Origin of the sequence: Thalassospira sp. CH_XMU1420-2, from assembly GCF_037029325.1 — a bacterium.
In the GTDB taxonomy this organism is placed as follows: domain Bacteria; phylum Pseudomonadota; class Alphaproteobacteria; order Rhodospirillales; family Thalassospiraceae; genus Thalassospira; species Thalassospira povalilytica.
This window is the reverse complement of sequence record NZ_JAYMEG010000001.1, coordinates 1-54,696: the sequence shown is the minus strand read 5'-3', so window position 1 is coordinate 54,696 and position 54,696 is coordinate 1. Positions and strand designations below refer to the sequence as shown.

The 54,696-nt window shown below is 54.1% G+C and carries 68 protein-coding genes (1 of these 68 only partly in view); 28 read left to right on the top strand and 40 right to left on the bottom strand.

Features of this window, described 5'->3' with window-relative positions:
- The 3 genes from WA429_RS00340 to WA429_RS00330 all read left to right on the top strand — a co-directional run.
- Positions 1-455, top strand: the 3' end of a protein-coding gene (locus WA429_RS00340) for a thioredoxin domain-containing protein (protein ID WP_287464566.1). It extends 1,585 nt beyond the left edge of the window; the window shows 455 of its 2,040 coding nt (coding positions 1,586-2,040); the start codon falls outside the window, past its left edge; its stop codon occupies positions 453-455.
- Positions 456-549: 94 nt separating this feature from the next.
- Positions 550-1,038, top strand: coding sequence for a methylated-DNA--[protein]-cysteine S-methyltransferase (locus WA429_RS00335; RefSeq protein WP_114112113.1), 489 nt, complete (start codon positions 550-552; stop codon positions 1,036-1,038).
- Between the two features lie 151 nt (positions 1,039-1,189).
- A complete protein-coding gene (locus WA429_RS00330) occupies positions 1,190-2,164 on the top strand; it encodes a quinone oxidoreductase family protein (protein ID WP_206926471.1) in 975 nt (324 codons plus the stop codon).
- A 107-nt stretch (positions 2,165-2,271) separates the two neighbouring features.
- Here WA429_RS00330 and WA429_RS00325 read toward each other — a convergent pair whose 3' ends face one another.
- Entirely contained in the window at positions 2,272-2,826 is a 555-nt protein-coding gene (locus tag WA429_RS00325; protein ID WP_114112115.1) for an HD domain-containing protein, read from the bottom strand.
- A 140-nt stretch (positions 2,827-2,966) separates the two neighbouring features.
- Here WA429_RS00325 and WA429_RS00320 point away from each other — a divergent pair, with 140 nt between their 5' ends.
- Positions 2,967-3,272 (top strand): hypothetical protein, encoded by a 306-nt coding sequence (locus tag WA429_RS00320; RefSeq protein WP_287464567.1) that lies wholly within the window; start codon positions 2,967-2,969, stop codon positions 3,270-3,272.
- Here WA429_RS00320 and WA429_RS00315 read toward each other — a convergent pair.
- Positions 3,253-4,137: a LysR family transcriptional regulator gene (locus WA429_RS00315; protein WP_287464568.1), complete on the bottom strand. Its 885-nt coding sequence runs from the start codon at positions 4,135-4,137 to the stop codon at positions 3,253-3,255. The genes WA429_RS00320 and WA429_RS00315 overlap by 20 nt on opposite strands.
- Before the next feature lie 97 nt (positions 4,138-4,234).
- Between WA429_RS00315 and WA429_RS00310 the strand changes: the two genes are divergently transcribed.
- Complete coding sequence (locus WA429_RS00310; RefSeq protein ID WP_101246678.1) at positions 4,235-4,732, top strand: lactoylglutathione lyase family protein; 498 nt, start codon at positions 4,235-4,237, stop codon at positions 4,730-4,732.
- A gap of 103 nt (positions 4,733-4,835) precedes the next feature.
- Here WA429_RS00310 and rho read toward each other — a convergent pair whose 3' ends face one another.
- The 9 genes from rho to WA429_RS00265 all read right to left on the bottom strand — a co-directional run bounded on the left by rho (position 4,836) and on the right by WA429_RS00265 (position 12,507).
- Positions 4,836-6,098 (bottom strand): transcription termination factor Rho, encoded by a 1,263-nt coding sequence (gene rho, locus WA429_RS00305; protein ID WP_101246679.1) that lies wholly within the window; start codon positions 6,096-6,098, stop codon positions 4,836-4,838.
- Between the two features lie 400 nt (positions 6,099-6,498).
- Entirely contained in the window at positions 6,499-6,858 is a 360-nt protein-coding gene (locus tag WA429_RS00300) for a helix-turn-helix domain-containing protein (RefSeq protein ID WP_101246680.1), read from the bottom strand.
- Positions 6,855-7,502 (bottom strand): Smr/MutS family protein, encoded by a 648-nt coding sequence (locus tag WA429_RS00295; RefSeq protein WP_287464569.1) that lies wholly within the window; start codon positions 7,500-7,502, stop codon positions 6,855-6,857. Before WA429_RS00295 ends, WA429_RS00300 begins: the two co-directional genes overlap by 4 nt.
- Positions 7,503-7,794: 292 nt before the next feature.
- Complete coding sequence (locus WA429_RS00290) at positions 7,795-8,733, bottom strand: substrate-binding periplasmic protein (RefSeq protein ID WP_287464570.1); 939 nt, start codon at positions 8,731-8,733, stop codon at positions 7,795-7,797.
- A gap of 1 nt (position 8,734) precedes the next feature.
- Entirely contained in the window at positions 8,735-9,460 is a 726-nt protein-coding gene (gene dnaQ, locus WA429_RS00285; RefSeq protein ID WP_258548129.1) for a DNA polymerase III subunit epsilon, read from the bottom strand.
- 7 nt (positions 9,461-9,467) lie between these two features.
- Positions 9,468-10,052, bottom strand: a complete 585-nt coding sequence (gene coaE / locus WA429_RS00280; protein ID WP_287464571.1) for a dephospho-CoA kinase — start codon at positions 10,050-10,052, stop codon at positions 9,468-9,470.
- A 21-nt stretch (positions 10,053-10,073) separates the two neighbouring features.
- Positions 10,074-10,940, bottom strand: coding sequence for a shikimate dehydrogenase (locus tag WA429_RS00275; protein ID WP_287464572.1), 867 nt, complete (start codon positions 10,938-10,940; stop codon positions 10,074-10,076).
- Between the two features lie 114 nt (positions 10,941-11,054).
- Positions 11,055-11,654 (bottom strand): Maf family protein, encoded by a 600-nt coding sequence (locus WA429_RS00270; protein WP_114112121.1) that lies wholly within the window; start codon positions 11,652-11,654, stop codon positions 11,055-11,057.
- A 28-nt stretch (positions 11,655-11,682) separates the two neighbouring features.
- Positions 11,683-12,507, bottom strand: coding sequence for a pyruvate, water dikinase regulatory protein (locus WA429_RS00265; protein ID WP_101246687.1), 825 nt, complete (start codon positions 12,505-12,507; stop codon positions 11,683-11,685).
- A gap of 682 nt (positions 12,508-13,189) precedes the next feature.
- Here WA429_RS00265 and hemE point away from each other — a divergent pair.
- The 3 genes from hemE to hemJ all read left to right on the top strand — a co-directional run bounded on the left by hemE (position 13,190) and on the right by hemJ (position 16,132).
- Positions 13,190-14,230: a uroporphyrinogen decarboxylase gene (hemE, locus tag WA429_RS00260; protein WP_287464573.1), complete on the top strand. Its 1,041-nt coding sequence runs from the start codon at positions 13,190-13,192 to the stop codon at positions 14,228-14,230.
- 199 nt (positions 14,231-14,429) lie between these two features.
- Positions 14,430-15,545 carry a ferrochelatase gene (gene hemH / locus WA429_RS00255; RefSeq protein ID WP_101247020.1) on the top strand — a complete coding sequence of 372 codons (1,116 nt, stop codon included), beginning with the start codon at positions 14,430-14,432 and terminating at the stop codon, positions 15,543-15,545.
- Between the two features lie 158 nt (positions 15,546-15,703).
- On the top strand, positions 15,704-16,132 hold the full coding sequence (gene hemJ, locus WA429_RS00250) for a protoporphyrinogen oxidase HemJ (RefSeq protein ID WP_101246689.1): 429 nt from the start codon (positions 15,704-15,706) through the stop codon (positions 16,130-16,132).
- Between the two features lie 113 nt (positions 16,133-16,245).
- Here the strand turns inward: hemJ and secB are convergent, their stop codons facing one another.
- Complete coding sequence (gene secB, locus WA429_RS00245) at positions 16,246-16,740, bottom strand: protein-export chaperone SecB (protein ID WP_101246690.1); 495 nt, start codon at positions 16,738-16,740, stop codon at positions 16,246-16,248.
- Positions 16,741-16,917: 177 nt separating this feature from the next.
- Here secB and WA429_RS00240 point away from each other — a divergent pair, with 177 nt between their 5' ends.
- Positions 16,918-17,079, top strand: coding sequence for a hypothetical protein (locus WA429_RS00240; RefSeq protein ID WP_287464574.1), 162 nt, complete (start codon positions 16,918-16,920; stop codon positions 17,077-17,079).
- Positions 17,080-17,109: 30 nt separating this feature from the next.
- On the opposite strand, the gene WA429_RS00235 is transcribed toward WA429_RS00240, so the two are convergent.
- Entirely contained in the window at positions 17,110-17,694 is a 585-nt protein-coding gene (locus tag WA429_RS00235) for an FxsA family protein (RefSeq protein ID WP_101246691.1), read from the bottom strand.
- A gap of 341 nt (positions 17,695-18,035) precedes the next feature.
- On the opposite strand from WA429_RS00235, the gene WA429_RS00230 reads away from it, so the two are divergent.
- From WA429_RS00230 to WA429_RS00205, 6 genes are all read left to right on the top strand, one after another.
- A complete protein-coding gene (locus WA429_RS00230) occupies positions 18,036-18,740 on the top strand; it encodes a Tim44/TimA family putative adaptor protein (RefSeq protein ID WP_287464575.1) in 705 nt (234 codons plus the stop codon).
- A gap of 206 nt (positions 18,741-18,946) precedes the next feature.
- Positions 18,947-19,315: a hypothetical protein gene (locus tag WA429_RS00225; RefSeq protein WP_286885599.1), complete on the top strand. Its 369-nt coding sequence runs from the start codon at positions 18,947-18,949 to the stop codon at positions 19,313-19,315.
- Positions 19,312-19,509, top strand: coding sequence for a helix-turn-helix transcriptional regulator (locus WA429_RS00220; protein WP_287464576.1), 198 nt, complete (start codon positions 19,312-19,314; stop codon positions 19,507-19,509). The genes WA429_RS00225 and WA429_RS00220 overlap by 4 nt, the downstream gene beginning before the upstream one ends.
- A gap of 144 nt (positions 19,510-19,653) precedes the next feature.
- Positions 19,654-20,919: a murein transglycosylase A gene (gene mltA / locus WA429_RS00215; RefSeq protein ID WP_287464577.1), complete on the top strand. Its 1,266-nt coding sequence runs from the start codon at positions 19,654-19,656 to the stop codon at positions 20,917-20,919.
- Positions 20,916-21,239 (top strand): Dabb family protein, encoded by a 324-nt coding sequence (locus WA429_RS00210; RefSeq protein WP_101246696.1) that lies wholly within the window; start codon positions 20,916-20,918, stop codon positions 21,237-21,239. Before mltA ends, WA429_RS00210 begins: the two co-directional genes overlap by 4 nt.
- Before the next feature lie 86 nt (positions 21,240-21,325).
- Positions 21,326-21,691, top strand: coding sequence for a Dabb family protein (locus tag WA429_RS00205; RefSeq protein ID WP_287464578.1), 366 nt, complete (start codon positions 21,326-21,328; stop codon positions 21,689-21,691).
- Positions 21,692-21,720: 29 nt separating this feature from the next.
- On the opposite strand, the gene WA429_RS00200 is transcribed toward WA429_RS00205, so the two are convergent.
- From WA429_RS00200 to WA429_RS00170, 7 genes are all read right to left on the bottom strand, one after another.
- A complete protein-coding gene (locus tag WA429_RS00200) occupies positions 21,721-22,614 on the bottom strand; it encodes an EamA family transporter (RefSeq protein WP_228194885.1) in 894 nt (297 codons plus the stop codon).
- A gap of 230 nt (positions 22,615-22,844) precedes the next feature.
- Complete coding sequence (gene rlmN, locus WA429_RS00195; protein ID WP_287464579.1) at positions 22,845-24,089, bottom strand: 23S rRNA (adenine(2503)-C(2))-methyltransferase RlmN; 1,245 nt, start codon at positions 24,087-24,089, stop codon at positions 22,845-22,847.
- Between the two features lie 253 nt (positions 24,090-24,342).
- Entirely contained in the window at positions 24,343-24,906 is a 564-nt protein-coding gene (locus WA429_RS00190; protein ID WP_101246700.1) for an invasion associated locus B family protein, read from the bottom strand.
- A 414-nt stretch (positions 24,907-25,320) separates the two neighbouring features.
- Positions 25,321-25,833, bottom strand: coding sequence for a hypothetical protein (locus WA429_RS00185; protein ID WP_287464580.1), 513 nt, complete (start codon positions 25,831-25,833; stop codon positions 25,321-25,323).
- A gap of 20 nt (positions 25,834-25,853) precedes the next feature.
- Positions 25,854-26,351: a bactofilin family protein gene (locus WA429_RS00180; protein ID WP_233433062.1), complete on the bottom strand. Its 498-nt coding sequence runs from the start codon at positions 26,349-26,351 to the stop codon at positions 25,854-25,856.
- 278 nt (positions 26,352-26,629) lie between these two features.
- A complete protein-coding gene (locus WA429_RS00175) occupies positions 26,630-27,307 on the bottom strand; it encodes an EI24 domain-containing protein (RefSeq protein WP_114112132.1) in 678 nt (225 codons plus the stop codon).
- A gap of 552 nt (positions 27,308-27,859) precedes the next feature.
- Positions 27,860-28,561, bottom strand: a complete 702-nt coding sequence (locus tag WA429_RS00170; RefSeq protein WP_114112133.1) for a LolA family protein — start codon at positions 28,559-28,561, stop codon at positions 27,860-27,862.
- 51 nt (positions 28,562-28,612) lie between these two features.
- On the opposite strand from WA429_RS00170, the gene WA429_RS00165 reads away from it, so the two are divergent.
- The 6 genes from WA429_RS00165 (at position 28,613) to WA429_RS00140 (ending at position 33,085) form a co-directional block, all read left to right on the top strand.
- Positions 28,613-28,831: a hypothetical protein gene (locus tag WA429_RS00165; protein WP_287464581.1), complete on the top strand. Its 219-nt coding sequence runs from the start codon at positions 28,613-28,615 to the stop codon at positions 28,829-28,831.
- Complete coding sequence (gene gshB / locus WA429_RS00160; RefSeq protein ID WP_101246705.1) at positions 28,794-29,738, top strand: glutathione synthase; 945 nt, start codon at positions 28,794-28,796, stop codon at positions 29,736-29,738. The genes WA429_RS00165 and gshB overlap by 38 nt, the downstream gene beginning before the upstream one ends.
- Positions 29,739-29,899: 161 nt before the next feature.
- Positions 29,900-31,369: an alkaline phosphatase D family protein gene (locus WA429_RS00155; RefSeq protein ID WP_287464582.1), complete on the top strand. Its 1,470-nt coding sequence runs from the start codon at positions 29,900-29,902 to the stop codon at positions 31,367-31,369.
- A 48-nt stretch (positions 31,370-31,417) separates the two neighbouring features.
- Positions 31,418-32,062: a glutathione S-transferase gene (locus tag WA429_RS00150; RefSeq protein ID WP_287464583.1), complete on the top strand. Its 645-nt coding sequence runs from the start codon at positions 31,418-31,420 to the stop codon at positions 32,060-32,062.
- Between the two features lie 97 nt (positions 32,063-32,159).
- On the top strand, positions 32,160-32,396 hold the full coding sequence (locus tag WA429_RS00145; RefSeq protein ID WP_287464584.1) for a hypothetical protein: 237 nt from the start codon (positions 32,160-32,162) through the stop codon (positions 32,394-32,396).
- A gap of 149 nt (positions 32,397-32,545) precedes the next feature.
- Complete coding sequence (locus tag WA429_RS00140; RefSeq protein WP_287464585.1) at positions 32,546-33,085, top strand: GNAT family N-acetyltransferase; 540 nt, start codon at positions 32,546-32,548, stop codon at positions 33,083-33,085.
- On the opposite strand, the gene WA429_RS00135 is transcribed toward WA429_RS00140, so the two are convergent.
- Positions 33,057-33,536: a MarR family winged helix-turn-helix transcriptional regulator gene (locus WA429_RS00135; protein ID WP_250281109.1), complete on the bottom strand. Its 480-nt coding sequence runs from the start codon at positions 33,534-33,536 to the stop codon at positions 33,057-33,059. The two genes, WA429_RS00140 and WA429_RS00135, sit on opposite strands and share 29 nt — an antisense overlap.
- Before the next feature lie 205 nt (positions 33,537-33,741).
- Here WA429_RS00135 and WA429_RS00130 point away from each other — a divergent pair, with 205 nt between their 5' ends.
- The 3 genes from WA429_RS00130 (at position 33,742) to WA429_RS00120 (ending at position 36,259) form a co-directional block, all read left to right on the top strand.
- Entirely contained in the window at positions 33,742-34,179 is a 438-nt protein-coding gene (locus WA429_RS00130) for a YybH family protein (RefSeq protein WP_287464586.1), read from the top strand.
- Positions 34,180-34,226: 47 nt separating this feature from the next.
- Entirely contained in the window at positions 34,227-34,652 is a 426-nt protein-coding gene (locus WA429_RS00125; RefSeq protein WP_287464587.1) for a VOC family protein, read from the top strand.
- 95 nt (positions 34,653-34,747) lie between these two features.
- The gene (locus WA429_RS00120) at positions 34,748-36,259 is read left to right on the top strand and encodes a YifB family Mg chelatase-like AAA ATPase (protein WP_287464588.1); all 1,512 of its coding nucleotides are present in this window, start codon (positions 34,748-34,750) and stop codon (positions 36,257-36,259) included.
- 59 nt (positions 36,260-36,318) lie between these two features.
- On the opposite strand, the gene WA429_RS00115 is transcribed toward WA429_RS00120, so the two are convergent.
- The 5 genes from WA429_RS00115 to WA429_RS00095 all read right to left on the bottom strand — a co-directional run bounded on the left by WA429_RS00115 (position 36,319) and on the right by WA429_RS00095 (position 39,479).
- Positions 36,319-36,618 carry a phosphoribosylpyrophosphate synthetase gene (locus tag WA429_RS00115; protein WP_101246713.1) on the bottom strand — a complete coding sequence of 100 codons (300 nt, stop codon included), beginning with the start codon at positions 36,616-36,618 and terminating at the stop codon, positions 36,319-36,321.
- Positions 36,619-36,719: 101 nt separating this feature from the next.
- Entirely contained in the window at positions 36,720-37,013 is a 294-nt protein-coding gene (locus tag WA429_RS00110) for a phosphoribosylpyrophosphate synthetase (protein ID WP_101246714.1), read from the bottom strand.
- A gap of 107 nt (positions 37,014-37,120) precedes the next feature.
- Entirely contained in the window at positions 37,121-37,603 is a 483-nt protein-coding gene (locus WA429_RS00105; RefSeq protein WP_287464589.1) for a GNAT family N-acetyltransferase, read from the bottom strand.
- A gap of 42 nt (positions 37,604-37,645) precedes the next feature.
- Positions 37,646-38,578 carry a bifunctional helix-turn-helix transcriptional regulator/GNAT family N-acetyltransferase gene (locus WA429_RS00100; protein ID WP_287464590.1) on the bottom strand — a complete coding sequence of 311 codons (933 nt, stop codon included), beginning with the start codon at positions 38,576-38,578 and terminating at the stop codon, positions 37,646-37,648.
- Positions 38,579-38,738: 160 nt separating this feature from the next.
- Entirely contained in the window at positions 38,739-39,479 is a 741-nt protein-coding gene (locus WA429_RS00095) for an SDR family oxidoreductase (RefSeq protein WP_287464591.1), read from the bottom strand.
- 113 nt (positions 39,480-39,592) lie between these two features.
- Between WA429_RS00095 and WA429_RS00090 the strand changes: the two genes are divergently transcribed.
- Entirely contained in the window at positions 39,593-40,492 is a 900-nt protein-coding gene (locus WA429_RS00090; RefSeq protein ID WP_206926449.1) for a LysR family transcriptional regulator, read from the top strand.
- 9 nt (positions 40,493-40,501) lie between these two features.
- Here WA429_RS00090 and WA429_RS00085 read toward each other — a convergent pair whose 3' ends face one another.
- From WA429_RS00085 to WA429_RS00075, 3 genes are all read right to left on the bottom strand, one after another.
- Complete coding sequence (locus WA429_RS00085) at positions 40,502-41,011, bottom strand: SRPBCC domain-containing protein (RefSeq protein ID WP_101246718.1); 510 nt, start codon at positions 41,009-41,011, stop codon at positions 40,502-40,504.
- 202 nt (positions 41,012-41,213) lie between these two features.
- Positions 41,214-42,161, bottom strand: a complete 948-nt coding sequence (locus WA429_RS00080) for a 2-hydroxyacid dehydrogenase (RefSeq protein ID WP_287464592.1) — start codon at positions 42,159-42,161, stop codon at positions 41,214-41,216.
- Between the two features lie 318 nt (positions 42,162-42,479).
- The gene (locus tag WA429_RS00075) at positions 42,480-42,899 is read right to left on the bottom strand and encodes a VOC family protein (protein WP_101246720.1); all 420 of its coding nucleotides are present in this window, start codon (positions 42,897-42,899) and stop codon (positions 42,480-42,482) included.
- 109 nt (positions 42,900-43,008) lie between these two features.
- On the opposite strand from WA429_RS00075, the gene WA429_RS00070 reads away from it, so the two are divergent.
- Positions 43,009-43,935 (top strand): LysR substrate-binding domain-containing protein, encoded by a 927-nt coding sequence (locus WA429_RS00070; protein WP_287464593.1) that lies wholly within the window; start codon positions 43,009-43,011, stop codon positions 43,933-43,935.
- Between the two features lie 39 nt (positions 43,936-43,974).
- Here WA429_RS00070 and WA429_RS00065 read toward each other — a convergent pair whose 3' ends face one another.
- The 11 genes from WA429_RS00065 to ade all read right to left on the bottom strand — a co-directional run bounded on the left by WA429_RS00065 (position 43,975) and on the right by ade (position 52,393).
- Complete coding sequence (locus WA429_RS00065; protein ID WP_287464594.1) at positions 43,975-44,457, bottom strand: DUF6314 family protein; 483 nt, start codon at positions 44,455-44,457, stop codon at positions 43,975-43,977.
- 94 nt (positions 44,458-44,551) lie between these two features.
- The gene (locus WA429_RS00060) at positions 44,552-44,923 is read right to left on the bottom strand and encodes a histidine triad nucleotide-binding protein (RefSeq protein WP_101246722.1); all 372 of its coding nucleotides are present in this window, start codon (positions 44,921-44,923) and stop codon (positions 44,552-44,554) included.
- Between the two features lie 255 nt (positions 44,924-45,178).
- Complete coding sequence (locus WA429_RS00055) at positions 45,179-45,505, bottom strand: phosphoribosyl-ATP diphosphatase (protein ID WP_287464595.1); 327 nt, start codon at positions 45,503-45,505, stop codon at positions 45,179-45,181.
- A 3-nt stretch (positions 45,506-45,508) separates the two neighbouring features.
- Complete coding sequence (gene hisF / locus WA429_RS00050) at positions 45,509-46,270, bottom strand: imidazole glycerol phosphate synthase subunit HisF (RefSeq protein WP_250281091.1); 762 nt, start codon at positions 46,268-46,270, stop codon at positions 45,509-45,511.
- A gap of 23 nt (positions 46,271-46,293) precedes the next feature.
- The gene (gene hisA, locus WA429_RS00045; protein ID WP_114112145.1) at positions 46,294-47,022 is read right to left on the bottom strand and encodes a 1-(5-phosphoribosyl)-5-[(5-phosphoribosylamino)methylideneamino]imidazole-4-carboxamide isomerase; all 729 of its coding nucleotides are present in this window, start codon (positions 47,020-47,022) and stop codon (positions 46,294-46,296) included.
- Entirely contained in the window at positions 47,019-47,573 is a 555-nt protein-coding gene (locus WA429_RS00040) for a GNAT family N-acetyltransferase (RefSeq protein ID WP_228194908.1), read from the bottom strand. The genes hisA and WA429_RS00040 overlap by 4 nt, the downstream gene beginning before the upstream one ends.
- Positions 47,570-48,220, bottom strand: coding sequence for an imidazole glycerol phosphate synthase subunit HisH (hisH, locus tag WA429_RS00035; protein WP_287464596.1), 651 nt, complete (start codon positions 48,218-48,220; stop codon positions 47,570-47,572). The genes WA429_RS00040 and hisH overlap by 4 nt, the downstream gene beginning before the upstream one ends.
- Positions 48,217-48,660, bottom strand: coding sequence for a DUF2628 domain-containing protein (locus WA429_RS00030; RefSeq protein WP_101246728.1), 444 nt, complete (start codon positions 48,658-48,660; stop codon positions 48,217-48,219). Before WA429_RS00030 ends, hisH begins: the two co-directional genes overlap by 4 nt.
- A 74-nt stretch (positions 48,661-48,734) precedes the next feature.
- Positions 48,735-49,334: an imidazoleglycerol-phosphate dehydratase HisB gene (gene hisB / locus WA429_RS00025; RefSeq protein WP_101246729.1), complete on the bottom strand. Its 600-nt coding sequence runs from the start codon at positions 49,332-49,334 to the stop codon at positions 48,735-48,737.
- A 109-nt stretch (positions 49,335-49,443) separates the two neighbouring features.
- Complete coding sequence (locus WA429_RS00020) at positions 49,444-50,559, bottom strand: Fic family protein (RefSeq protein WP_336107140.1); 1,116 nt, start codon at positions 50,557-50,559, stop codon at positions 49,444-49,446.
- Positions 50,560-50,662: 103 nt separating this feature from the next.
- Positions 50,663-52,393: an adenine deaminase gene (gene ade, locus WA429_RS00015; RefSeq protein WP_287464597.1), complete on the bottom strand. Its 1,731-nt coding sequence runs from the start codon at positions 52,391-52,393 to the stop codon at positions 50,663-50,665.
- 217 nt (positions 52,394-52,610) lie between these two features.
- Between ade and hslV the strand changes: the two genes are divergently transcribed.
- Both hslV and hslU read left to right on the top strand, forming a co-directional pair.
- Positions 52,611-53,171 (top strand): ATP-dependent protease subunit HslV, encoded by a 561-nt coding sequence (gene hslV / locus WA429_RS00010; protein ID WP_101246732.1) that lies wholly within the window; start codon positions 52,611-52,613, stop codon positions 53,169-53,171.
- A gap of 59 nt (positions 53,172-53,230) precedes the next feature.
- Positions 53,231-54,541 (top strand): ATP-dependent protease ATPase subunit HslU, encoded by a 1,311-nt coding sequence (gene hslU / locus WA429_RS00005; protein ID WP_101246733.1) that lies wholly within the window; start codon positions 53,231-53,233, stop codon positions 54,539-54,541.
- Positions 54,542-54,696 lie beyond the last annotated feature (155 nt).

The following is a 54,696-nucleotide window of genomic DNA, read 5'->3' as shown; positions in this document are numbered from 1 at the left end:
TGGATAATGCCGTGCCATCGGGCAATGCGATCATGGCCCAAAACCTGGCGAAGCTTTATGCGCTGACCGGCGACACCAAATACCGTGATCGTGCCGAAATCACCCTTTCGGCCTTTGGCGGGCGCATTGCCGAACAGTTCCCCAACATGCCCGGATTGCTTCTGGCCGCCGAAATGTTGCAAAACCCGGTTCAGATTGTGCTGATCGCCAAGGAACGCAGCCAAACATATCTTGATATGCGCCGGGCGATTTTTGGCCAATATCTGCCCAACCGGGCGATCACCATCCTTGGTGATGGTGATCCCCTGCCCGCCGGACATCCGGCCGAGGGAAAAGCCGCGATCGGGGGCAAGGAAACCGCCTATGTCTGTCAGGGCCCAGTTTGTTCCGAACCTGTAACGAACGCAGAAGATCTTGCCAAACTGCTTGCCGGGCTGCCTGCCAACCCGGCATAAGTCGTCATCATAATCACAGTCTGCACTTGGCGCCGCGCCAGTACGACCGATAAGTACGAGCAACAAGTGCCACCAGTATCTGAAAGTATGTTCCATGCCCCAGATTTCGATGAACAGCCCGGTTGGCGCGATCACGATTTTCGAATTTGATGGTCAGATCGTCGCCCTTGACTGGGGATTTGTCGACGAGATGGAAACCAGTCCGGTCCTCGAAGAAGCCAAAAAGCAGCTTAATGCCTATTTTTCCGGGCAGCTGGATGCCTTTGACCTGCCTTTGGCACCCGATGGTACCGACTTCCAGAAGGCCGTCTGGGACGCCATGTGCAAGATCCCCAAGGGCAAAACCGCAACCTATAAGGAGCTGGCGACTGCGGCCGGATCACCCAAGGCCTTCCAGTCGGTCGGAACGGCATGCGGAATGAACCCGATCCCGATTATCATCCCCTGCCACCGTGTTCTTGCCAGCGGTGACAAGCCGGGTGGCTATTCCGGCCAGGGCGGATTGGAAACCAAGCGTGATTTGCTCAAGATCGAAGGGGTCGAACTTGTCATCGGCGATGATCAGGGAAGCTTTGATCTTTAGGCCGACCGATGGCTTTTGCCGGCGAATTTGACCCGGCAATTTCACCCAGCGAAATACATAACTCCCCTGCTGCAAATCCCGATTTTCTGACCTACACTCAACCCATTGATGAAACAGACGTTCAAAAGAACGAAACAATGGGAGGTCATCCATGACCAAAGCATTCCGCTTTTACGAAACAGGCGGCAGCGATGTGCTGCGCTTTGAAGATGTGGAAGTTGGCGCACCGGGTGCCGGTGAAGTACGCCTGGCGCAAAAGGCTGTCGGCCTCAACTATATCGATATCTATTTCCGTTCCGGGGTTTACCCGGCCCCCGCCATGCCATCGGGGCTTGGGCTTGAAGGGGCTGGCGTGATCGAGGCGGTTGGCGAAGGTGTCACCGATCTTGCGGTCGGCGACCGGGTTGCCTATGCCGCCCAGCCGCTTGGTGCCTATGCCGAAGCGCGCGTGATGCCGGCCAAGGGACTGGTCAAAATCCCTGATGATGTCAGTTTTGAACTGGCTGCCGCTGCGATGCTTCAGGGCATGACCGCGCAATATCTTTTGCGCCGGACCTATAAGGTGCAAAAGGGCGATACCATCCTGATCCATGCGGCGGCCGGCGGTGTTGGCCAGATCGTCTGCCAGTGGGCAAAGCATCTTGGCGCAACCGTGATCGGGACGGTCGGATCAAAGGAAAAGGCCGAAATCGCCAAGGCCAAGGGCTGCGACTATCCGATCCTTTATCGCGACGAGGTGGTTTCCGAACGGGTCATGGAAATCACCAACGGTCAGGGCGTTGAAGTTGTTTATGATTCTGTCGGCAAAGACACCTTCGAAGATTCACTTAAATGCCTGAAACGTCTAGGCATGATGGTCAGTTTCGGCCAGTCATCGGGCAAGGTTCCGCCGGTTACCCTGGCACAGCTTGCACCGGGCGCCTATTTCCTGACCCGCCCAAGCATCTTCACCTATAACGCCACCCGTGAAGAGCTTCTGGCATCGGCCGGTGAGCTGTTCGACGTCCTGAAATCGGGCATCGTCAAAATCGACATCACGGCGACCTATCCGCTTGCCGATGCCGCCAAGGCCCATGACGATCTTGAAGGCCGCAAAACCAACGGATCGATTGTCTTTACGGTCTGATTGATCGGATAAATCCGATTGTTGTTTGATATCAAAATATTTTCTGACAAAGGCAGGGTGCATTCCCTGCCTTTGTTCATTTCAGTCCGCCGATCAAACCGGGCGGGTTATTTGCCGACCAATTCCTGGCGATCCTGATGAAATGCACGCACATCACGCGCAATGGCATCAAAGCGATCCGAAAGCCCGTAACTGACTTCGCGACACGGGGCGACCACCGCCTCTGCCCAGTCGACATAGGCCAGGATCTGCTCTTCGTCCCAGCCAATCGGGGTATCGGTCAGCATCGCCCCGACATTGGCGACCTTGTCAGCCAGACGCACCAGTTTAGCACCTTCTGTCAGGTTGGGCGCGTTTTCGACCTGTTTTGCCTTGCGCTCGTCACGCGGCAATGCCTTGTCATCGCTGACTTCCAGTACGATGTCAGCAATGGCGTCGTTAAAACAGGACGCAATTTCGTCGCGGGTTGCACCGCAATCCTCGATCACATCATGGAGCACTGCGGCACACAGAATGTCTTCGTCGGTATGCGGTTCACATTCGACAATCAGACGGGAAACCTCGATCGGGTGATTGATATAGGGTTCCTCGGCCGGGCCTTTGCGGCGCTGATCCCGATGGGCGCGGGCGGCAAAATCAACGGATTTGAGTAAAAGCTGCATCAAGCGCGATCTGGTAGTGAACGACGATCCCCAGATTCACACGGCTTTTGCATGGTTTCAAGCCTTCATCCCCTGTCGGGACCGAAAAACCGTCCCCACATAGAAATCAGCAATGAAATTGGCGCAGGAGGACACTGGATTTGTCACAGGACATGCAATTGAAACTGACCTTGCGAAATGAAAGCAGCCAAAATCCCCTTCATTTGACCAGTCTTGCCCCGCGCGATGGCTGGAAATCCGATCCACCCCATCATCTTGATGCCAATCAGGCCAGAACCTGCGGGATTGAAACAACAAGCGAACTGGCGATTACCATGCGCTATGGCACGCATCATATCGGCATTCATTTGGGCCATGGCACTTTCAGCGTCGAACCGGGCGATGCGGTGATCGAAAGTCAGAAACTTGACGGTGCGCTTGCTGAAATTACGCTTGTTTTGCGCTGATGACGGCCCGGATCTCGTTGAAGATGGTTCGTGCAAGGGCCGATAGCGGCCATTCGGCGCGCGATATGATATAAAGGGTGTCGAAAACTTTCGGGTCGTGATCATACACCGTGATTTTCGACTGATCGCGAAACGCCTTGCGGGCAAAGGCCGGCAGAATGGTAAATCCAAGCCCGCGGGCAACCGGCTCAAGAATAAGGGTAATCTGGTTGGAAAATCCATGGCACGGAATTGATTTTACACCGGAAAACTCGCGAAACACCTGACCAAGCAACCGGGTCGCCATCGACGGGCCATCGGGATGATCAATGAACCCGATTGCAACAAGAGCCTGGTATTCCGTGATCTTCACCCCGGCAGGTAAAATCAGTTCAAGCGGCTCAATCCCGATTTTCTCGGCGCGAAGCCTGGGATCATCGGGACGCTGGGTGACAACGCCAAGCTCCACCTTGTTATCAAGAACCGCATCAATGATATCATCTGTCGGGGCAAAACGATGATGTATGGCAATGTCACGATGCCGGCTTTGCAGATCAAGAAGGGCTGCATAAATGCCAAGTCCCGAACTGCCCGGTGTGGCGATTTTGACGGCCCCGGCATGACTTTGATCCGGTGATACCCGACGGGTCAGCCGGTGGGCGGCCGCATCGACCTCGGCCGCATAATGCAAAAGTGCCCTGCCCGCGGGCATCAGTTCGATTTTGCGCCCCTGACGCAGGAAAACCGGGCCGACAACATGTTCGATATGCTTGATATGCTGACTGACTGCGGCCTGGGTCAGACCAAGGCGATCGGCTGCGCGGGTAAAGGAGCCCCAATCACACACCGTGCAAAATGTTTTCAACCAGATTGGCGATATATTCATAACGATATTTTATTAAATAAATAAGTTCTCATCTATTTTACTTATATCATAATCGATCAAAGCTGTGCCCAACCTTTCACATTTCAGGAGCACAGCAATGTCATCACATTATCCGCGCACCTTTTCCCATATCGGAATCTCGGTCCCCGATCTTGAGGCCGCTGTAAAATTCTATGCAGAAGTTCTTGGCTGGTACGTCATCATGGAACCGACCACCATCACCGAAGATGACAGTGATATCGGTCAGATGTGCACCGATGTCTTTGGCGCAAACTGGAAATCGTTCCGCATTGCCCATCTGTCGACCGGTGATCGTGTTGGCATCGAACTGTTTGAATTTCCCGATAACCAACGCCCGGACAACAATCTGGAATACTGGAAAACCGGAACATTCCATTTCTGTGTCCAGGATCCCGATGTCGAAGGTCTGGTGGAAAAGATCAAGGCCCATGGCGGCAAACAACGCATGCCGATCCGCCACTATTATCCCGGCGAAAAACCCTATCGCATGGTTTATGTCGAAGACCCGTTTGGCAATGTCTTTGAAATCTATAGCCACAGCTATGAGCTGACCTATTCAGCCGGCGCATATTGAACCGCCTGATCGCCAGTCATCAGACAATAAAAAACGGGGCCAATCCGGCCCCGTTTAATCATCAGACAATTATCTGTATCCGGCCATTTGCGCCGGATTTCGATTATCCATTCATGGAATCGAAGAAATCGTCGTTGTTCTTGGTCGATTTGAGTTTGCCCAGAAGGAACTCCATCGCATCCTGCGGTCCCATCGGGTTGAGGATACGGCGCAGCACCCACATCTTGGACAGAACGCCCTTGTCGACAAGCAGCTCTTCCTTACGGGTACCCGATTTAAGGATATCAATCGCCGGGAAGATACGTTTGTCAGACAGTTTGCGATCCAGAACCAGTTCGGAGTTACCGGTCCCTTTGAATTCTTCAAAGATGACCTCGTCCATGCGCGAACCGGTATCGATCAGGGCGGTTGCGATGATGGTCAGCGACCCGCCTTCTTCGATGTTACGGGCCGCACCAAAGAACCGTTTCGGACGTTGCAGGGCGTTGGCATCAACACCACCGGTCAGAACCTTGCCCGAGCTTGGCACGACGGTGTTATAGGCACGTGCCAGACGGGTAATGGAATCGAGCAGGATGACGACGTCATGCTTGTGTTCGACCAGACGTTTGGCCTTTTCCAGAACCATTTCGGTGACCTGAACGTGACGCTGGGCCGGTTCGTCAAAGGTGGAGCTGATAACTTCACCCTTCACCGAACGGTCCATGTCGGTCACTTCTTCCGGGCGTTCGTCAATCAGAAGAACGATCAGATAGGCTTCCGGGTGGTTTTCCTCGATCGCGTGCGCAATATTTTGCAGCATCACGGTTTTACCGGTACGCGGCGGTGCGACGATCAGGGCACGCTGACCTTTACCAAGCGGTGATACCAGTTCGATCACGCGGTTGGTGGTGTCCTTGTTGCCTTCCTGATCGGATTCACGTTCCATGCGCAACGGCTGATCAGGATATAGCGGGGTCAGGTTGTCAAAGTTGATGCGATGACGGACTTTTTCCGGCGCATCAAAGTTGACCTTGTCGACCTTGAGCAAAGCGAAATAGCGTTCCCCTTCCTTGGGCGAACGGATCTGGCCTTCGACCGTATCACCGGTCCGCAGTCCAAAACGGCGAACCTGGCTTGGGCTGACATAAATGTCATCGGGCCCGGCAAGATAGTTTGCCTCGGGGCTACGCAAGAAGCCGAAACCATCGGGCAGCACTTCGAGAACCCCCTCGCCAAAAATGGCATGGTCGTTCTCGGCCAACTGTTTGAGAATGGCAAACATCAGCTCCTGTTTGCGGAGCGTGCTGGCATTTTCGATTTCGAGTTCCTCAGACAGGGCAAGCAGCTCGGTCGGAGATTTCTTTTTGAGTTCCTGAAGATGCATATGTGCGTTTAATGATCTGTGGTTGCCGGAAGGGCGAAGATTTTATGGGATAAGAAGAAGATATGCGGTTGACCGTCAGGCAAGGCACTCAGTCAAATGCTGGGGCGTGCGGACGGTTCCAAACCTTGTAGTTGCAAGAAAGGCAGGGCTTTTCATGTTTCTGGATCGAAACACCCCCGATTGATAACCTCGAAAACGGGAATAGTCAAACCGTGTTTCACGCAATGCAGCTATTTTGCCCGCAGCGTTGTGTAAAAAACACGATTCTGCCGCCAGACTTCGGATATATGGGCAAAAAACCTGCAATTAACAGGTTCAACAACCGGTTTGACCCCGCAAATTTCCGATCCAAATATTAGAAATGACTGTATTTGACCTGTTTTGCGATCGCGGGCGGGTCTTATGGATGGCGTTCACGAAGAATTTCAAGCATCCGGCCAAGCTGATCATCACTGAGCCCGGCAATCCGTTCGGATAAAAGATTGGCAAGCTCGGTTGCTTCGGGTTCAAGCCCGGCGGTATCGACGGTGATTTTGGGATGCGACAGCTGGGCCAGACGTTTGATATCGTCAACTTCATCCCATACTAGATTGAAATAACCACAAATCTGCTGCACCAAACCGGGGCTTGGGCGACCGCGATGGCCATGTTCAAGTGCTGAAAGATAGGCCGGCGACAACTGCAACGCCGTTGCCATATCGGTCAGCGTCACATTATTGCGGGCCCGCAATTCCCTGATGCGATTGCCAAAAGGTGTCACGGGCGTCTCCGTTTCAACAAAACATAAAAGGCCCCTGCTCCACCGTGCTGGATCTGGGCCTGATTGATGGCAAGAATGCGATTGCGAAGGCGCGGCGCACTTAACCATTGCGGGGTGCGGCTGCGCAGAAGGCCGGTGCGTCCATATTCATCGGCGCGCGATCCTTTGCCGGTAATCACCAAAACGCAACGTTTCCCGGCCCGCCAGCTTTCTTCAATAAAGGCATTAAGCGCATTATGGGCGACATCCTGGGTCATGCCATGCAGGTCGATGCGCCCGTCGATTGTCATTTTGCCTTTCTGGAATTTGTTGGCGGTTGACCGGTCAATCCCGTCCGTCACACCCGGTTTCAGATCGGCAAGGCTCTGTTTTTTGACCTGTGGTCCGCGATCGGCATTGCGCGCCGAAGGCAAATTGCGCGCAGCACGGTTTTCCTCGGACCGTTCCAGACTTTCACCAAGCGTATCAGGCAGGGGAATGGCAGTATCACTGGTGTGGATGTCATCGTCAGGATCAAATACCACATCATCTCCTTTGCGCTTTTTACTGCGCAAAGGTTTGACGTCACGGGTAAAAACCTCCCACAGGGTCTTTTCCTCGTCACTGACGGTACGGCGTCGTTTATTTGTTTTTTTCTGTGTCATTGGGAACTAGATCGACCAATTAAACGCGTTCTGCCGCACTCGATTAATATGTGGATAGGAGGACTTCCGCCAAAGTCCCCTGGGTTCCAGGGGAATGAAACACCCGCCACCGATTAATCGAACGCAGCCCGTTGGGTTTGCCATAAAACATCGCCCAAGACCCGGTATCAATTTCAAAAGGCATAAAGCCTTTCCTTTATCGATACCACGTCTGTTTAAACATTTTATTCAAACAGAATGCGATGAATTAGTCGATCCAATCCCCGCCCGGCATCCAAACATCGCCCAATGCCTAATCGTCGCTTCCGGCAAGATCAATGCATCTGACCCCGTTATTGGAAAGATCAAGCATCGCCTTAAGGAAACTGCCATCAAGGTTGGTCGACAAGCCGTGCGTCTGGCGGTTTTTCACAAAAAAGCCGTTACGCTTGAACGCGTCAAGCTGGCCCTGAAGACGTAAAATATCCTCATCAGGTACATCGCCACTGACCGCGATATAAAGATAGCAACTTCGATATGACACGGCCCCGTCGATTTTAGGAACGTGTGCGCCGGTATCCTTTTGTTCGATCTCGTCAATATAGTGACGCAGCACATTGCCACCGATTGCAATCAGATCAATCCGGTCTGCCAGCAGCATCGGCAATAAAAGTTCTTCGCGCGGGACAATTACGATCTGTTTGGCACCGCGTTCGCGCAAATAGGCTTCGCGGGCCGATCCCATCAGGGTTCCGATACGCGCACTTTCAAGAATGTCTTCAAAACCGGTATCCGACCAATTGCGGTCTTCAAACCCGTAAAGGTTCCAGATGGTGCGACTGACCGGCCCGACCCATTTGAATTTGTCTTCGCGGTCATCGGATCGGGTCGTTGGATAAATCACATGACCGGCTTCGCGCTCGGCCAGTTCCATCTGCCGTTTCCAGGGCATTTGCGGCACGATTTCCGCATAAATGCCGGCCTGGGTAAACAGTTCGATGGCAAGACTGTCAAAATAGCCCGGTTCAGGCCGGTCTGACGACCGGACCCGCGGATTTTCCGAAAGATGAATGATATAGCGCCCGTCAAATTCCGCAGAAACCGCATCCGACTGTACCGTTCCCGCCACGTCATCGGCAAAAGACGCTGTGGGAAACAAAATCGGGATGCAAGCAACCAGAAACAGCAAATAGAAGCGGGTCGCAAGGCGCCGGTGTGGCGAACGGAATTTCAGGCAATTCCGTTTTTTCATGTCACGCCTCTTGCTTCTTTAACCAGATGGCGTCTTTGACCTTGCTTTCGATATAGGCCTGATGGGCGGCCAGTTCTTCTTCGCTGATCACATGGGGGCGCGGTTCCAGCCTGTTGGATTTCGGCCCCAGAACCCGTCGACCAACATTCCCGCCAGAGCTGTCTGCATCCTGGGCGTTGGGATCAAGCGACAAACCATGCTGACGTCCACCAAGAAGTTCCAGGTAAACCTGCGCAAGAAGATCGGAGTCAAGCAGTGCCCCGTGCAGGGTACGGTTTGAGTTATCGATCTTGAACCGACGACACAGCGCATCAAGGCTTACCGGCGATCCTGGAAACTTTTTGCGCGCCATCTGAACCGTATCAAGCGCACGTTCCATGGCAATCCGCGGCTTGTTAAGCCATTCAAGTTCCGCATTCAGGAACTTCATATCAAAGGCGGCATTGTGAATGACCAGGACCGAATCATCACCGATAAATTCAAGAAAATCATCGGCAACTTCGGCAAAGACCGGCTGGTCTTTCAGGAAGTCATCACCCAGACCGTGAACGTCAAACGCCTCTTTGGGCATCGGGCGTTCCGGGTTGATATATTGGTGATATTGGCGACCGGTCGGCATGTGATTGACCAGTTCGATACACCCGATTTCTACCAGACGGTGGTCAGCATAGGGATCAAGGCCAGTGGTCTCGGTATCGAGGACGATTTCACGCATATATTCTTGGATCCGGTGGTCAACTCAGATGATCAACAATGCCCTGAATATATTGAAAAGTTACAGCCCGACCCAACCCTGTTGGGATGACATAATCGGCCCGTTTCCGTTTCTCCATATCCGGCATCTGTTTGGACAGAATGGCGGAAAATTTTTCATCCGTCATCCCCTGTCGCGCAAGAACACGCTGGCGTTGAACAAACCCTGGCGCTGAAACAACTGCAACGATATCGCAGCGCTTTTCACCGCCCGTTTCATATAAAAGCGGGATGTCGAGTACTACCAGTTTACGTCCGAGCATCCGTTGGCTGCGCAAAAAGCGAATCTCTGCGGCGCGGATCAGCGGATGCAATATCGACTCAAGCTTTTTAAGCGCGCGTCCATCGCCAAAAACAATCTTGCCCAGCATTTGCCGGTCAATCCGTCCATCGCGCAAAACTTCTGGAAAAGCTGAAATCACCTGATCAAAGGCCGGACCGCCAGGTGCCATCAGAAGATGGTTGGTCGCATCCGCATCATGGACCGGCACGCCAAGATATCGAAACATCGCCGCCGCGGTCGATTTGCCCATGCCGATCGAACCGGTTAACCCCAAAATCACCATGATAAGATCACCTTTGCATACTTAATCAGGTGAAAGAACAAAATCGCGCAGTTCCTGGGTCACTTCGGGATCAATGCCAAACCAGCGATGAAAACCCGGGCGCGCCTGATGAAGCAACATGCCAAGCCCGTCAACAATCGGATTTCCACGGTCTTTTGCCTGCTGCAAAAGGCCCGTTATCAGCGGCGCATAAACAATGTCGGTAACCAGTGCCGATGTCGGCAAACCGTCCAGATCAATATCAAGCTTCGGCTGGCCAACCATGCCAAGGCTTGTGGTATTTACCAAAAGGGAAACATCAGACAAGGCATCTGGCGATACCGGCCAATCAATTACCGTCAGACGCGGATCATTGAATTCCCGCACAAGGTCTTCTGCCCGGGCACAGGTCCGGTTGGCGATACGGATTTCCGGGCTACCTTCATCAAGCAAGGCAACCAAAATGGCCCGCGATGCGCCCCCGGCTCCAAGAACCACCGCCGGACCAGACGTAAAATCAATGTCCGGGGCTTCCTGACGCAGGTTTTCAATAAATCCGAACCCGTCGGTATTATCGCCAAGCAACCGGCCATCCTTGGCAAAGGTAACGGTATTGACTGCCCCGATACGGCGCGCACGATCTGAGAGCTCATCACATTCCGGCATGGCCATTTCCTTTTGCGGAATGGTGACATTTACCCCGGAAAAACCAAGATTGCGCAAGGAAATCAACGCTGACTGAAAGTTTTCCGGTTCGACCGGAAGCGGCATATAGCTGCCATCGATCCCGTATTTGGCCAGCCAGTAGCCATGCAGACGCGGTGATTTGGAATGCGATACCGGCCACCCCATCACACCGGCCAGGCGCGAGGTTCCAGAGAGTGTCCGATAAGGTTTGCGGGCTGTCATTGTGCGGTGTTTCCTGCCTGACGGAGTTTTGTCTTTGTGGTTCTCTGATTTCAAATATGGCGCAAGTGGCATTACCCGGATGATGCATAACAACGATCGGGTAATGTTGTCTTTCTATGCCTTCAGCACACCATGATCACGCAAGAAACCGATCAACGGCAATAACGGCAAACCAAGAACCGTGAAATAGTCACCGCGCACTTCGGTAAACAGCTGCGCACCAATACCTTCAAGCTGATAACCGCCAACGCAATTGAAAATCTCGTCGCCGGCGGCATCAAGATACTCATCAAGCCATTCTTCGGTAAAGTTGCGCATGGTCAGATGGGCCGTATCAATGGTGCCCCAAATGCGCGATCCCTCTTTATATATAACAGCGGCCGAAACCAGCTGATGAGTCTTGCCGCGCAGGGCCATAAGCTGGGCCCTGGTATTGTCGCGGTCGCGTGGCTTGTCAAACCAGATACCATTGCATTCAAGCATCTGGTCAGCCGCAATCACAATCGCATCGGGTTGCTGACGATACATGCGCAATGCCTTCATTTCCGCCAAGGTTTCGGCGGCCTCGGCGGCACTGGCCCCTTCGGCCTTCATCGATTGCTTATAGCCTTCCTCGTCAATCATCGAGGCCACGGCTTCGCAATCGACACCGGCATTTTTCAACATGGTGTGACGGGCTTTGCTGCTGGATGCCAAAATAAGCCGATGGTTCATGCGTCTTTATATCCTGTTTGAAATTTCATCAGTGACCGCGGCGGTCATACATGGTTGCCAGGATCATGGCAGCGGTTTCTTCAATCGATCTGCGGGTAACATTGATAATCTTCCATCCGCGATCGGTAAAATAGCGTCTTGCCTGATGGACTTCATCACGCACAGCAACCGGATCGACATAATCCCCGCCCTCGCCGCGTTCGATCTGGCGCAGACGGTTTTTGCGGATCGATACCAGCTGATCAACATCCTTGATCAATCCGACCACCAGCGGCTTTTTAAGTTTATCAAGCTCGGGCGGTAACGGGCATCCCGGGACAAAGGGAATATTGGCGGTCTTGATACCGCGATTGGCCAGATAGACCGAAGTCGGGGTTTTGGACGTGCGCGACACCCCGACAATCACCACATCGGCTTCTTCAAGATCCCAGCCAGATTGCCCGTCATCATGGGAAAGCGTGTAATCGATCGCTTCGATCCGGCTGAAATATTCCTCGTCCATTTTATGAAGCGCACCGGTTCGGCCGCGCGACTGCTGGCCAAGGTAACCGGCCATCATGGTGACGGTATTATCAAGAACGTGGCTGTGGGGAACCTGAAGCCGACGGCATCCTTCTTCGAGTTTGCGGCGAATGTCACTGTCAAACACGGTGTAAAGAACGATACCGGGATTGCGTTCGATATCTGCAAGCACGCGGGCAAGCTGGGCCTCGGTCCGGATCAGTGACCAGACATGTTCATGGGCACGGACATCAGGAAACTGGGCAATGCAGGCACGCGCAACACCGTCAACGGTTTCCCCCGTTGAGTCCGAAACCAGATGAAGATGAAAAATATTGTCTGTGTCGACCATCAGCGATCCGTGTTTCCGATCAAATTCCGGCGATGCAAGCCTGCTTTTTCCACTTTTTGCGCACCAAGCGATTTTTCAAACTTTTTTAAAACCCGGATTTTGGTGTTCAAAATTTCGATCACTACCCGGATGGATAAGACCCATTCGCCCAACCCCGAGTTAGAAGGGTGGAGTCGGGCCTGTGGACAATTGTGGATAACGGGAGCGACTCCGGCCCGATTTTTTCCACAGGAATTATCCTCCCCCTCATACAAACTTTCTCAAACCAGATGTCCCATGCGGGATAAGTGATCATTTTTTCCCGTAATAGCAGGGATAAGACGGCAAAAACCAGCCTTATTCACCTTATCCCCATTATTCAAAATCGGCTTTTCCCAAGCTCAGGTCTGGGAGTCGTTCGGAGTCGTACACAGTTTTCCCCAAACCGGTTTGAGATGAATCATTTTTCCCGAGTCGGAATGTGAATAAACTGTGCACCAAATTTAATCCCTGTTATCCACAGGGAACCACCTACAAACAACATCCTTTTTTATTAAATAAGGTTTTGTTAGGCAGAACGTGGAAAACGTCCTGGCACAGGTCTCAGGACAAAATTCACGTGAACGAAACTGGCCTCCAGGTCCTCGGGTCAAAGACCGGAACCAGATAAAAAAGCGATCGGGACAGACGAACAGGAAACCAGATGCCCAACATGACGAAGACTTTCTTGCGCGCCCTGAACGGTGAAACCCTTCCGGTGCCACCAATCTGGTTGATGCGCCAGGCAGGTCGATATCTTCCGGAATATCGTGCAACCCGCGGCGAAGCAGGGTCATTTCTTGATCTTTGCTATAATCCCGATCTTGCCTGCGAAGTCACTTTGCAGCCCCTTCGGCGCTATGATTTCGATGCGGCTATTCTGTTCTCCGATATCCTCGTTATACCGCAGGCACTTGGACAGCATCTGGCATTCAAGCAGGGTGAAGGCCCACAGCTTGAGGCCATCCGCGATGCTTCAGGCCTTGGCAAGCTATCAGTTGATGGCATTCATGACACGCTTGGACCGGTCTATGAGACGGTTTCAAAGCTGTCAGAAGCCATTCCGTCCCATACGGCCCTGATCGGCTTTGCCGGTGCGCCATGGACTGTGGCGACCTATATGGTCGAAGGCAAAGGGTCCAAGGATTTTGCCAATATCCGTCGTTTTGCCTATGGCGATCCGGACGGCTTTGGCCAGCTGATCGACATTCTGGTCGAGGCAACCACGCAATATCTGCTCAAACAGGTTGAAGCCGGTGCAGAATGCATTCAGCTGTTTGAGACCTGGGGCGGGGTTTTGTCGGAAACCGGTTTCAAACGCTGGGTGATCGAGCCGACCAAACAGATCGTTGCCAATTTGCGTGCTTTTCATCCAGATTTGCCGATTATCGGCTTCCCGCGCGGTGCCGGACTGCATCTGATTGATTTCAAAAAACAGACCGGCGTGACCGGTGTTGGCCTTGATAGTGGTGTTCCACTTGATTGGGTTGCCCAAAATCTTCAGAAACTGGGTCCGGTGCAGGGCAATCTTGATCCGATGTATCTGATCACCGGTGGCGATGCGATGCTTGATGAAACCAAGCGTATTCTTGATACGCTGGGCAACGGGCCTTTCATCTTTAACCTGGGCCACGGCATCACACCGGAAACGCCGCCGGAAAATGTCGAGAAGCTGGTGAATTTCATCCGCGGTTACAAAGGATAAATGTCGGCAATTGCTGCATTTTATTTTGTGATTTTTGAAATCAATCAAATCGATTGAAAAATTCAATGCGTATAGTGGGCTAAGTTTGTTGCGCTTCGGACCTGTTTGACCAAAATAGGCCCCGGAGCGCGATGGATTTATAAAATTTCCGGTTTGTCGGGAACCGGTTGAAACACGCTGTGCCATGAAGGATAGCCAAATGTCCGAAACGACGCGCAAGAAACGCGCCATTGTTCTTTTCAATCTTGGCGGACCGGACAGCCCCGAAGCTGTCGAACCGTTTCTGTTCAATCTGTTCAATGATCCGGCGATCATCAGCCTGCCCAATCCGTTCCGGTTTTTGCTGGCAAAACTGATTTCGCGCCGTCGTGCACCGATTGCCCGCGAGATCTATGATCATATCGGCGGCAAATCGCCGTTGCTGGAGCTGACCCAGGAACAGTCAGATGCGCTTGAGGCGGCATTGAATGCCGAAGATGACGGCTATGAAAACCGCTGTTTCATCGCCATGCGCTATTGGAAACCGTTTGCCGATGATACTGCCCAGGCCGTCAAGGCATGGGGCGCGGATGAACAGATATTGCTGCCGCTTTATCCGCAATTCTCAACGACAACCAGCGGATCGTCGGTCAAGGACTGGAAACGCGCCTGCCACAAGGTCGGGCTGAGTGCGCCGATCAAGACGGCCTGCTGTTATCCGACCAATCCGGGCTTTGTTGAAGCATCGGCCGAAATGATCCGCGCGGGCTATGACCGGGCCTTGGCCAAGGCCAACGAACTTGGCATTGATAAGCCGCGCATCCTGTTTTCTGCCCATGGCGTGCCCAAGGCCGTGATTACCAAGCGCGGTGACCCCTATCAGTCGCAGATTGAAAAAACGTCGGCTGCGGTGGTCGAAAAGATGGCGATCGATGGCCTTGACTGGAATGTGTGTTATCAAAGCCGGGTTGGGCCGATGGAATGGATCGGACCGTCAACCGAAGACGAAATTGAACGTGCCGGCAAAGAAAACAAGGCGATTGTCGTTGTTCCGATTGCCTTTGTGACCGAGCACTCGGAAACCCTGGTCGAGCTTGATATCGAATATGGTGAACTGGCGCATGAAAAGCATGTCCCGGTTTACGAACGGGTCCGCACCGTTTGCTCGCATCCGAAATTCATCAACGGTCTTGTTTCGGTTGTGAAACAAACGCAGGATGAACTCGATCAAAAAGGCCCGGATGATTACAAGGTCGAAAGCCGCGGCTGGTGGTGCCCGGATGAACATTCCTGTGCGACGGCCAAGCAACCCGGTCTCAAGCCGGCTGGCATCTAGGATAAAATATCAATGATTTCAGGCCGGTTTCCTTTCGAAGCTGGCCTGATTGCTGTTATGGTTTGAAAAATTTTCCGGGCGATCTTACGGCAAGGAATCCCGCAAACCCGAAGCTTTGCCGATCTGGATCCACCCGCCAAATCAGAGAAAAGAGAGAGATGGATACATACAGCATTATCAAGTCCCTGCATGTCATCAGCGTGATTGCCTGGATGGCGGGCCTTCTCTATTTGCCGCGGCTTTATGTTTATCACTGCGAAGTGGCACCGGGCTCGGAAGCCAGTGAAAAGTTCAAGATCATGGAGCGCCGCCTGCTGCGGGCGATCATGAACCCGGCAATGATCGCGACCTGGCTGTTTGGCGGATATCTGGTACATGCAGCTGGTGTGATGTCGGACGGCTGGTTCCATGTGAAGCTATTGTGCGTTGTTCTGATGACCGCATCACACATGATGATGGCGCGTTATCGCCGGGCGTTTGAGGCGGACGCCAACGAGAAATCGCAGAAATTCTTCCGTATTCTCAATGAAGTACCGACGATCCTGATGATCATTGTCGTCTTTATGGTGATCGCCCGCCCGTTCTGATTGACGGGATCGCTACCGGTTAATTCAAAAACGTTTCGACTTTAAAATAAAAAGGCCGCCAAACCGGCGGCCTTTGTTTTGGTATCGAACCAAATAGATGTTTACAGGGTCAATCAGGCATTTCCAGCCGGCTGACCTTCCATCTGTTTGGCGAATTTCTTGCGGAAAAGATCAGCAAAATCAATCTGCTGCATCATTAGTGGCGGGAAGCCACCATCCGCAGTCAGGTCAGCGACGATTTTGCGTACATAGGGGAACAGCAGGCGCGGAACTTCGATCATCAGAACCGGCAGGCGATGTTCGTCAGACACATTCAGGGTGACGACACAGCCATACTGCAGTTCGGCAATGAAGGCGACCTTGTCACCAACGTCAGCTTTGACATTGATCTTGATGGTCACTTCATGAAGTTTCTGATCCTGGGTGGTGCGTGCCTCGACATCGACATCGATGTTGATTTTCGGCTGCTGCTGCAGGGCAACGCTTTCCGGTGCATTCGGATTTTCAAACGAAAGATCCTTGATGTACTGGGTATGGATCGTGATCGGATTTGCGGCCGGCTGCTGCTGTTGTGCGCCGCCTTCTGCACCGGTGGTATTCTCGGCCATTAAAGTCTAGCTCCCTTGAGTCTTGTAATCCTAGTCAGAAAAAAGCGTTCAGCCGGATCGCTTGTGATGGCGCCCGGTCAAATCCATGATGAATGTCGGGGCGCGAACCGGCCAAAATGCTTGTTTCTGACGCCGCGTAACTGCGGCAGATGAATTGGCCTAGCACGGATAACAGACATGGGCAAGCCAATCACAACCGGTCCAAAACCCATATTTCTGCGGGTTTGGATGATTGCCATGACAAAGCATTTTCAAATCCTCTGCCCAAATGTTGGTGTTATCCGTACCAACAGACAAAAAGGTTGGCCCGATAACAAAGCCAACCTTTTGAAAATGTGATTTTCCCGTGAATTTCGGGTGGGGTTCAGATCAGTCGCGTGGCGGCAAATTGCGCGGGTTTTGGGGATCTGACGTGCCGGTATCTGATCGGTTTGCCGGATCATCCGCACCATTGCCACTGACATCTTCGAAATCGCCATCAATGATCGGACCGCGACCACGGGGATGTTGGCCACCCATGCCAGCGGAACCGCCTGCTCCTGTCTGGCCACCCGGACGGCTTGAAAAGCCGCCACTGAAGCTTGTGCGGATATTGCCTGACTGGACCAGCTTCATGATCACTTTTGCCCCGACCAGCTGACGCAGCGGTGGCACCAGAAGCAAAAAGCCCATGGTGTCGGTGACAAAGCCCGGTGTGAGCAACAGCACACCGGCAACAAGGATGCAGATCCCGTCAAACATTGCCCCAATGGGCATTTCACCCTGATCCATCTGGCTTTGGGCCTTGGCAAGGGTTTGTAATCCCTGTGCCCGCATCAGCGTCGTTCCAAGAATTGCCGTCAAAATGACAACGCCGATGGTGGGCCACAGGCCAATCAGTTCGCCGGCCTGGATAAAGACCGCGATTTCAATGATCGGCATTGCGACGAATATCGCGAGGAAATAAAAACCCATTTTTACTCCGTTCCTTGGTCAGTCTGACCGCAGATTTCATCAATGATTGCGCTGCATTTTAACGTCATTCCTGACAATGTGCTTAAACATTTGCAGAAAACAACTTGGATTTCAGTGATTTCCCATTAATCTGCAACAGGTATTGGTCGGGAAACTAGTATCCCAAGACGACAAAAATGCGGCAGAATGCCTTCTTCGTCGCCATATGATGGTGAAGACGATCACATGAAGGAATGTGATCATTGGTTGCCCTTGCATTTGGTTGGGTTCATACCATCTCTCGACCACGGTTGTGATGCAAATCCTGCCTGTTTGAAACCATTAGGATCAAGAGATCGGTCTTGCAGTATTTCGATATCTTTCTATTCGCACTGATTGCTGTTTTTCTTGTGCTGCGTTTGCGCGGCGTACTTGGCCGTCGCACCGGCAACGAAAAACAGGGGCCATCCGACATCTTTGGCCGTCAGACCCATGACCAGGACGCCAATGGCGCCCAGAACGAGCCGGCATCAAAGACGGAAAATGTCTATCGTCTGCCGGACTCTGCTAACGGTCAGGATGCGGCAAATGTTCCGTCGGGCACCTTTGCGACCCTGCAGAAGATTCAGAAATCCGATCCGAACTTTACCCAGCAGGATTTCCTGAATGGCGCCCGCATGGCGTTCGAGATGATCGTCGAATATTTCGCCAAGGGCGACAAGGACGGGCTCAATCCCCTGCTTTCGGCCGAAGTTTACAAAAACTTTGCTGCTGCCATTGATGCGCGCGCCGAAAAAGGCGAGCACGAGGAAACCACCCTGGTCGGTATCAAAAGTGCGACCATCCATGATGCCAGCCTCGAAGGCCGCACCGCCTATGTCACGGTGAAATTCGTATCCGAAGAAGTATCGGTAATCCGCAATGCGGATGGCGAAGTGGTTTCCGGTGATCCCAACAAGGTGATCGAGGCCGAAGACCTTTGGACCTTTGCGCGCAATATCGAAAGCCGCGACCCGAACTGGCAACTGGTCGCGACCGAGACCCCGGAAGAAGAAGAAGCACAGTAAGGCACCTTCGTCAGGCAATGATATCAACCGGTTCGGGCTTATTTCCGTGCCGGTTTCACATCAGGGAAGTTTCCGTCTATCGGAAGCTTCCCTTTGTTTTTGGGCTGTATTCTTTGGGCGTACATTCCGATTGCAATGTCAAGGTTGCTTGACATTCTGGTGCCAAGCTTCTTATGTAAAACATGTTTTACATTTGGGGTTTAGAAATGCGCAATCTTGTCTTGCTATGTGCCGGTTTGGCGGCCTATGTCGCGCTTTTGGTCTTTTCCCAAATCGTGTTGTCCAACGGGATTGAACGGACAATGATCGCGGCGATAATTTCGCTATTACCAATGCTGCCGGCGATTTTTATCTGTGCCGTGATTGTTCGGACCATTCGCCAGATGGATGAAATGCAGCGTAAATTGCAATTCGAAGCACTTGCGATGGCCTTTGCCGGAACGGCGTTGATCACATTTGGTTACGGCTTTCTGGAAGGGTCGGGATTGCCGAAAGTTTCGATGTTTGTTGTCTGGCCGATCATGGCGGTACTTTGGTTTATCGGGGTGATGATCGGACGGATACGGTTCAGATGAAAAACCGTATCCAAGAACTGCGTCGGGACAGGGACTGGTCACAGGCCGATCTTGCGGCCTTGCTGAAGGTATCGCGCCAGACGGTTAATGCGCTTGAACGCGGTCGATATGACCCCAGCCTTCCCTTGGCATTCAGCATTGCGCGGCTGTTTTCAGTATCAATCGAAGAGATTTTCCAACCTGACGGCGGGTAAAACCCGCGACAAGGATCTGCGAGGCCAATTTGGCAATTGCCGCCGTTGAATTATCGGCTTGTTAAGCATGTGGCGGGCAAAATCGCGATCTGGATTCCACGGGTCCCAAGTGGCCTTTTGCCTTGTCAAATAACGGGTTTTATCTTGAAACGACGTCTGGTTTTATCGCGTAGCCTTTCGATTATTTCCATTTTGGTTGGTGCCGGTGCTGCCTTGATCTGGATGTACTGGCCACAAATCACCGGTCAGATCGAAACACCGCCAGAAGCCGAAGACAAACTGACATTGCGACCGACGTCATTTTCCGAGCTTGATGGCTGGCAACAGGATGATATGCGCCCGGCGATCCGGGCCTTTGCCCGGTCATGTGCCGCGATGCTTCGACGCGATGATGACAAGTCCGTCGGTCCGGACCCGCGAATGGGCACGATTGGTCAATGGCGGGCTGTCTGCGATAAGGCGGTATCGATCAATATCGATGCCCTGCGCAAGGAAGATGCGCGTGCCTTTTTCGAAAGCGGCTTCAAACCGTATCTCAGCGGCAACAGGGACAATCCCGAAGGCCTGTTTACCGGCTATTACGAGCCCGAACTGCGTGGCAGCCTGACCCGGGAAGGCGCGTTCCAGACTCCGATTTATCTGAAACCCGACGACATGATTTCGGTCGATCTTGGTGATTTCAGCGACGAATTCAAAGGCAAGAAGCTGGTCGGGCGTCTGACCGGAAGCAATCTTAAACCCTATTATGATCGTGCCGAGATTGAAAAAGGGGCGCTTGCGGGCCGTGATCTTGAAATGGTCTGGGTTGATGATGCGGTTGATGCGTTTTTCCTGCAAATCCAGGGATCCGGGCGGGTTGTCCTGCCCGATGGCAGTGTGTTGCGGATCGGTTATGCCGCGACAAACGGCCATCCCTATTTTGCCATCGGGCGTGAACTGATTGATCGCGGGGCCCTGACACGCGAAACCGTGTCGCTTCAGACCATTCGCAAATGGCTGCATGACAATCCCGATCAGGCCGATGAGGTGATGAACACCAACGCATCCTTTGTGTTTTTCCGCCCGCTTAAAACCGATCCGGATGATCCGACGGCCGGTCCGCTTGGATCCCAGGGGGTTGCACTTGAAACCGGTCGCTCGCTTGCGGTTGATCGTCGTTTCCATGCGATGGGGGTTCCGGTCTGGCTTGAAACAACGGACCCGATGAATGCCGATCGCCAGTTTCACCGGTTGATGATCGCCCAGGATACAGGTGGTGCCATTCGCGGTCCGGTTCGCGGCGACATCTTTTTTGGCCCCGGGGATGACGCGGCCCTGTTTGCAGGACATATGAACAGAAAGGGCCAGAAATACGTTCTGTTGCCCGATGTGATCGACTCTGCAAATTGGGTGAAAGAAACCACGCCATGATACGCCATGTCGTATTGCTGCAGATTTCAGGATCTGTGGATCGGACGGAATGCCGCAATGTTCTTGATGCGATTGCAAAAATTGCGTCGAACACGCCTGGCATGTTGTCCTTTGCCGGCGGGGCGAACATGCCCGGAAGTGGCCTTAATCAGGGTTTTACCCACTGCTTTACGATTGATTTCGTCGATACAAAAGCCCGCGATGAGTATCTTGAACGACTTGATCAGGATGAAACCTGCTGGCGGCTAACCGATATTACCGTTGGCGGATTGGGGGGAATTTTATCGATGAATCTTGATCTTGGAGATCAGAAATCCTGATCATCACGGACCTTTGTCAAAGGGGGCCGTACCCTGTCGGAATTGTGCCAATTTGATCCTGGCCGCCAAAAAGGAATAGCGCCTTCATGCTGCGTCATATTGTACTTTTGCAGGTTGCCGATCATGTCAATCCCGACCAGGTCGAAACGCTGATTGATCAATTGGCAAAGGCGGCCATGTCTGTACCCGGTATGGTCGCGTTCTGCGGCGGCAAAAAGAAAGCCGGCAGCGGATTGAGCCAAGGCTTCACCCATGGTTTCAACATCGATTTTGTCGATGAACAGGCCCGCGATGCCTATCTCGCGGAACTTGACGGCGACCGTGTGGGCAGCAGATTGTCGGAAATCACGGTTGGCGGACTGGGCGGTATTCTGGTGATGAATATCGATATCGACGATATCCGAACCCCGGATAAAAACCCCGACAGGAAGCCCCAGCTGCGTTGGGTTTGATATATAGGACTATCAAATAGTCCTTATATTTATATTTTTCCGGTATCAGGGCGGGAAAATGCGGACATAAGCTTCCCGCCAAACACATTAATCATCAGCCCGGTCATCACAAGGATGGCCGAGATGATTTTGATTGGTCCGAAATCCTCACCCAGAACAAGCGCAGATGTCGCCATCCCGACAATCGGAACAAGCAGGGTAAACGGGGCAACCAGCCCGACCGGAAGGGTCGTGAGCAACCGACCCCAGATCGCAAACCCCAGCAACGTCACCGGATAGGCCAGATACAGGATTGACCCGATGCCGATCCAGCTGATCTGGTCGCCAAGGCTTGCCAGATTTGCCCGGTCTTCGGTCAGGAAGGACAGAATGGCAAGCGGGATCGGCGGAACAAGGCTGGCCCAGACCACAAAGGACAGCATCTGTACTGATCCTGCGCGCTTCATGATGATATTGGCTATCCCCCAGGCCGCGGCGGCGGCAATCACAAGCGCCAGCCCGATAGCGGTGATGGAGCCGTCCGAAACAAACAGAAGCAACCCGACGCCGCAAAACGCCACCAGCATGGCGATGATACGATGCGGTCCGATCTTTTCGCCAAGCAAAAACACGCCCAAAATCAGTGTGAAGAAGGCCTGCAATTGCAGGACAAGCGATGACATCCCCGCCGACAATCCAAGATCCATGCCCAGAAATAGCAGGGAAAACTTGATACAGCCGAGCACCACGCCAAAGCCGACCACATATTTCCAGGGACATTTGGGTCGCGGCAGGAAGAACACAGCCGGCAGGGCCGCAAAGGCAAACCGCAATGATGACAGCAGGATCGGTGGCATTTCACCCAAGCCCAGCTTGATCACGGTGAAATTCGCACCCCAGATGGTGACGACCAGCAAAATTGCGAAAAACTGACCAACGGACATGCGGCTTGTAACCTTGCGATAATTTCGTGGGGGAAAATCACGCTATGCCTGTCACGGCAGTTCGACAATCAAAACAATGTCATGGCGACAATTTTGCGCAAGAACATGAAAACATGCCGGAAATGACAAACACCGGACAGCTGGGCCATCCGGTGTTGTCAAAATCGTTTCGGGCGTGCCCAAATGGGCAAGGCCGAAAAGTAGGGCAGAATACTGTGCGTTACTTTGCGTTACTGTGCCGCAACCACGCCTTCGTCACTGGCGCCGGCACCCGATTTGTCACAGCCCGAGACGCGCGATTTGCGCTGGCGCTGGCTTTCGGATTTGAGCTGACCACAGGCGGCCAGAATATCGCGGCCGCGCGGCCAGCGGATCGGGGCTTCGTAGCCGCAATCAAGCAGGATCTGCGCGAATTTCTTGATGTCATTGGTCGGCGTGCATTCGTAATCCGAGCCCGGCCATTTATTGAACGGGATCAGGTTGAATTTGCAGTGAACACCTTTGACAAGCTTGGCCAATGCGCGCGCATGTTCGGGTTTGTCATTCACGCCCTTGAGCATCACATATTCCATGGTGATCGGACGGGAATTGGACATGCCCGGATAATGACGGCAGGCATCCATCAGTTCCTTGAGCGGGTATTTCTTGTTGATCGGCATGATTTCATTGCGCAGATCATCATCGGGCGCATGCAACGAAATCGCCAGACCCACACCGAGATCCTCGCCACAGCGGACGATTTCCGGCACGACACCGGATGTCGACAGTGTGACACGGCGGCGCGAGATCGAAATGCCTTCGCCATCCATGGCAATGCGCAGCGCATCGCGCACGTTTTCATAGTTAAACAGCGGTTCGCCCATGCCCATCATGACGATGTTGGACAGACGACGAATGCCATTGGCCGGGGTCGGCCATTCGCCATAGCTGTCACGTGCGACCATGAACTGACTGACGATTTCGCCAGGTGTCAGGTTGCGCACCAGAAGCTGGGTACCGGTATGGCAGAATTTGCAGGTCAGCGTGCAGCCAACCTGCGATGAAATGCAGACAGCACCACGGTCTTCGTTGCGATCCGGGATATAGACCGTCTCGGCCTCGTTGCCGTCATGGAACTTCATCAGCCATTTGTGGGTGTCGTCCGAGCTTTTCTGATCGGCGGTCAGAACCGGACGACCGATATAGAAATCCTGCGACAGGCGATCACGCAGTTTTTTGGAAATGTTGGTCATATCCTCGATGTCGGTGACACCGCGGTTATAGATCCAGTTCCAAAGCTGTTTGACGCGGAACTTGCTTTCACCCATGCCAGCCATAAGCTCGGTCAGTTCTTCGCGGGTGATCCCGACCAGGTCGCGACGTCCGTCGGCAGCCTGCCCATTGGCGGCGCGCGTGACGAAATCGGACAGCGACGGCCCGTCCTGACGGACGGATGCGTTGGTCTGGGGTGCGTTTTCGGTCAGGACGTCGGTCATCCCGGGCTCTCTCTTTTTGGGTTCTGGTGGTATTGCCGATCGGTTCTGGCGCAATATGCGTTTCTGGTGACAGCGGGACTATACCAGAAAATGCGCCGGAATGCGTCGGGCACATAAAACTGTTGGCCCCGCATATAGCGGGGCCGGAGAAAATTAGAAACGATAAATTTCACATTGCTGCTATCGCACCTATGCAATCAGGGTTGCAGATGGCGCAAACGCAGCATCACCTATCGGTTCGAAACAGCCGCGATCAGTTGACCGGCGTCGTGTTGCAAGCCTTTGAAATCGCGTTATAGGCGGCGGTAAATCCCGACAGTGAATAGGTGTCGGTGGTTTTGGTGCCACGCGAAGAATAGCCGACAACAACCATGGTCGATCCGGACTTCATTGCACTGACCAGCTTACGGTCGGTTTCGGCATCGACGGCCCAGGCGGAATCAGCATGGGTAAACAGGCTGAACTTCTTGGAATCGATTCGAAGATCGACCGTGCTTTTGTCCTTATAGGTGTAACCGGTAATGAAGCTGACTTCATTGACCAGTTTCAGGCTCGGCCGATGGGTGACCATCACGTAAATTTTGCCGCGCTGGGTGTAATCGCCTTTGGCCGATGTTGGCTGGCTGCCCATATAGCAGACTTTCTGGCCTTCTTCGGAATAGGTGTAAGCTTCCCATTTGCCATAGACGTCAATCAGCTTGGGCGCATTTTGCGCCTGTGCACTGGTGGCAGGAATGCTGATCGCAATCACATAGACAAATGCTGACAGAGCAGCGGCGATCGAAGTTCTGACGAGACGATGGGCGTGTTTTTTCATGAGGTCGCGTATCGTGTCTGAAGTTTCGGGACAGGCCCGTTGAGGGCCGGGAAAAGGTAATAAAGCCATCGGATATGGCAAATTTATGAGGTCGCTTATCGGAGCCTGCCAATAAAAGGTAAAGATTAAACCAAGGAAATCTGTCCGATCCGGCAAAAATTGCGTTTTTACCGTGCTTTCCGGGACTTTTCGGGCGGTTAAGTCCCCTTGTTCGGGGAAATTGGCGGGGCTTTGCCGCCGACAGGCCGCTGGTGGAATGTGATCGGGTTAACAGCGTCACGTGCCTGCCATGGGATGGCGAGTTAACCGGGGGGCTGTAGTCCAGAGGCGAGGTTGCTGCGATCGGTGCAGTTCTGGGGGCCGATGTCAGGAGCCAGGCATCGGTATCATGCTCCGGGCTTCCGGTTTCGGGCCTTAGCCTTGTGCAAGCTTTTGTTTGACGACCTGATCAAGACAGTCCTGAACCGTGATTGCCGTATTGCCACGGCGCATCCGCGCAAGCATGTGGCGCAATTCACGCGCACCACCTTCGGCCTTGGGGACAAAGAACGCGTCGAACGAACATTGTTCGGACCGATATTGCCAGACGCGAATTTCGCCTTCGCCGCGGATCATTTCCGGGGCGCCAATCCGGGATTCGAAGGCTTCTTCCGACAGGCCCTTAAGGGTGTCTGTTGGAATTGGCTTGAACGGAATGGCGGCAACCTTGGGCGACTTGGGCGACTTTGCGCTTTCGGGTTTTTTGCGGGTGACAGGGCGGGTGGTCTTGATCGCACCGCTGTTGCTCAGTTCACCGTAATTGGCATTTGTGCTGCCCGGGGGAACGGCATTCCCGCCACAGGCACTCAGCCCCATGGCAATCATGGCCATAATGAACAACACCCCGAACAGACGGGTCGTGTCCGTTCGGGGTGTTTGTATGGTCAAACCGGGTCCGCGCACGGTGATCAGGAATCGTCTGATTTGCGCGGGATGGTGATTGCCGCGGTATTGCCGCCGCGCGCCAGTCCGTCGTCGCTGCCTTCGACATAATCAAGTTCACCCTTGATGCGCGCACCGTTTTCCACATGCAGCGCGCCATAGGTGATCTTGCCGCTGATTTCGGCCGAATGGATGACGGTCACGCGGCGGGCATTCAGATCGCCCTCGAACTTGCCGCTGATTTCGGCTTCATCAACCTGTGCCGATCCGATGAAGGAACCGCCTTCGGAAACTTCAAGACGGGTGCATTCCTTGATCTGGGCTTCAACAACGCCCTCGACGACCAGAATATCGCAGGAACCGATTTCACCTTTAAGGGTGATATCGCGGCCAACCGTCAGCTTTTTGCCCTCGGCATTGTTGCCGGCACTTGCAGGACGGCCCGAATTGCCACGGGTCGGAATTTCAAGCGGGCGTTTCGGGATTTCCGGGCGGAAGCTGGTGGAATGCGGTTTACTGGACATTTGCGGTTCATCCTTTGTGCGCGGCCGGGTGAAGAGCTGCGGCTCACTTCGTTTTTCTGTTTTTTCGGCAATGCCGGTGGCGTGATCAGCTGCAATCGCGGTGGCCTTGGTCGTGGTCCCGGAAAGTGTGCCTGATCCATCTTTGACAGATGTATCTGACGAAGCCGCACTGCTGTCGACTGTTTTATTGGCTTTTTTCTTTCCAAACATTGGATGACCAGATCCTTGTATTGCAGTTTCGGTTCAGGGGTCCGTTGTCCGTATGTCTTTAAACCGGTTTATGCGGTTTGCGGCACAAAGGTGCCAAGACGCACGGAGTAATGGACCATAAAGGCTGTGGCGATGATCGGCGCAACCAGATTGACCACCGGAATGGTCATCAGGAAGGTCAGGCCGATCCCGGCAACCCAAAGCTTTTTCTGGCGGCTTTTGCGAATGGATTCGACGGTACGCGCATCATAGCGGCGTGCAGCAACCAGTTCAAAATATTCACGCGAAAGAAGATACCCGTTCATCGTATAGAACGCGATGACATAAAGCGGTCCCGCCAGAAGCAGCGGCAAAATCAGAATGTTAAGCGCAAGCGCGGTCAGCGCGAATTTAAGACCGCTGATCAGGGCCTCGTGGATCGGTTGCGGGCGGGTATCAGGCAAGGTCGGGTAATGCTTGTCTTCGACCGCATCGGCAATCTGATCAAGCAGCAGGCTTGAAATCAGAACCGTGGCTGCGGGAAACAGCAAAATGACCAGAAGCGTCAGACCAATGCCAAGCACCCAGTCAACCGCACTTTCAAGCCAGCCGCCATCGGTGAAAAAGGTGATGGAATTCAGACCGAACCAGATCAATACCCACAGCGCGACAATGGTGGCCAATGCACCGGCAACCCCGATCAGAACGACCTTGCGAAAACGCGGGTCGGAAAATTGTGCGATGGATTTCAGAAAGTCGTTGATCATCGAACGTGTCGATCCTGTCCTGTCATTGGGTGATCCTGATCCATAAGGGAATCATGCCTGAGAGTCGTACGCAATTAAAATTAACAGCCCGTGAAATCATCAAACATGCAGGGCAGCTTTCATAAATCCGCCACGGGCGATACCGTGGATGATGCCATTGATGATGCCATGAGTGATGCCAAGGGTGACGTAGGTCTTAGCCGAGCGTTTGGGCAAAAAAAAGGCGTCCGGCCAGGGGGGAGAACCGGACGCCAGCGCTCCGATGATCTGGAGCGTGAGGAAAGGTAGGGGAGACCTTTTCCTCACACCGGGTTCCCATCATTTTAGGGAACCTTGTGACAGACTCTCATATAGGAAGCAGACGGGGTCTCCGCCATAGCATCCGGTCCGAAATTTCGGCCATTTCACGAAGGTTTGAGGGATTCCGAACAATGGGAATTTTCATTACGAAACCCCAATGTCGACAAGGGCTTGAATCACAAAATAATTAGTCGCAGGCGACCATCGCCATGCACTTTCACATCCGGTACGACGAATGAAAAAATTTTGTGATCAGTTGCCCTTTTGCGGCCAGATGCGGTCGAACTTGAACAGCTCGGGATCAAGTGTGACACCTTCTTCGGTGTTGAAAAGGGTCACTGTGGTTTCAATCCCGGTCGGATCTGTGACGATCCACTGACGCAACTGCATCGGCTTTTCACCAAAGACCAGCGTGACACTGCCCGCGCCCGGATCGGATTTGCGCACCATTTCAACGCGGATGGTTTCCGCCGTACGGCGATAATCGACGATTTTGACCTTGTCGGTCAGCGAAATGTCCTTGGCCAGGATGATGCCGGCCGGGGTTTCGTCGATATCGAAATAGGTCGGGGCGTTGATTTCCTTGTCATAATAGATGAAATCATGCCCGGTCGAGACCAGAAGGATCTGGGCCGGCGGGTTATATTCGAACCGCATCTTGCCCGGACGTTCCATGAAAAGTTCACCTTCGGCTGCACCGCCATCCGATGAAATCTGTACGAAATCAGCCTTGAGCGTGGTGATATTGGCAAGATAGTTTTCAATCTTGCTGATCATTTCCGGGCTGATCTGCGACGATGATGACTGGGCGTGGGCTGCCTGGGGCAGAAACGCCATGCTGCTTACCGCACCAAGACCGATGGCAGTGGCCAGAATGCCCGCGGCAATCGCCGAACGGGATTTCTTGCCAACATGTTTCAAGGATGCCTTCGTATTTTTGCGGGTAAACGTCATGTGCTTGCCTGGTCGTCAAAACAAATAATTGATCGCGATTGCGGAAGTTGAATGGCGGATGATAAAAATCCTGCCAAATGTAATCGCAACATCTTACATATCGCATCATTTGGCCGGGAAGGCCAGCCGGGTCAAGCAATGCCCGCAAATGATCACAATTGGCCGTTTTGGGCCACAATTGTCGACTTGCAGGTCAGGGCAGACCGCCCCGGTGAACAGGAGAACGCGTTTAATGAGCCGTATCGTCGCCATCCAGATGGATCCGATTGAATCAATCGATATCAAGGGGGATTCCACCTTTGTCATGGGCCTCGAAGCCCAGGCGCGCGGATATGAACTTCTGCATTATCATCCGGACGACATGTTCTATGACCGCGGTCATATCAAGGCGGAAGTCCGCCCGATGACCCTGCGCTATGAACAGGGCAATCATTATGATCTGGGTGCGCCCAAAATCATTGATCTGGCAAAGGAAACCGATGTGATCCTGATGCGTCAGGACCCGCCCTTTGACATGAATTACATCACGGCCACCCACCTTCTGGAAGCCGTCCATCCGGAAACATTTGTTGTCAATCATCCGGGCCATGTCCGCAATGCGCCCGAAAAGATCTTTGTCACCGAATTCCCCGATCTGATGCCCCCGACCCTGATCACCCGGTCGGCAGCCCGCATTCGCGATTTCCGCGAAGAATACAAGGACATCATCGTCAAGCCGCTGTTTGGCAATGGCGGGGCCGGTGTTTTCCATCTCAAGCCCGGGGATGAAAACATCAATTCCCTGCTTGAACTGTTTGCAGCACAGTCGCGCGAACCATTGATGGTGCAGGCCTATTTGCCCGATGTGCGCAAAGGGGACAAACGCATCATCCTGGTCGATGGCAAACCGGTGGGTGCGATCAACCGCGTTCCGGCCGAAGGTGAAGCACGGTCGAACATGCATGTTGGCGGTGTGGCCGAAAAATCGATGCTGACCGAACGTGAACTGGAAATCTGTGAACGCATCGGGCCGGAGCTTAAAAAGCGCGATCTGATCTTTGTCGGGATCGATGTGATCGGCGATTATATGACCGAAATCAACGTCACCTCGCCCACCGGCCTTCAGGAAGTGAACCGTTTTGACGGATCGAAACTTGAAAGCCTGATCTGGGATGCGATCGAAACCCGGCTTTCCTGATCGGGATCATCGGGTGATGACAAAATGACAAAAGGGCAAGTGATCAGGGTCGCTTGCCCTTTTTTGTGCCGATTGATTTGCTGAACTGCCGGTGCGGGGAACCAAAACCCGCACCAGACGTATCAAGGACATATCATTTCCACAGCAGGAACATCGCCCGCATGACCGATCGCAAGGCCAAGATAATCAAAGGCAACGACCTGTTCGGGCCGTTTTTGTTTGCCCGCGGCGGGGATGAAGGGGTTTCAAGGCTGGCTGCGCTGGTGGTTGCGCCCGAGGGGGTGGAAATTCCCGAATTACGCCCGATGGGGGCCGCAGCAGTATCACCGGTCGAACTTGCGACCCTGTTTGGTCGGACATATTGGCGGTTTGATTTTGACCTGCCGGCGAAACCCGATGCCTGTTATCATTTCGATGGTGAAACATTCACGGTATTTAGTGATTTCAGTTCGGACATACGGATCGGTTTTGTGTCCTGTAATGGTCAGGAAGAAGGCGATCTTGACCGGCCGCTTGAAGACCGCAATGCGTTATGGACCGATCTTGGCCGTGAACATCAAAACCGGCCCTTTGCGCTGTTGTTGCATGGCGGGGATCAGATTTACGCCGACGGTGTCTGGGAATGCCATCCCGACATCGTGCGATGGACCAAGGCGCGCCGCCGCACCAAACAGTCGAGCGCATTTTCCGAAGACATGCGCGATGCGGTTCTGAAATTCTATCTTGATCATTATCTGGCGATTTACGGACAGCCACAGATCAGCCACATGCTGGCGCGTGTGCCGTCACTTATGATGTGGGATGACCACGACATTTTTGATGGCTGGGGCAGTCACAAGAAATGGTTCCAGGGATCGGAAGTGGCGCGCGGCATGTTTGCCTGCGCGCGTGCGGCCTTCTGTTTGATGCAGCTTGCGGCAAGTCCCGATGGCAGTGACAAGACCCTGCCCGACATGGTTCTTGATCGTGCGGGCAAAAGTCTTGCTTGGAAGGTCGAATATCCCGGTATCAGTCTTGTCGCGCCGGATCTGCGATCCGAGCGCACCCCGAATGATATTATGGGCGATCATGGCTGGCGTGATCTTCCCGGGGCACTTGAAACGGTATCAAAGGGCAATCGCATTCTTTTGATGTCGAGCGTGCCGGTGATCGGTCCGCGCCTGTCACTGGTGGAGATGTTTTTGCATATGCTGCCACGGGCGCAAAAATACGAAGATGACCTGCGCGACCAATGGCAAAGCCGCTGGCACCGCCGCGAATGGTGCCGTTTTCTTGAATTGCTTGAACGGATTGCCAATGACCATGATCACGATATCACGATCCTGTCAGGCGAGATTCATGTCGCCACGCGCGGCACCTTTGAAACACAGGGGAAAACCATCCATCAGCTGGTGGCATCGGGGATCTCGCATACCGCACCGCCGGTGGCCTTTGCCCGTTGCCTTGGGTTGCTGGCCTGGATTGGGGATAACCCGCTTCCGGATCGCCCGACCAAGCTAAAACCGCTGCCCGGGCGTATTGGGACCTATTGTGCGGCGCGAAATTACCTTACACTGGACCGCAAAGGACAAAACTGGGATGCGAACTGGCATCTTGAAGGGATCGGCTGGACAGCGGATTTGACGATATAGGGCGTTGCAGACTGAAAAACGCCTGAAACCGGCAAGGGGCTTTGGACCATGATGCAACTTTACTATTCGCCAACATCACCTTTTTCACGCAAGGTACGGGTCGTTTTGCGCGAACTCGGTCTGGAAAAGCAGGTCAGTGAAATCCTGATTGATCCCTGGACCGATGCGGCCTTGCGCGAACATAACCCGCTGGCAAAGGTCCCGACCCTGATCCTTGAAGACGGGATGGCGGTTTTTGAATCAGCTGTGATTTGTGACTATCTCGACCAGTTGGCCCGATCGACCGGACAATCCGAGGGCGTTATTCCCCAGGACGGGATTGATCGCCTTAATGCCCTGAAATGGCAAGGGCTTGCCGATGGCATGATGACGGCAACCGGCCGACTGTTTGCCGATTCAAAGCGCGCAGAAACTGATCGTTCCGATTTCGTAATGGACCGGCAGGCAACCGCGGTCCAAAGTGCGATTGATGCCATCCTTGAAGGATTGCCGCAATTGCGAACCGAGGAACCCAATCTTGGGACCTGGTCGGTTCTGGTCGGGCTTTATTATATCGATTTCCGCTGGCCGGACCGGCGATTTGATATTCCGGTGCGGGTGCGCGACTGGATGGCGATCATGTCCGAACGTGAATCCCTGACCGAAACCGTCTTCCACCTGCCCCACGACAATGATCAAAAGTCGATTGCCTGATATCCGGGCATGGGGTAATGCCATCGCAAACTGCACGTGCTTGCCCGAAATTGCGCTATAGTGCGGTATTGTCGCATTTCTAGAAAAAAGAGTCCCGATGCCAGAACCGAAAATCACCAAAGCCATGCGCGAACGCGCTTGGGCCCGTGCCGCCAAGATTGATGGTGAAGATGCAAGTGTGGTGCGCAAGCACGAAGCCAGCGGCATCACCATGAAAAAGGAAAGCTTTGGCAAGTTTCGCAATTTTGGCTGGACCGTGGTTGATGAAGAAGCCGTTCCGTGCCGCAAGGAATTCCTTCCGCCGCGCGAAGCAACCGGTAAAAACGAAGATTGATTGACTGACTGACTGAACGCGGCCCGCAAGGTCGGGCTTGGGCAGATGTGATCGGTTGTGATCTGCCTTGATTTGACAATTGATCGGCCAGACGGCGCAATGGGTGCGATACCTTTGCGCCTTTTTCTTTTTCGAGCTGGCAGAACTCAATGTCACATGATGCGATGCGTCCGGCCACAGGACCCAAGATCGATTTTGTCGATCTGCGCGATATCGATCCGGCCATGATCATTGCGCATATGTCTGATCGGCGTCTGCGCGTGCATATGCCGTTACTGTCCGGCCCTTGGGACCTGGCGGCCTATGACCGGTTTATCATGATCAAAACCCGATATTGGGCGCGTGACGGGCTCGGCCACTGGGCAATTTTGTGTGATGGTGTCTATGTTGGCTGGGGCGGATTCCAGAAGGAAGGAAATGACTGGGATTACGGGCTGGTATTGAAGGCCGACTGTTTTGGCCTGGGCATGGCAATCACCCGAAAGGCACTGGAATTTGCGCGCGCGGATCCGCGCATTCCCCATGTTACCTTCCTGTTGCCGCCGACCCGCACCAGACTTGGTGCGTTAAAACGCATCGGGGCAGTGTTTGACGGCCCGGTTATGCATGACGGCGGCCAGTTTTTGCGATATCGGCTTGAAACCGGTGGAAATGATGCGCCTATTTTTCCGGATCCTGCGACAGGCTGATCAGATCGGCCAGAAGTTGTCGGGCATTGGAGTCGGCGACCAGACTTTCGAGCTGATTTTGTGTTTCCTTCCAGATTGGAAAGGCACGCGCCAAAAGCGCCATGCCATCCTTGGTCAGGCTGAGCAAACGGCCGCGCTTGTCCTTGGGATCCGGCGTGATTTCCACAAGCCCGCGCCGTTCCAGCGGTTTGAGATTGGCGGTAAGTGTGGTGCGATCCATCGCCAGAAGATCGGCGACATCCTTCATATGCGGTGGCGAAGGACGGTTGAGCGACATCAGCAATGAATATTGCCCGCTGGTCAGATCAAGCGGACGAAATGCATCATCAAACCGCCGGGCAATTGTTCTGGCAGCCCGCCTGACATGCAGGCAAAGACACGAGTCCCGTACCATAAGGGTATTGGCAAACGGAACCGTCTGATCGTTATGGTTGAATTCTTTTTTTGACATGACTTAATTATGTTGATATCAACGTATTTGTCAAACGGGAAAAGCGTAAAACGCTGATCTGTTTCCCGGTTTTCGGCAACCAGTCGTGACCGTTGAATATCAATGGTTTGTGTTGCGACCGACCGACCGAGCGAGCATCCGACCGTGTTTATGGCCCCGCCCGACGATAGGCCGGGGCGCTGTGCATCATCAAAGGATCCGTCTGATGACCAATCCGCAATCTGACGACCACAAGGCCATTCTGGATCTTCTTGACCGCTGGATCACATTTGCCAGCAACAAAGATGTTGATGCCGTGATGGCACTTTATAGCGACGATATCTGTTCCTTTGACGCGATCGGGCCGCTGCAATTGCGTGGTCATGCGCAATATCGCGCCCATTGGCATCGCTGCATGCCCGAACAGGGCACGGTCTTTTTCCAGCCGCTTGAACCTTCCATCCGGGTGTCGGGTGATCTTGCGGTGGTGCATTTCCTGATCCGGTGCGGGTTGCGCCACGATGATGGCAGTGAACAGGCCAGCTGGATGCGCGCGACAAAGCAACTTGAAAAACAGGGCGGGCACTGGCGCATCGTGCATGAACATTTCTCGGTACCGTTTGACTATGAAAATTGTGCTGCCCAGTTCGATCTGGCGCCATAAGCCAGGATATCTGCGTCATCCACCCCTTTGATTTAAGGATCACCGCGATGAAATTGATCACGTATCTGAACTTTGACGGCAATTGCCGTCCGGCATTCGAATTTTATCAGACCATTCTGGGCGGCGACCTGATCATGATGGCCTATGGCGATACGCCGATGGCCGGTGACATGTCCGAACATAACGACAAGATCGCCCATGCCTGCCTGATCGGCGATGGCTGGCAGGTGATGGGATCTGATTGTCCGCCCGACTATTTCAACAAAATGCAGGGCATGACAGCATCCCTTCACTTTGATACCGCCGCACAGGCAAAAGCCATCTTTGACCGCTTATCCGTTGGTGGTGTGGTTACCATGCCGTTTGACAAAACCTTCTGGTCACCCGGCTATGGCATGTTTGTCGACAAGTTCGGAACACCGTGGATGATCAATACCGAAATGTCGTCGGACGACATGGCAAGCTGTGCGTGATGGCGGTCCTAATTCCCTGTTGATAAACGATTTGTTGCCCTGATCCCCATTTCCCGTCAAAGTATTACAACTTGGGGTTATGGGGATCAGCCAACATGACAGCACGGGTCACCACAGTAGCCTTTGCCGGGATTGAAACCATCCCAGTTGACGTTCAGGTGCAAATGGCAAGTGGCCTTCCGGCTTTTACCGTGGTTGGCCTGCCTGACAAGGCAGTGTCAGAGGCCCGCGAACGGGTGCGTTCGGCACTTTCTGCCATGGGGCTTGCCCTGCCGCCCAAGCGGATCACGATTAATCTCGCGCCGGCCGATTTGCTTAAGGAAGGATCGCATTTCGATCTGCCGATCGCACTTGGTCTTTTGGCCGAAATGGATGTGATCGGGCATGAAGATATCGCGCAGTTTCTGGTACTTGGCGAACTTGGCCTTGATGGCGGGATCACCGCGGTTGGCGGGGTTCTGCCCGCAGCGATGGAGGCCGCGACACGTGATTGCGGGATCATTTGCCCGCATGACAACGGGGCCGAGGCCCTTTGGGCCGGTGATTTGGAAATTCTGGCGCCCAAAACACTGATTAGCCTGATCAATCATTTCAAAGGCACCCAGATCCTTGCCCGTCCTACCCGGCGCGATGACGGGGAAATCAATGAATTTCATGGTGATCTGCGTGATATCAAGGGACAGGAAAGCGCCAAGCGCGCGCTTGAGATCGCCGCAGCCGGCGGCCATAACCTTTTGATGTCGGGGCCACCCGGATCGGGAAAGTCGATGCTGGCGGCCCGGTTGCCGGGTATCCTGCCCGATCTTGATGCCAGACAGGCGCTTGAAACCACGGTCATCCATTCGGTATCGGGGATGTTGCCGGCCGGGGGGCTTATCCGCAGCCGTCCCTACAGAACCCCGCACCATTCAGCATCGATGCCAGCCCTTGTGGGTGGCGGGCATCGTGTGCGGCCGGGCGAAATTTCACTGGCCCATAACGGTGTGCTGTTTCTCGATGAATTGCCGGAATTTCAACGCAATGTGCTTGATGCCCTGCGTCAGCCGCTTGAAACCGGGCAGGTTTCGGTCGCACGCGCCAATGCACATGTGACCTATCCGGCACGGGTGCAGCTGGTGGCGGCGATGAATCCATGCCGTTGTGGCTATCTGGGGGATAATGATCTGGCCTGTAGCCGTGCACCAAGATGTGGCGAGGATTATCAGGCAAGGCTGTCAGGACCGCTTCTTGACCGCTTTGATATTCAGATCGAAGTCCCGGCGGTCAAGCCCGAAGAACTTGATCTGCCAGCCAGCGGGGAAACAAGTGCGGTGATCCGTGACCGGGTGCTCAGGGCGCGCGAAGTACAAATGTTACGATATAAGAACGAACCGATATCAACCAACGCACTCGCCGATGGCGACGTTTTGCAACAGTCGGCATCGCTTGATGAGGCCGGGCGTGGTCTGCTTCAGGATGCCGCCCGTCAGATGAAGCTTTCGGCCCGCGGATATCACCGTATCCTGCGCGTTGCACGCACGATTGCCGATCTTGCCGATAGCAAAGCCGTCAAACGCCCCCATATTGCCGAGGCCCTGAACTATCGGCAGATGGTTTATCGCCGTTAGTTCAGGGCCCTGGTCGGTATTCTGGTGGCAATGATCAAACCATCGCCATTCAATCATGGTCAGTAAGTCGCGCGGTTACGGCGCAGCTGATCAATGATTTCGGCTTTGTTCGGGTCGGCGTGAAAGGCATCGGCGACGATCATCACGCCTTTGGTGCCGTCCTTGGCCTCGATCATGAAAATCGTCGCATCATCGCCGGGATCAGTACCGTGGTCGGTGCTGCTGGAATGTACCAGGCGCAGCTCATCCGCATTATACAGGTGACCCGTACCGTCACTGCGCACACCACCGTCTTCACACATGAAGTGATGGGTGAAACCATGTTCTTTTGCATTTGCCTGAAGATCTGCGAGGGTCATTGGAATCTCCGTGATCGAAATTTTCCTGATATAGACAGAACGTCATACCCCACAGGAATGTTCCGGACCGGAATCACCAACCCTTTTTTCAGGCCCTTTTTTCAGGATTGATTGCGGCGCAAATGATCGACCAGATCTGCCTTGTCCGGATCGGTGTGGAAGCTGTCAGGCACAATCAGCATACCGCGCAGGCCGTCCTTGGCCTCGATCATGTAAAGAGTGGCATCATCGCCCGGGTCGGTACCGTTATCGACACTCCGGAAATCGACAATGGTCAGATCATCGGCATGGTATCTGACTTCCTGGCCGTCGCAGATCACATGATTGTCACGGGCACTGAAAATATGGGTAAAGCCGCGTTCGCGGGCCATATCCTGCAATTCGATCAAGTTCATGATATCGCTCCGATCAAGTGCTGACTGTAATAGAAATAGTCTAGCAGAAATCGTTGGCAATGTGATTGCGCAAGCTCAATTCAACACATGAATTCCCAGGCCAGGGATCAATCCAGGGTCATTTTCATGCCTTCGTGACTGGCGACAAAGCCAAGCCGTTCGTAGAAACGATGGGCATCCTTGCGGGTCTTGTCCGTGGTGAATTGCACAAGATGCGCGCCAAGTGATTTCGAAATCGAAATGGATTGTTCGATCAGCTTTTCACCGATCTTCTGTCCGCGCACCTTGCTTGATACCCGAACACCCTCGATCTGGGCACGCAACTGCCCGCGGCGCGACAGCCCGGCAATCAGGGTCAATTGCAAACAGCCGACAACATCATCGCCAGACATCGCCAGAAGATACTTGTTCGGAAGTGCCTCTGTTGACTGGGATTCCATGGCATCAAAGGCAGCATAATAGGCATCGGGCAACGGATCGGTGAATTCTTCCCGGGTTTTGCCTTTTTCATCATCGGCCAAAAGGGCGACAATGGCGGGCAGATCCCCACGATTGGCATAGCGGAAAGTAATGTCTGATTGGGCGGTCATGGCATTCCCCGATGGTGACTGGCGATGTGATCCTGGCGGGACTTAAAGACCGAGCGTCCAGGTTTGTCCAATCAAATCATGGCCAAAGCTGTGATGGGGTTCTTCGGCAACCATGACAAATCCGGCCTTCTCATAGATCTTGCGCGCCGCATGCAGATTGCCATTGGTCCAAAGCGTGATCTGGGCGTAACCGGCCCGTCTGGCAAAGGAAATGCAGTGATCAACCAGATGTTTGCCGATGCCAAGACCACGGGCGTCGGGTTCGACAAACAGGACACGCAATTTGGCGACCGTATCGCTTTCGCGAACCAGCATGACGGCGCCAACCGGCCTGCCGTCATGTTCGGCAATCCAGCATCCTTCTTTGCGCGGGTCATGATGGGCCAGGAATTTGGCGGCGATTTCTGCTACCAGCCCTTCAAACGTGCTGTCCCATTGATATTCGGCGGTATAAAGCGCCCCGTGGCGTTGTACGATCCAGCCAAGATCACCGGGGCGGTGGTCACGAATCAGAACCGGCTTGTTATGGTCCGCGGCCTTGATGTCATCATCGGATCCCAAAAGCGACTGGATGGTTTTCATCGCTGCGATCAACTGGTTACGCTGGCTGTCCGAAAGCGGCGTCATCAGCGATGCGATGTCATTGCGTGAGGCCGCTTGAAGCCCGGCATAGATTTCCTGACCCTGCTTGGTCAATTCCGCGACCCGCACCCGGCGATCCTTGCTGTCGGTTGAAAGCGTGATCAGACCGGCCTTTTTAAAGCGTGTCAGTATCCGGCTGAGATAGGCCGGATCAAGCGCCAGTGTGGTAGCAAGCTTGCCAACCACCTGCGCACCACCGGCATGAAGTTCAAACAGCACCCTGGCCTCGGTCAGGGAAAAGGCGCTTTTATGCAGCCCTTCGCTCAGCAGTCCGATCTGTCGGGTATAGAACCGGTTGAATGCCCGTATCTCGTCAATCTGTCTGACATCCATTTCCCGTGCTCCTGCCATCTGTGGTGATATTTGACTTTGTCCAATAAATAATAGACTGAGTCAAATATATTGATATGGAAACGGCGTGCTATGTTACCATCGCACGCCGAAACTGGCACTGGATCAGGGGGGAGACCCGGGGGATGAGGTAGACGTCGGGTCAGGCCAGGCCGCCATTGGCGCGGATGGTTTGACCATCCACCCAGCCGGAGTCGGTCCCGGCCAGGAAGGACACCACACCGGCGATATCTTCGGGCTGACCCAAACGTTCAAGCGGCGGCATTTTGGCAAACTGGGCGATCTGTTCGTCGGTTTTGCCATTCAGGAACAGTTCGGTTGCAACCGGACCCGGTGCGACCGCATTGACGGTGATGTGACGGCCGCGCAGTTCCTTGGCATAAACCGCTGTCATGGCCTCGACCGCGGCCTTGGTGGCGTTATAGACCGCATAACCCGGCAATTTCAGATGCAGGGCGGTGGTCGAAAAATTGATCACCCGGCCATGATCGCGCAGATGCTTTGCCCCTTCGCGCAGCATGTTGAAGGTGCCGCGCACATTGATATCCATCATCGCGTCATAGGTGGCATCATCCATTTCGGCGATCGGCTGGGTCGTCATGACACCGGCATTGTTGACGATGACATCCACCCCGCCAAATTCGGAAATGGTTTTGTCAAACAAGGCGGTGACCGCATCGGGCCGCGAAATATCGGCCCGGATTGCGATTGCCTTATGCCCGTCGGCCTTAAGGCTTTCGGCCAGTTCCTCGGCCGGTTGGGCCGAACTTGCATAATTGATGACAACGGCAAAACCGTCCTTAGCAAGTTGTTTGGCAAGGGCAACGCCGATCCCGCGCGACGCGCCGGTGATGATTGCGGTTCTGTTTTCAGTGGCAGACATCGAAAGTCTCCTTGGTTAACTGTGATGCCCGCACTATGCCTTGGATGACTTTTCGGATAATTGCCCTATATTCGAATTGACTGTTCGAAAATAATTAACAATTAGGGGTATGGATGGACCGGTTCGAAGACATGCGCAATTTTGTCCGCGTGGTAGAACGCAAAAGCTTTACCAAGGCGGCCGGTGATCTTTTGATTCCGCGCGCAACCATGTCCAATTCCATTCAGCGCCTTGAAGACCGGCTGGGCACCCGGTTGCTTGAACGTACCACGCGAACGGTCAAACCGACCCGCGATGGCGAAGCCTATTATCAGCGCTGTGTGCGGATTCTGGCCGATCTTGAAGATGCCGATACCAGCTTTACCAATCCCGATCCCAAGGGGCTTTTGCGGGTCAATCTTCAGGGCACGCTGGCGCGTACCTTTGTCATACCGGCCATTTCGGGCTTTCGAGAACGTTATCGGGGGATTGATCTGGTGATTGCCGATGGTGATCGGTATGTCGATCTGATCCACGAAGGATATGACTGCGTTTTGCGCAGTGGCGATCTGGCCAGTTCATCCATGATCGCCCGGCGACTGGCGCTTTTGCATGAAGTAACGATCGCAAGCCCCGATTATCTGGCGCGTTTCGGGACACCGCGCACCATCGATGATTTGCAAAGCCAGGGTCATGAAATGGTCAGTTTCCTGTCTGGCGCGGATGACAAACCGATCCCGCTTGATTTCGTGGTGGATGGCAAAGTGCGTGAAATCACCCTGCCCGCAAGCATTTCGGTCACCGGGGCGGACAGTTATGCGGCCTGTGCCAGTGCCGGGCTTGGCTTGATTCAGGTGCCGCGCTATCGGGTGGCGGATGATTTGCGGGCGGGGCGGCTGGTGGAAGTTTTGCCCGATTTCCCACCCGACCCGATGCCGGTTTCAGTACTTTATCCGCAAAACCGCCAGCTTTCGACACGTGTACGGGTTTTTGTCGACTGGCTGGCGGATTTGTTCGCCAAAACCGATCTTTGAAAGCGGCAGTCAGGACGACGCGCCGGAAGGCCCATAAATGTTTTTGATCCGGTTTCGCAATGAAACCATATGGGCCTGCCAGTAATGGGTCATCATTGGTTTGAACCGGTTGTCATTGAGCCCGTTGCGGCCCGGATGCCCGGCCGAAAGGCGTTCAAGCCCAAGATGTTCAAGGGTAATGCGGCATTGCTGACCAGCCGGGGCAAAACCGATATCGACAATCGTCACCGGCTCGTTCCTGTCGGCCATCGGCCAGCGCCATTCGAACCGTAACCGTTTGCCAGGCTCGAAACTGATGACTTTGCCTGCTTCAACCACGAAATCCGGGCGGCGCTTGTCCGCTTCCTGAAGGAAAATCGTCCCGTTCTTTTCGGCAAACTGCATGATGCCCGGCCGATTGCCAATCAGCCGGTTGCGCGGTCCCTGTTTCCACCAGTGATCAATATCTTTGGTAAAAACGTCAAAGGCCGTTTGGGGATCGCAGTCAACGCGAAGGGCGACAAAGGTCTTGGCCGACATTGAAATTCCTGTCTGAACGGGGGCCTTGCGGGCGGAAACCCTTCTTTTCAGAATTTGCGTCCGCCGACAAGAACAACCACCGATTGCGACGCGCCCAAAATGGATCGAAGTGCCCGAAATGCTGCGATCATGCCGCGCAAAGGCGTACGAGATACAGATCCCGTATAGCTGTTTGATGGGCTGCGCGTTCTCGCCGGGTTGCTTAGTAACCGGTTTCCCGGTTGACCAGCCCGCGCGGGGTTTCACCACGATTGATCCGGTCGATATTTTCCGCAATTTGTTCGACAGATTCCTCAATCCGGGTTTCTGCGGCAATATGCGGGGTGATGCGGATTTTCGGATGGTCCCAGAACGGGTGGCTTTCAGGCAGCGGTTCGGTCACCGCCACATCAAGAAACGCCCCGCGCAGATGCCCGGTATCAAGTGCGCGCAGCAGGTCGGCCTCATTGATCATGGCCCCGCGTGCGGCATTGATGATCGCAGCCCCCTTGGGCAAAAAGGACAACGTCGTGCTGTTCAGGACATTTTCCGTTTCAGTCGTGCGCGGCAGCAGACAAATCAGAATGTCGGACTGACCCAGAAACTCACCCAGCGTTTCCTTGCCGGCAAAGGTGGTAATGCCGTCAATCGCCTTCATCGAGCGGCTCCACCCCGATACGCCAAAGCCAAGAGAGGAAAGGGCGGTGGCAACTGCTGCGCCCAGTGCGCCAAGACCCATGACCCCGATCCGGCATTTGGAAATACGGGCAACCGGGTGCTGGGTCCAGTCGGCCTTGGCCTGCTGGGCGTTGTAAATGTCGAAATCACGCATGAAATGCAGGGCGGCATAAAGGTGATATTGCACCATCTGATCCGCCATTCCGGCATCTTCAAGACGAATGACCGGCAGATCGGCCGGAAGACTTGGCGAAGACACCACATGGTCAACCCCGGCACCGAGCGAGAAAATGGCCTTAAGATTGGAAAGCGTCTTGATCAGTCCCTGTGGCTGTTTCCAGAACAGGGCATAATCAATCGTTTCAGGATCGTAATTTTCGTCACCGGTGACGATCTTGGCACCAGGAAGCCGCGCGACCATTGCCTCTTTCCATGCGGCGTCTTCGCCGGCGGCGGAAATAAGAATATTGGGGGCATTATTGGCGGCTGACATGGTGTTCTCCTGATTTTCCGGTACCCAATATTTGGGGGACGAACGGGACTGGTGGCGGGATACGCAAAGGTTTCTGTATGTAAAACGCGCCAGATAGCAAAGCGTTCCTTTGCAAAGTCTGACGCGTCTATTGATGGCAGCTATTGCCATGTCCGGTCAATCAATTGGCGTGTGATTGACCGGGCATTTATTCGGGCATTTGCCGGTCGTCACCGGGTGTATTTTCGGTATCAGGGCATCTGACCCGTCTGTGCGCCGAACCCGGATGAACAGATTGGCAGGTGTTTGATCACCCGTTTCGGGATCGACCGGTCCGGTTTAGTGGGCGAAAATCATCGCCGGATCACGGAATGTCTTGAATTCAAGACCATTGCCAGCCGGATCTTCGACAAAGAACGTGCCCTGTTCACCCGGTTCACCCTTAAAGCGAATTTTCGGTTCGAGAAGGAACGGCACATTGGCGGCTTTCAGGCGATCGGCAAGGTCATGCCAGATGTCCCATTCCAGAACCGCACCGAAATGCGGAATCGGAACCGCATCACCATCGACAGTGCCAGCACCCTTGTTCTGACCGGCTTCGGGGCGGACATGGGCAGACAACTGATGACCAAAGAAATCAAAATCAATCCATGCCTCGGTCGAACGTCCTTCGGCACAGCCAAGAATGTCGATGTAAAAGGCGCGGGTATCGGCAATCGATTTGATCGGGAAGGCCAGATGGAACGGGGGCAGCGACATGGGAATCTCCTAGATAATCTAATGCTTGGTTGTTAGAAACAGTTTAAATCAGCATAATATTGCGGTCAAAATCAGAAGTTCTGTCCTTATCAAAAGGAAATCTATTGATATGGCGCTGCGCCCGACCACCCCGCCGCTCAATGCGCTTCGCGCGTTTGAGGCCGCCGCCCGTCTGGGCAGTTTTGCCCGTGCCGCAAACGAACTTTCGGTCACACCGGGCGCGATCAGCCAACAGGTCGCCAATCTGGAAGCCAGCCTTGGCATGGTGCTGTTTGATCGCAATGGCCCGAAACTGGCTTTGCGCGAAGCCGGACGGGCCTATTTACCCAGTTTGCACCGTGCCCTGGACGAGATCGAGGCCGCCACCCTTGATCTGGTCACCCACGGAGTTGGTGAACGCCGTCTGGTAATCGGGGCATTGCATACGCTGGCCAGCTCCTGGCTGATTCCAAGATTGAAACGATTTCAAAACGAACACCCTGATATCCGCCCGGTGATCGAGACATTGGCGCTTAATTTCGCGACCCCGGAACGCAGTCCCGATCTTGCAACACGCCAGATGGATGTCGGACTTTATTTTGGTGACGGGACCTGGAAAGACGCGCGTGCCGATAAACTTTTTGATGAAATTCAGGTGGTTGTCGCCAAACCCGGAACCATCACCTCCGATCCGTCAGATGATTTGACGACCCTGATTTCGGGGCAGACCCGCCTGATCCACACCACCCGGCCCAAGGCCTGGCATGATTGGGGACAGGCACATGGGGTGACCATATCGGGGGCCCCCGGACCGGGGTTCGAGCATTTCTTCATGCTGATCGAGGCCGCAAAGGCCGGGATGGGTATTGCCCTTTTGCCGCGTGTTCTGATCGAAGGGCCGTTAGCCGACGGGACGCTTGAGATCGTCTGTGAGGCCACCTTGCAAAATCCCGGCGCCTATTACCTGATCACACCGCAAAACCGGATCGACGCCCCCGAAGTCGGTGCATTTCGCGACTGGCTGCTGCGCGAAGTCGCGGACAATACTCAAGTCTGATCTGGCGAAAATTCCCGGTTTCTGGGGATTTTTGACGGCTTACGCGCCTTGCCTGCGGCGATAGATGCTGTGAAGCAGATGGTCTTTCTTGGGGCCGGTGATTTTTATTTTTGTTTCGAAATGATCATCATTCTGCCAGATCATGCAGTGATGATAAAAATCCTCACCGCACGGATGAATGTCACGCGCACACAACCCATCCGTCGCATCCTCACCAAAGTGCAGCATCACATAGCGATTGCCAAAACTTAAGGGATCGCGAAACAGAAGCTCGATCGCTGCCGGGTCTTCGTGCAACACAAAGTCGTATTCGCGGTAGCCGTCAAACCGTTTGCCATCGGTGCGGGTCAGAAAGCCTTCTTCACGATAGCGCAGGACGTTTGGTTTATCGGGATCGGCGGCGTGAAATGTCACCTTGCCCGTAAACTGTCCGGCATTCCCCAGATCGCGCACCAGTGACCAGTTCCCGGCCAGGGCAGCAAAGATATCGGATGCATTGGGCGTGGCTGTATTCATCGGCATTCGGATTAATCTTGATCGGGATAAAAAAGGCAGGGTCGCGATACGGTCACCCTGCCTTTTATGTTGCGTGTCAGTATATTGCCTGTCAGGGGGCTTATGCCTTTGGCAACATCAGGCCAAGCTTGGTGCCGCCAATGATATGGACATGGAGGTGCGGCACGTCCTGGCGACCATGGTCGCGGGTATTGGCGATCAGGCGATAGCCGTCTTCGAGCACACCGGCTTCCTTGGCGATTTTGCCGATCGCGCGGGTATAGGCAACGATTTCAGCATCCGACGCATTCAGGGCAAAATCGTCATAGGATGTATAGGCACCTTTGGGGATGACCAGAATATGGGTCGGGGCCTGTGGGGCGATATCGTTGAAGGCCAGCACATGGTCGTCTTCATAGACCTTGGTGCACGGGATTTCGCCGCGCAGGATTTTGGCAAAGATGTTTTCCGGATCGTAAGGCTGAACGGCCATCTTGGGGCTCCTGATCGATATAATCTGACGATGGCTGCCATATTGGACAGGCTTGGCGTCAGGTGCAATTTCGATTTTCGAATTTCTGCCGGTTTTGCATCTTTGTCATTCCGGGCCGAAATCGACAATCCAGCCCGGACAATAATGCCCAAAGCACGATGCCGGTCCCAACCTTCGCGGCCACAGGCCTTGTTCGGGCGTTACGGGGCGGAATGCGGGGATCAGGGCAATATGTTTTACGGCAAGGACAAAGGATTAATCAGCCTTGCGCGATGCCTTTTCTGCAATGCCTGAAATGCCCTGACGTTCGGCCAGAATTTGCCAGACATCTTCGGGCTTTACCCCCTGGTCGGCCCAAAGAACCGTCAGGTGATAAAGAAGATCGGCACTTTCCGATGCGACCTTATCGGGGGTTTCAGCCAGTGCTGCAATCACGGTTTCAACGCCTTCTTCGCCGACTTTCTGGGCGATTTTGGCTGTGCCCTTGGCAAACAGCTTGGCGGTATAGCTGGTGTCCGGATCGGCACCCTTGCGGGCAGCGACGGTGGCGTAAAGTGCATCCAGGATGTGTTGATCAGCCATAACTTACTCCTCACGCACCGGAATGCCAGCGGCCTTCATGTGGTCTTTGACCTCGCGGATGCGATAGGTGCCGAAATGGAAGATCGACGCGGCCAGAACGGCTGATGCGTGACCCTCGGTCACGCCTTCGACCATATGGTCCAGCGTGCCCACCCCGCCTGATGCAATCACCGGCACATGGACGGAATCCGCAATCGTGCGGGTCAGCGGGATGTTAAAGCCCGACTTGGTGCCATCGCGATCCATCGAAGTGACAAGAAGTTCACCCGCACCATATTCGGTCATTTGTTTCGCAAACGAAACGGCATCGATGCCGGTTGGTTCGCGGCCACCATGGGTAAAGATTTCAAACTTGTCCGGGCCGGTCGATTTGGCGTCGATTGAAACCACGATGCATTGCGACCCGAACTTGCGGGCGGCTTCGCGGACGAAATCGGGGTTTTTCACCGCGGCAGTATTGATCGAAACCTTGTCGGCACCGGCCAGCAAAAGCTTGCGGATGTCTTCGAGCGATCGCACGCCCCCGCCAACCGTCACCGGCATAAAGCAGGCCTCGGCCGTGCGGGCAACAACGTCAAAGATGGTGTCGCGGTTATCAGATGATGCGGTGATATCCAAAAAGCACAGTTCGTCCGCGCCCTCGGCATCGTAAATCCGCGCCTGTTCGACCGGATCGCCGGCATCAATCAGATCAACGAAATTGACCCCTTTGACAACACGTCCGTCCTTGACGTCAAGACAGGGAATGACACGGGTTTTTAACATGGTCGGTTTCCTGTTTTGCTCGATTACGCAAGGGCTGCGATGGCTTCGGCCAGGTCAATACGCCCGTCATAAAGCGCGCGGCCCGAAATCGCACCGTCAATGCCGGCACTCGTATGCTTTTTCACCGCAATCAGATCATCAAGCGACGATACCCCGCCCGACACGATCACCGGGGTCGAGATTTCAGACGCCAGTGCGACGGTGGACTCAATGTTCGGCCCACCCATCGCGCCATCGCGGTCGATATCGGTAAAGATGATGGCGGCAACCCCGCAATCCTCGAACTTTTTGGCAAGTTCAAGGGCGGTAACTTCCGACGTTTCCGCCCAGCCTTCAACCGCGACATAGCCATCACGGGCATCAATTCCAACCGCAACCCGACCCGGCCATTTCGCGCAGGCTTCCTTGACGAAATCCGGATTGCGCAGGGCAACGGTGCCAAGGATCACGCGCGTGATGCCCTTGTTCAGCCAGTAATCAACTGTTTCCATGGTGCGGATGCCGCCACCAAGCTGGGTCTGGGCTTTGCCATCAACGGCTGCCAGGATCGAATCAACCGCGGCACCGTTAACCGGTTCGCCGGCAAAGGCCCCGTTCAGATCAACAATATGGACCCAGTGACAGCCCGCCTGAACAAATTCACCGGCCTGTGCGCCGGGGTCATTGTTGAATACCGTGGCCTTGTCCATGTCGCCGCGCAAAAGGCGCACACATGCGCCGTCTTTAAGGTCGATTGCGGGATAAAGATTCACTGATCAGAGTCCTGTAATTTCTTGGTGTAATAGTAACCTTCGACCATTTTGCCGTCGATCATCGCATAATAGGGATTGATGCCCCAACGGACATAGCCAAGCCCGTTATAAAGCGCGATGGCGGCCTTCTGGGTTTCGCGAAGGTCCAGTTTCAAAACGTTATAGCCCGCCTGACGGGCGAAATATTCAATCGAACGCACGATCGCCTTGCCATTGCCGCGCCCGCGCGCCCAGGGGGCCACGAAATGACCGGTGATCTGGGCGGAATGGCGCTGCGCTTCAAGGTTGGCAGGCGTTTCAATCAGCTGTGCCGCACCGGAAATCACACCATCAACGCGCGATACAAACAAATGCCGCCCGGGCATCAGCAACACCCCGCGCCAGTATTTTTCCATATCCGGACGATCGGGCGGGGTCAGCCAGCCAAATCCGCCACCCTCGACAATCGCCTGGGTGCAGGCATCGACGATGTCGGAAAGCTCGCCCGCTGACAGTTCGGTCACGCATTCGGCAACAACGCCGGGCTGAATGGTATCGGATGGTGCGATCATGGCTTCCATCCCAGGAAGTTACCAATGATGGTAAGCCCCGTTTTCTGGCTTTTTTCCGGGTGGAACTGGGTGCCGATCATATTGTCACGCCCGATCATCGCCGTCAGTTCCCCGCCATAGGAAACCGATGCCAGTCGCTGGTCGGGGTTGGCAACATGCATGTGATAGCTGTGCACGAAATAGGCGTGATCCCCGTCCGCAATACCGCGAAGGACCGGATGGGATTTGCCAGCGGGATCAAGCACCAGCTCGTTCCAGCCCATATGCGGGATTTTCAGGGTCGGACCGCTGGGTTCGATCGCAACCACCTCGCCCGCGATCCAGTCAAGGCCGGGGGTATCGGCAAATTCACGGCCAACCGATGACATCAGCTGCATGCCGACACAGATGCCAAAGAACGGCTTGCCACCCTTGATCACCTGTTCGTTCAGAACATCGACCATGCCGGTCACGGCATCAAGTCCGGCCCGGCAATCGGCATAGGCACCAACACCCGGAAGCACGATATGGCTGGCGTTGCGGACCTTTTCCGGGTCATCGGTGACAATGATCGCATCGGAAAAGCCGGTTTCGCGGGCGGCACGCTCGAACGCCTTGGCAGCAGAGCGCAGATTGCCTGAACCGTAATCAATAATCGCAACAATCATGGGTAGGATGGGCTCCCGGTTGAGGGGGTTGATATGGTGGTTTGCTGCATCTGTGGGACGCGCAGTTTCGATATGGTCAAACGCTCAAAACAGCGATGTTCGGCATCGCTTTGGGTTTTACCAGCAACGATATCGGTCATTTTCCAGCCCTGTGCAGCCAGTTTGCGCCGGCGCAGATCATTGGCAATCAGGCCAAAGCCGATCCCGGTAACAAGCGCCAGGGCGAAATCCATTTCCGGCCCGCCATCAAAGAACATGACCGCAAGGCTGCACAGAATGGAAACAACGACCAGACCAAAGAATCCCAGCCAGAGGCGATGATACAACGCCCAAAGACCCGACAGCAGAAAGGCCCAGAAATTGAACCCTTCGCGGATCAAGATGGCGTTTTCCATCGGTTCGGCATCGCCGGGATGGATATGTACTGTGTAAACCTTCATCGAAAACCGATTTTCTGGTCCCGGTGTTCTCGCAACAGCACCGGTAAATTTTCGATCAGATCAAGCTGACCCGCTTAAAGCGAACCGCCAAGGGTCCCCTTGGTCGACGGAATGGCATCGGATTTGCGCGGATCGATTTCGATCGCATCGCGCAAGGACCGTGCAAGCGCCTTAAAGGCACTTTCGATGATATGGTGATTGTTCTCGCCATACAGGTTCTCGACATGCAGCGTGATGCCTGCCGCCTGGGCAAAGCCCTGGAACCATTCGCGGAACAATTCGGTGTCCATATCGCCCAGCTTGTCGCGGGTAAAATTGACATTCCAGATCAGATAGGGACGGCTTGAAATATCAAGTGCGACACGGGTCAATGCCTCGTCCATCGGCAGCAGGCAGCTGCCATAACGCGTAATGCCCTTTTTATCGCCAAGCGCCTGTGCAAAGGCCTGGCCAATAGCAATGCCGCTATCTTCTGTCGTGTGATGGAAATCAATATGCAGGTCGCCCTTGGCCCGGACCTTAAGGTCCATCAGGCTGTGACGCGAAAGCTGTTCGAGCATGTGATCAAGGAAACCGACCCCGGTCTCGACATCATAGATGCCGGTCCCGTCAAGGTTCAGTTCAACCATGATCTGGGTTTCGTTTGTATTACGCTCAACGCGGGCCTTGCGCATGCAAAGCTCCTTTCCTGCAGATATTGATGCATATGATGGACCGTATGTAGCAACAAACCCGTGGAAAAGCCAGTTTTAGGTGGCTACGTAATGGCCGCAAAATATGCGCCTAGTTCGGAACGGAGCTGTCAATGAGCCGATAACTGGTGCTGCGGCCACCAGACGAGTTTTTTTGCAGGATGCCTGCATCAAGCAATGACTGGATATCACGCAGTGCGGTGTCATTTGAGCATTTGGCGATTTTTGCATATTTCGACGTGTTCATGTGCCCTTTGAACCCTTCGAGCATACGGTTAAGCACAAGGGTCTGTCGGGCATTCAGCCCGGCCTTGTTGGCGATATCCCAGATGCGTGCTTTTTTCAGGACGGACTCAAGTGTTTCATCTGCCGCTTCAATCGCTCGGCCAAGGCATGTGACGAACCAGCTGATCCATTCTGTTATATCGGGCGTGGCGCGTTGTTGACGTTCAAGTTGAGCGTAATAATCGCGCCGTTCTGCTTCGATCCGGGTCGACATGCTGTAAAAACGGGTAGAATTGTTATCGGCACGGGCCAGCGCCAGATCGGCAATCGCGCGTGCGATGCGCCCATTGCCATCATCAAAAGGATGAATTGTGACAAACCAGAAATGGGCAATGGCAGCGCGGATGACCGGGTCTATTGTTGACGGGCCTTCAAACCAGTCGATGAAAGCCGATATTTCGTCGTCAATCCGGGGGGCGCCCGGTGCTTCGAAATGAACAGTTTCACGACCGAACGGGCCTGAAACAACCTGCATAGGGCCACCTTGATCATCCCGCCATATCCCGGTTCTGATTTTATGCATGCCACTGCGCCCGGTGGGAAACAGGGCAGCATGCCAGGCAAGAAGACGGTCTTTTGTCAGCGTTTCGTGATAATTCTGAGTGGCGTCGAGCATCATTTCAACCACCCCGTCGACATGGCGATTGGTTGGAACCATTCCCGCCATATCCATGCCTAAACGTCGGGCAACCGAAGACCGAACTTCATCTCTGTTGAGCTGTTCGCCTTCGATGGCGGATGATTTGATGATGTCGTTTGTCAGGGTGCTCAGGCTTGCTTCGCGTTGTAAATCAAAGCCCAGAGCTGTCATTTTACCAATGAGTTTGCCTTGCCGAAAACGGCAGTCAGCCAAGGCGACGATAAGGGCATTATCGTCCCAGAAGAAATTCGGCCAATCTGTGTGTTCATGAATCCAGGGCATAATCACCGCTCCGTTTGCGGTGATTATGCCGGGAATTTGCGGTGAATAGCAAGTTTATTCGCCGCAACATATGCAGTGAATATAGGGGTATTCACCGCATCCCCTAGACAAAGTCGAATTTATCGACATCAAACAGACCGCGATCGGTCATTTTAAGATGCGGAATGACCGGAAGTGCCAGGAAGGCGACCTGAAGAAACGGTTCGGGCAAAACACATCCCAGATCCTTGGCGGCTGCGCGGAGTTTGATCAGGTCTTTTTCAACAACCTCGAACGGCTCAAGGCTCATCAATCCGGCGACCGGCAATGGCAGTTCGGAGGTCACCTTGCCGCCATCGGCAACGGCAAAGCCGCCGCCCATTTCAATCAGGCGATTGACGGCTGCGGCCATGTCGGCGTCATTGGCCCCGACCACTGTGATATTGTGGCTGTCATGGCCGACGGATGATGCAATCGCTCCGCGTTTCAGGCCAAAACCACGTACAAAGCTGCGTCCGATATTGCCATTGATCCCGTGGCGTTCGACGACCGCGACCTTGATCACGTCATTGGCAAGATCGGGTTTCAGGCCATTCTCGCCAATCTCCAGGGTGGCTTCATCGCGGAAAGTCAGGATAAGCCCCGGCTTGACCTTGATCACCGGCGTCTGATTTTGACCCGGTTTCGGATCACAGGCGAATGCCTCGGCCGATACGGGTTTGGCTTTCATCGAGCTTAGTCCGACAGGCGCGATGGTTTTGCGCCCGGCAAACAGATCGTCGCTGACCACCCGGCCACCGGCGATGACAGCGCTAACATCGCAGGTTTCAAGATCATCCAGAATGGCGATATCGGCCCGCCAGCCCGGCCCGATCAACCCGCGATCACGCAGACCGAAAATACGGGCTGCGGAATGCGATGCGGCGCGATAGGCATGATGGATCGGACAATTGCGTGCCTTGAGATGCCCGATCAGGCGGCGCACGAGGCTATCAAGATGGCCTTCCTCGCCGATATCAAGCGGGTTGCGGTCATCGGTACAAAGGGCCACAAAGCTTGAACTGTTTTCATCGAGAATTTCGGCCAGGGCTTCGAGATCCTTGGAAACCGATCCTTCGCGGATCAGGATCGCCATGCCCTTGGCCAGTTTTTCGCGGGCTTCTTCGGCCGATGTGGCTTCGTGGTCGGTGCGGATGCCCGCCGCCATATAGCCATTCAGATCCATGCTGCGCACCAGCGGCGCGTGCCCATCAATATGGCCATCCTGAAACGCTTCAAGTTTGGCCATGATGCCCGGATCAAGGTTAAGCACACCGGGATAGTTCATCATTTCGGCAAGGCCGACGACCTTTTCATGTTCGCGGAACGGCAACAGATATTCGATTTCAAGTTGCGCACCGGCGGTCTCGAACGCCGTGGCCGGCACGCAGGATGACAGATTGACCCGCACATCCATGATTGTCTGTTCGGCGCAATCAAGGAAATATCTGATGCCTTCGGAGCCCAGCACATTGGCGATTTCATGCGGATCACACAAAACCGTGGTCACGCCATGCGGCAAGACACAGCGATCAAATTCAAGCGGGGTGACCAGCGAGCTTTCAATATGAAGGTGGGTATCGATAAAGCCCGGGACTGCGAATTTGCCAGTGCAATCAATCTCGTCCCGGCCTTCATAACTGTCATGGGTGCCGACAATGCGGTCGCCGACAATGGCAATGTCGGTTTGTGTCACCGATCCTGTGATGACGTCCAATAACCCGATATTGCGCAAAACCAGATCGGCCTTGATCTTGCCCTGACCGGCAAGGATGCATTTGCCAAGATGGGTTTGGGAAAGATCGGTGCTGCTCATGATGTCTGGTCCTGTATTCTTGAAATTCTTTTCTGATGATCAAGCCTAAAGCATGTGGGGCCGGTGTGCTTTGAATTTTTATGCATATGGGCGTTGAAACTGTGTTTGCATCACAGCAAAGGTTCGATGCGGTCTGTCTGGTGGCTTCTGCCCTTGACCGGGGCGTCTGCCGTGCTAACTCTTGGGCGAAGCAATCGATGAGATTCAAGGATAATTCATGAGCGAACAACAAAGCTGGCATGGCACGACAATTCTGTCGGTGCGCAAGGGCAATGAAGTCGTGGTGGCGGGTGATGGTCAGGTATCGCTTGGCCCGACCGTGATCAAGGGCAATGCCCGCAAGGTCCGCCGGATCGGCCAGAAAGGCGAGATCATGGTCGGTTTCGCCGGTGCAACGGCGGATGCCTTTACCCTGCTTGAGCGGCTCGAAGCAAAACTTGACCGCCATCCGGGGCAGACCATGCGTGCCTGTGTTGAACTTGCCAAGGATTGGCGTACGGATCGTTATCTGCGCAAGCTCGAAGCCATGATGGCGGTTGCAGACAAGGATGTGTCGCTGGTGCTGACCGGTCAGGGTGATGTTCTTGAACCCGAAGACGGCATCATTGCCATCGGGTCGGGCGGGAACTATGCGCTGGCCGCGGCGCGTGCCCTGATTGACCAGGACCTCAGCGCCGAAGAAATCGCCCGCAAGGCCATGGCGATTGCCGGCGAGATTTGTGTCTATACCAACGGCAATGTCCTTTTGGAAAAGATTGAAATCGAGGATGCGAAATAAGCAGGGCGCCAATCCGGGCCCTGTCGCTGCATCTGTCGCAATAAGATACGGAATAAATCATGACCCAACATTTCAGCCCGCGCGAAATTGTTTCTGAACTCGATCGTCATATCATCGGGCAGAAAGACGCCAAGCGCGCGGTCGCCATTGCGTTGCGCAACCGGTGGCGCCGTCAGCAGCTTGACGACACCATGCGCAATGAAGTTCTGCCCAAAAACATCCTGATGATCGGCCCGACCGGTGTCGGTAAAACCGAAATTGCGCGCCGTCTGGCAAAGCTTGCCGATGCACCGTTCATCAAGATCGAGGCAACCAAATTTACCGAAGTCGGCTATGTCGGGCGTGATGTCGAACAGATCGTGCGTGATCTGGTCGAAGTTTCGATTGATCTGACGCGCGAAAGCATGCGCAAAAAAGTCCGCGCCAAGGCCGAAATGCAGGCCGAAGAACGCATTCTTGACGGGCTTGTCGGTGAAAATGCGTCTTCTGACACCCGTCAGAAATTCCGCAAGATGCTGCGCGAAGGCGAACTTCAGCAAAAAGAAATCGAAATCAACGTTCAGGAAAGCAGCTCGGCCTCGATGCCGACCATCGATATCCCGGGCATGCCCGGTGCCCAGATGGGGATGCTGAACCTGAATGACATGTTCGGCAAGGCATTTGGCGGTAATACCAAGCCCAAACGCATGACCGTCGAAGAAGCGTTCGAGCGCCTGATCGATGAAGAAGGCGACAAGCTTCTGGATATGGACAAGGTCACCGCCGAGGCGATCGAGAATGTCGAACAGAACGGTATTGTGTTCCTCGACGAGATCGACAAGATCACCGCACGGTCCGAGCGCGGTGGCGATGTGTCACGTGAAGGTGTTCAGCGTGATCTGTTGCCGTTGATCGAAGGAACCAGCGTTTCGACCAAGCATGGCACGGTCAAGACCGACCATATCCTGTTTATCTGTTCAGGCGCATTCCATCTGGCCAAGCCATCGGACCTGCTGCCGGAATTGCAGGGTCGCTTGCCGATCCGGGTTGAGTTGAAAGCCCTGACCGAAGGGGACTTCCGCCGTATCCTGATGGAACCGGAAGCCTCCCTGATCAAGCAGTATATCGCGCTGATGAAGACCGAGGATGTCACCCTGGACTTTACCGATGATGCGATTGATGAAATCGCCCGCATTTCGGCCAATGTGAACGAAACGGTCGAAAATATCGGGGCACGTCGTCTGCATACGGTTCTTGAAAAGCTGCTTGATGATATCAGCTTTACCGCGACCGATCGCGGTGGCGAGACGTTCAAGGTCGATGCCAATTATGTCCGCGAACAGGTCGAAGATCTGTCAAAGGATGCCGATCTTTCGAAGTTTATTCTGTAATCGAAACGTTCGACCGAATCAGATTGAGATCAGAGATGCAAAAGGCCAGCACGATGTTGCTGGCCTTTTTTATTTAACTGTCTCGTCCTGAAATATGTTGTCACCATGAGGAGACGACAATGTCCTGTTCAGGAACGGAGCGCCGCAAGCGCACC

Bases quoted from the DNA above. Each gene is read 5' to 3' on its own strand.
- WA429_RS00335 (WP_114112113.1), top strand. From the start codon at position 550: ATGCCCCAGATTTCGATGAACAGCCCGGTTGGCGCGATCACGATTTTC.
- WA429_RS00330 (WP_206926471.1), top strand. From the start codon at position 1,190: ATGACCAAAGCATTCCGCTTTTACGAAACAGGCGGCAGCGATGTGCTG.
- WA429_RS00325 (WP_114112115.1), bottom strand. From the start codon at position 2,826: ATGCAGCTTTTACTCAAATCCGTTGATTTTGCCGCCCGCGCCCATCGG.
- WA429_RS00315 (WP_287464568.1), bottom strand. From the start codon at position 4,137: ATGAATATATCGCCAATCTGGTTGAAAACATTTTGCACGGTGTGTGAT.
- WA429_RS00310 (WP_101246678.1), top strand. From the start codon at position 4,235: ATGTCATCACATTATCCGCGCACCTTTTCCCATATCGGAATCTCGGTC.
- rho (WP_101246679.1), bottom strand. From the start codon at position 6,098: ATGCATCTTCAGGAACTCAAAAAGAAATCTCCGACCGAGCTGCTTGCC.
- WA429_RS00295 (WP_287464569.1), bottom strand. From the start codon at position 7,502: ATGACACAGAAAAAAACAAATAAACGACGCCGTACCGTCAGTGACGAG.
- WA429_RS00290 (WP_287464570.1), bottom strand. From the start codon at position 8,733: ATGAAAAAACGGAATTGCCTGAAATTCCGTTCGCCACACCGGCGCCTT.
- coaE (WP_287464571.1), bottom strand. From the start codon at position 10,052: ATGGTGATTTTGGGGTTAACCGGTTCGATCGGCATGGGCAAATCGACC.
- WA429_RS00275 (WP_287464572.1), bottom strand. From the start codon at position 10,940: ATGACAGCCCGCAAACCTTATCGGACACTCTCTGGAACCTCGCGCCTG.
- WA429_RS00270 (WP_114112121.1), bottom strand. From the start codon at position 11,654: ATGAACCATCGGCTTATTTTGGCATCCAGCAGCAAAGCCCGTCACACC.
- WA429_RS00265 (WP_101246687.1), bottom strand. From the start codon at position 12,507: ATGGTCGACACAGACAATATTTTTCATCTTCATCTGGTTTCGGACTCA.
- hemE (WP_287464573.1), top strand. From the start codon at position 13,190: ATGCCCAACATGACGAAGACTTTCTTGCGCGCCCTGAACGGTGAAACC.
- hemH (WP_101247020.1), top strand. From the start codon at position 14,430: ATGTCCGAAACGACGCGCAAGAAACGCGCCATTGTTCTTTTCAATCTT.
- hemJ (WP_101246689.1), top strand. From the start codon at position 15,704: ATGGATACATACAGCATTATCAAGTCCCTGCATGTCATCAGCGTGATT.
- secB (WP_101246690.1), bottom strand. From the start codon at position 16,740: ATGGCCGAGAATACCACCGGTGCAGAAGGCGGCGCACAACAGCAGCAG.
- WA429_RS00240 (WP_287464574.1), top strand. From the start codon at position 16,918: ATGGGCAAGCCAATCACAACCGGTCCAAAACCCATATTTCTGCGGGTT.
- WA429_RS00235 (WP_101246691.1), bottom strand. From the start codon at position 17,694: ATGGGTTTTTATTTCCTCGCGATATTCGTCGCAATGCCGATCATTGAA.
- WA429_RS00225 (WP_286885599.1), top strand. From the start codon at position 18,947: ATGCGCAATCTTGTCTTGCTATGTGCCGGTTTGGCGGCCTATGTCGCG.
- WA429_RS00220 (WP_287464576.1), top strand. From the start codon at position 19,312: ATGAAAAACCGTATCCAAGAACTGCGTCGGGACAGGGACTGGTCACAG.
- WA429_RS00210 (WP_101246696.1), top strand. From the start codon at position 20,916: ATGATACGCCATGTCGTATTGCTGCAGATTTCAGGATCTGTGGATCGG.
- WA429_RS00205 (WP_287464578.1), top strand. From the start codon at position 21,326: ATGCTGCGTCATATTGTACTTTTGCAGGTTGCCGATCATGTCAATCCC.
- WA429_RS00200 (WP_228194885.1), bottom strand. From the start codon at position 22,614: ATGTCCGTTGGTCAGTTTTTCGCAATTTTGCTGGTCGTCACCATCTGG.
- rlmN (WP_287464579.1), bottom strand. From the start codon at position 24,089: ATGACCGACGTCCTGACCGAAAACGCACCCCAGACCAACGCATCCGTC.
- WA429_RS00190 (WP_101246700.1), bottom strand. From the start codon at position 24,906: ATGAAAAAACACGCCCATCGTCTCGTCAGAACTTCGATCGCCGCTGCT.
- WA429_RS00180 (WP_233433062.1), bottom strand. From the start codon at position 26,351: ATGTCCAGTAAACCGCATTCCACCAGCTTCCGCCCGGAAATCCCGAAA.
- WA429_RS00175 (WP_114112132.1), bottom strand. From the start codon at position 27,307: ATGATCAACGACTTTCTGAAATCCATCGCACAATTTTCCGACCCGCGT.
- WA429_RS00170 (WP_114112133.1), bottom strand. From the start codon at position 28,561: ATGACGTTTACCCGCAAAAATACGAAGGCATCCTTGAAACATGTTGGC.
- WA429_RS00165 (WP_287464581.1), top strand. From the start codon at position 28,613: ATGGCGGATGATAAAAATCCTGCCAAATGTAATCGCAACATCTTACAT.
- gshB (WP_101246705.1), top strand. From the start codon at position 28,794: ATGAGCCGTATCGTCGCCATCCAGATGGATCCGATTGAATCAATCGAT.
- WA429_RS00155 (WP_287464582.1), top strand. From the start codon at position 29,900: ATGACCGATCGCAAGGCCAAGATAATCAAAGGCAACGACCTGTTCGGG.
- WA429_RS00150 (WP_287464583.1), top strand. From the start codon at position 31,418: ATGATGCAACTTTACTATTCGCCAACATCACCTTTTTCACGCAAGGTA.
- WA429_RS00145 (WP_287464584.1), top strand. From the start codon at position 32,160: ATGCCAGAACCGAAAATCACCAAAGCCATGCGCGAACGCGCTTGGGCC.
- WA429_RS00140 (WP_287464585.1), top strand. From the start codon at position 32,546: ATGTCACATGATGCGATGCGTCCGGCCACAGGACCCAAGATCGATTTT.
- WA429_RS00135 (WP_250281109.1), bottom strand. From the start codon at position 33,536: ATGTCAAAAAAAGAATTCAACCATAACGATCAGACGGTTCCGTTTGCC.
- WA429_RS00130 (WP_287464586.1), top strand. From the start codon at position 33,742: ATGACCAATCCGCAATCTGACGACCACAAGGCCATTCTGGATCTTCTT.
- WA429_RS00125 (WP_287464587.1), top strand. From the start codon at position 34,227: ATGAAATTGATCACGTATCTGAACTTTGACGGCAATTGCCGTCCGGCA.
- WA429_RS00120 (WP_287464588.1), top strand. From the start codon at position 34,748: ATGACAGCACGGGTCACCACAGTAGCCTTTGCCGGGATTGAAACCATC.
- WA429_RS00115 (WP_101246713.1), bottom strand. From the start codon at position 36,618: ATGACCCTCGCAGATCTTCAGGCAAATGCAAAAGAACATGGTTTCACC.
- WA429_RS00110 (WP_101246714.1), bottom strand. From the start codon at position 37,013: ATGAACTTGATCGAATTGCAGGATATGGCCCGCGAACGCGGCTTTACC.
- WA429_RS00105 (WP_287464589.1), bottom strand. From the start codon at position 37,603: ATGACCGCCCAATCAGACATTACTTTCCGCTATGCCAATCGTGGGGAT.
- WA429_RS00100 (WP_287464590.1), bottom strand. From the start codon at position 38,578: ATGGATGTCAGACAGATTGACGAGATACGGGCATTCAACCGGTTCTAT.
- WA429_RS00095 (WP_287464591.1), bottom strand. From the start codon at position 39,479: ATGTCTGCCACTGAAAACAGAACCGCAATCATCACCGGCGCGTCGCGC.
- WA429_RS00090 (WP_206926449.1), top strand. From the start codon at position 39,593: ATGGACCGGTTCGAAGACATGCGCAATTTTGTCCGCGTGGTAGAACGC.
- WA429_RS00085 (WP_101246718.1), bottom strand. From the start codon at position 41,011: ATGTCGGCCAAGACCTTTGTCGCCCTTCGCGTTGACTGCGATCCCCAA.
- WA429_RS00080 (WP_287464592.1), bottom strand. From the start codon at position 42,161: ATGTCAGCCGCCAATAATGCCCCCAATATTCTTATTTCCGCCGCCGGC.
- WA429_RS00075 (WP_101246720.1), bottom strand. From the start codon at position 42,899: ATGTCGCTGCCCCCGTTCCATCTGGCCTTCCCGATCAAATCGATTGCC.
- WA429_RS00070 (WP_287464593.1), top strand. From the start codon at position 43,009: ATGGCGCTGCGCCCGACCACCCCGCCGCTCAATGCGCTTCGCGCGTTT.
- WA429_RS00065 (WP_287464594.1), bottom strand. From the start codon at position 44,457: ATGCCGATGAATACAGCCACGCCCAATGCATCCGATATCTTTGCTGCC.
- WA429_RS00060 (WP_101246722.1), bottom strand. From the start codon at position 44,923: ATGGCCGTTCAGCCTTACGATCCGGAAAACATCTTTGCCAAAATCCTG.
- WA429_RS00055 (WP_287464595.1), bottom strand. From the start codon at position 45,505: ATGGCTGATCAACACATCCTGGATGCACTTTACGCCACCGTCGCTGCC.
- hisF (WP_250281091.1), bottom strand. From the start codon at position 46,270: ATGTTAAAAACCCGTGTCATTCCCTGTCTTGACGTCAAGGACGGACGT.
- WA429_RS00040 (WP_228194908.1), bottom strand. From the start codon at position 47,573: ATGATCGCACCATCCGATACCATTCAGCCCGGCGTTGTTGCCGAATGC.
- hisH (WP_287464596.1), bottom strand. From the start codon at position 48,220: ATGATTGTTGCGATTATTGATTACGGTTCAGGCAATCTGCGCTCTGCT.
- WA429_RS00030 (WP_101246728.1), bottom strand. From the start codon at position 48,660: ATGAAGGTTTACACAGTACATATCCATCCCGGCGATGCCGAACCGATG.
- hisB (WP_101246729.1), bottom strand. From the start codon at position 49,334: ATGCGCAAGGCCCGCGTTGAGCGTAATACAAACGAAACCCAGATCATG.
- WA429_RS00020 (WP_336107140.1), bottom strand. From the start codon at position 50,559: ATGCCCTGGATTCATGAACACACAGATTGGCCGAATTTCTTCTGGGAC.
- ade (WP_287464597.1), bottom strand. From the start codon at position 52,393: ATGAGCAGCACCGATCTTTCCCAAACCCATCTTGGCAAATGCATCCTT.
- hslV (WP_101246732.1), top strand. From the start codon at position 52,611: ATGAGCGAACAACAAAGCTGGCATGGCACGACAATTCTGTCGGTGCGC.
- hslU (WP_101246733.1), top strand. From the start codon at position 53,231: ATGACCCAACATTTCAGCCCGCGCGAAATTGTTTCTGAACTCGATCGT.